The sequence below is a fragment of the Rhodoferax sp. RT4P68 genome (genome assembly GCF_056521305.1).
In genome coordinates this window covers 115021-172691 of sequence record NZ_JBWMBB010000008.1, presented here as the reverse complement: position 1 = coordinate 172691, position 57671 = coordinate 115021, and the positions used below count along the sequence as shown (strand labels likewise).

The window sequence follows — 57671 nt, the reverse complement described above, 5'->3', positions numbered from 1 at the left end:
AGCGCCGTGCTGTAGGTGTTCCAGAAGTTGCCGCCCGGCAGCAGCGGCATGGGCGCCTGCACGATGGCGTCCGGCGTGTGGGTAGAGGCCACGAAGGCCAGGTAGATCGGGAAGGCCACGATCAGCACGCCCACGATCATGACGGCATGCGTCAGCACCGTGAGCCAGGGGCGGCGGTCGACCATGTCAGTTGTCCAACATGGCCGCGGAACGGGCCAAGCCAGGGCACCCGCGGAACTGGCTCTGCCAGGCCGCTGGGTGCGCCCCTTGAGGGGGATGGATATCTACACGAAGTGAGACATCCAAACGGGGTGGATTCATTTCAATACTGCACTTTCTTCTCGATGTAGCGGAACTGGACGACGGTCAGCGCGACGACGATGACCATCAGCACGACGGACTGCGCCGCCGAGCCGCCCAGGTCCAGACCCTTGAAGCCGTCCTGGTAGACCTTGTAGACCAGGATGGAGGTGGCCTGCCCCGGGCCGCCGGCGGTCATCGCGTCGATGATGCCGAAGGTGTCGAAGAAGGCGTAGACCATGTTGATGACCAACAGGAAGAAGGTGGTGGGCGACAGCAGCGGCAGCTGGATCGTCCAGAAGCGGCGCCAGGGGCCAGCGCCATCGATCGAGGCGGCCTCGATCAACGACTTGGGGATGGACTGAAGACCGGCCAGGAAAAACAGGAAGTTGTAGGAGATCTGCTTCCACACCGAGGCGATGACGATCATGGTCATGGCCTGGCCCTCGTTCATCAGGTGGTTCCAGGTGTAGCCCCACTCGCCCAGCCAGTAGGTGGCGATGCCGATCGAGGGCGAGAAGATGAACACCCACAGCACGCCGGCGATGGCCGGGGCGACCGCGTAGGGCAGGATCAGCAGCGTCTTGTAGAACATGCCGCCCTGCAGGATGCGGTCGGCAAAGATGGCCAGCAGCAGGGCCAGGCACAGGCCAGTGACCGCCACCAGCACAGAGAACATCGCCGTGGTCTTGAACGAGGCCAGGTAGCCGGCGTCGTTGAAGATGCGCTCGAAGTTCTCGAAACCCACCCATTCGGTGCTCATGCCGAAGGCGTCTTCCGTCTGCAGCGATTGCAGCAGCGCCTGCCCCGCCGGCCAGAAGAAGAAGACGCCGATGATGATCAGCTGCGGCAGCAGCAGTACCCAGGGCAACCAACGGGACCGGAACAGGACGCGTTTTTCCATCGTCGATCAGCTTTCTGGAAAGAAGAACGGCGCCCCCCGGGCGCCGTCACATACACGTCACATTGTCAACGAAGCCGCGCGCTCACTTGCCGCGGTTGGCGGCTTCGAAGCGGACGAGCAGTTCATCACCGCGCTTGACGATGCTGTCCAGCGCGTCCTTGGCGCTCTTTTTGCCGCCCCAGACCTGCTCGAGCTCTTCGTCCTCGATGGTGCGGATCTGCACATAGTTGCCCAGGCGGATGCCGCGCGACTTGTCGGTCGTCTTGCGGATCATCTGCGTCACGGCCACATCGGTGCCGGGGTTCTTCTGGTAGAAGCCGGACTTGTCGGTCAGGTCATAGGCGGCCAGCGTGATCGGCAGGTAGCCGGTGCGCTGGTGGCTGGCGGCCTGCACCTTGGTCTGCGACAGGAAGTCGAAGAATGTGGCCACGCCCTTGTACTCGGCAGCCGACTTGCCGGACATGACCCACAGCGAGGCGCCGCCGATCACGGTGTTCTGCGGCGCGCCCTTCACATCGGGGTAGTGCGGCAGTGCCGCCAGGCCGTACTTGAACTTGGCGTTCTTGGCCACGTCGCCGTAGAAGCCGGACGAGGTCTGGATCATGGCGCACTCGCCCGATGTGAACGACGCCTGCGCGTCCGAGCCACGGCCCTTGTAGACGAACTCGCCGGCCGCTGCGGCCTTGGCCAGGTTGTCGATGTGCTGCACGTGCAACGGCGAGTTGATCTTCATGCGGGCCTTGTAGCCATCCGCAGCCAGGCCGTTCTGATGCGTGGCGAATTCCACGTTGTGCCAGGTCGAGAAGCTCTCCAGCTGGGTCCAGCCCTGCCAGGCGAGCGTCATCGGGCAGCTGTGGCCGCTGGCCTTGAGCTTTTTGGCGGCAGCGAACACTTCGGGCCAGGTGGCGGGGGCCTTGTCGGTCGGCAAACCGGCCTTCGCGAAGGCGTCCTTGTTGATGTAGAAGATGGTGGTCGAGCTGTTGAACGGAAAGCTCAGCATCTGCCCGTTGGGCGCCGTGTAGTAGCCGGCCACGGCGGGGATGTAGGACTTGGGATCGAACGCCAGATCCGCATCGGCCATGACTTTGCCCACCGGCACCGTGGCGCCCTTGCTGGCCATCATGGTGGCCGTGCCCACTTCGAAGACCTGCAGGATGTGCGGCGCGTTGCCCGAACGGAAGGCAGCGATGGCGGCCGTCATGCCTTCGGTGTAGTTGCCCTTGAAGGTGGGAATGACACGGTATTCCTTCTGGCTCTCATTGAACTGCTTGGCCAGGTCATTGACCCACTCGTTGTTGACGGCGGTCATCGAATGCCACCATTGGATCTCGGTCTGGGCGTGAGCGGGCAGCGTCAGGACGGCTGCGGCCAACGCGGCCAGTGCAAAGGTCTTCTTCATGAAAGCTCCGATATAAGGGAAAGGCGGCAGGGTAGCGCCGCAATGTGACAAAACGATTTAAGCGCAGTGACTGTCATGCGCCCATGCGGGGTTTCCAGGGGCTGCGCGGGTGGATCAGTCGATTGTTGCGCTGCGTTAACATCCACGCCCGCCCGCGACCAGGGCCGGCCGCTCCACCGCAGATCCCTGATGAACGCCCCCACGACGCTGACCCACTTGCTGGCTCCGAGCGATCCCACGCAGCGCCTGCGTGAGATTCCCTACAACTACACCTCGTTCTCCGACCGCGAGATCGTGGTGCGTCTGCTGGGTGCGCGTGCGTGGGATTTGGTGCAGTCGCTGCGCGATGAGCGCCGCACCGGCCGATCGGCCCGCATGCTCTATGAAGTGCTGGGCGACATCTGGGTCGTGCAGCGCAACCCCTATCTACAAGACGATCTGCTGGACAACCCCAAGCGCCGCGCCCTGCTGGTGGAGGCGCTGCAGCACCGTCTGGCCGCCGCCGAGAGCCGGCGCACGCCGCAGGCCGACCTCGCGCGCGATGCGCTCGTCGGCGAACTGCTGGACGCGGCCCGGCAGGCCGTGGCGAACTTCGATGCCGATTTCAGCGAGGTGGCCGCGCTGCGCCGCCGGGCACGCCGGGTGCTGCAGAAGCTGACGGCCAAGGACAACATCAAGTTTGATGGCCTGTCGCGCGTCTCGCACGTGACGGATGCGACCGACTGGCGTGTGGAATACCCCTTCGTGGTGCTGACGCCTGACACCGAGGCCGAGATGGCCGCGCTGGTGCAGGCCTGCATCGAATTGAAGCTGACCATCATCCCGCGCGGCGGCGGCACGGGTTACACCGGCGGCGCCATCCCGCTGACCTGGAACAGCGCCGTCATCAACACCGAGAAGCTGGAGGCGATGACCGAGATCGAGATGGTCAGCCTGCCCGGCGTCGACCACCCGGTGGCCACCGTCTGGACCGAGGCCGGCGTGGTGACCCAACGCGTGGCCGACGCAGCCGAACGCGGCGGCCATGTGTTCGCGGTGGACCCGACCTCGGCCGAGGCCTCGTGCATCGGCGGCAACATCGCCATGAACGCGGGCGGCAAGAAGGCCGTGCTGTGGGGCACGGCGCTGGACAACCTGGCCTCCTGGCGCATGGTGACCCCGCAGGCGCAGTGGCTGGAAGTCACGCGGCTGGACCACAACCTGGGCAAGATCCACGACGCCGAGCGCGCCAGCTTCGAGCTGCGCTACTTCGAAGCCGACGGCAAGACGCCGGTGCGCACCGAGCGGCTGGACATCCCGGGGCGCGTGTTCCGCAAGGAGGGCCTGGGCAAGGACGTGACGGACAAGTTCCTGTCAGGCCTGCCGGGCATCCAGAAGGAAGGCTGCGACGGCCTGATCACCAGCGCGCGCTGGATCGTGCACCGCATGCCGCAGCACACGCGCACGGTGTGCCTGGAGTTCTTCGGCAATGCCAAGGACGCGGTGCCCAGCATTGTGGAGATCAAGGACTTCATGTTTGCCGAGCAGAAACGCTCCGGGGTGCTGCTTGCGGGCCTGGAACACCTGGATGACCGCTATCTGAAGGCCGTGGGCTACGCCACCAAGTCCAAGGCGCACGGCGGCGGGCTGCCCAAGATGGTGCTGTTCGGCGACATCTCCGGCGACGACGCCGATGCCGTGGCGCGCGCCACGTCGGAGGTCGTGCGCATCGCCAACTCGCGCAGGGGCGAGGGCTTCATCGCCATCAATCCTGAGGCGCGCAAGAAGTTCTGGCTGGACCGCAAGCGCACGGCCGCCATCAGCCGGCACACCAACGCCTTCAAGATCAACGAAGACGTGGTGATCCCGCTGCCGCGCATGGCCGAATACACCGACGGCATCGAGCGGATCAACATCGAGCTGAGCCTGCGCAACAAGCTGGCGCTGTGCGACGCCTTGGAAGACTTCTTCACCGCCGCCCCCCTGCCGCTGGGCAAGGAGGACGACGCCTCGGAGATTGCCTCGGGCGAGCTGCTGGAGGACCGCGTGGCCCAGGCGCTGGCCCTGCTGCGCGAAGTGCGTGGCCAGTGGCTGCAGTGGCTGCACGACGTGGACACGCTGTTCCCGCAGTTGCAGGACCACAGCCTGCGCGCCAGCTGGAAGACGCAGATCCGCGCGCCGCTGCAGAACATCTTTGCCGGCGCCGCGTTCCGCCCCATCCTGCAGGAATGCAACGCCATCCACCAGCGCGTGCTGAAGGGCCGGGTCTGGGTGGCGCTGCACATGCACGCGGGCGATGGCAACGTGCACACCAACATCCCGGTCAACAGCGACAACTACGAGATGCTGCAGACCGCGCACGAGGCCGTGGCGCGCATCATGAAGCTGGCGCGCGCGCTGGACGGCGTGATCTCGGGCGAGCACGGCATCGGCATTACCAAGCTCGAGTTCCTGACCGAGGAAGAGGTCGCACCGTTTGCCGATTACAAGCGCCGCGTCGATCCGGAAGGCCGCTTCAACAAGGGCAAGCTGCTGCGCGACGGTGGGCTGCATGCCGACCTGACGAACGCCTACACCCCCAGCTTCGGGCTGATGGGCAGCGAGTCGCTGATCCTGCAGCAGTCGGACATCGGCGCCATTGCCGACAGCATGAAGGACTGCCTGCGCTGCGGCAAATGCAAGCCGGTCTGCGCCACGCACGTGCCGCGCGCCAACCTGCTCTACAGCCCGCGCAACAAGATCCTGGCGACCTCGCTGCTGATCGAGGCCTTTCTGTATGAAGAGCAGACGCGGCGCGGCATCAGCATCAAGCACTGGGCCGAGTTCGAGGACGTGGCCGACCACTGCACGGTCTGCCACAAGTGCCTGACGCCCTGCCCGGTCAAGATCGACTTCGGCGACGTGACCATGAACATGCGCAACCTGTTGCGCAAGATGGGCAAGAAGAGCTTTCGCCCCGGCAACGCGGCCGCGATGCTGATGCTCAACGCCACGAACCCGCAGACCATCAAGTTCATGCGCACCGCCATGGTGGACGTGGGCTTCAAGGCGCAGCGCATGGCCAGCAAGCTGCTGCAGGGCCTGGCCCGCAAGCAGACCGCCTCACCGCCGGCCACCGTGGGCCCGGCGCCGGTGAAAGAGCAGGTCATCCACTTCATCAACAAGAAGATGCCCGGCGGCCTACCCAAGCGCAGCGCGCGCGCGCTGCTGGACATCGAGGACAAGGACTACGTACCCATCATCCGCAATCCGCAGGCCACGAGCACGGATTCGGAGGCGGTGTTCTATTTCCCGGGCTGTGGCTCGGAGCGTTTGTTCAGCCAGGTGGGCCTGGCGACGCAGGCCATGCTGTGGCATGCGGGCGTGCAGACCGTGCTGCCGCCGGGCTACCTGTGCTGCGGCTACCCGCAACGCGGCTCGGGCCAGTTCGACAAGGCCGAGAAGATCATCACCGACAACCGCGTGCTGTTCCACCGCGTGGCGACCACGCTGAACTACCTGGACATCAAGACCGTGGTGGTCAGCTGCGGCACCTGCTATGACCAGCTGCAGGGCTACCAGTTCGACAAGATCTTCCCGGGCTGCCGCATCGTCGACATCCACGAGTACCTGCTCGAAAAAGGCATCACGCTGGGGCAGGCCGGCGCCTACCTCTACCACGACCCCTGCCACACGCCCATGAAGCAGCAAGAGCCGATGAAGACGGTCAAGGCGCTGCTGGGCGACCAGGTGATGAAGAGCGAGCGCTGCTGCGGTGAGTCCGGCACGCTGGGCGTCACCAGGCCCGACATCTCCACACAGATCCGCTTTCGCAAGGAAGAGGAGCTGCAAAAGAACGAGGCAGAGCTGCGGGCCTCGGGCGCTGCAGGTGACATCAAGATCCTGACCAGCTGCCCGAGCTGCCTGCAAGGCCTCTCGCGCTACCAGGACGATCTGCAAAGCGGCCTGCTGGAGGCCGACTACATCGTGGTCGAGATGGCGCGCAAGATCCTGGGCGAGCAGTGGATGTCCGACTACGTGGCGGCGGCGAACGGCGGCGGTATCGAGCGCGTGCTCGTGTGAAAGGAACCCCATGGCAGGCCTGAAGAACGGCGCCCCCACGCCCGAAGACATCACCGTGCACAGCCAGTCGCGCGTGCTGGAGATCGCGTTCTCCGACGGCGCGCGCTTCCGCATCCCGTTCGAGCTGATGCGCGTCTACTCGCCCTCGGCCGAGGTGCAGGGCCACGGTCCGGGCCAGGAAGTGCTGCAGACCGGTAAGCGCGAGGTGACGTTGCTGGGTCTGGACCCGGTCGGCAACTACGCCGTGCAGCCGAATTTCTCGGACGGCCACAACTCCGGGCTGTTCACCTGGGAATACCTGTACTTCCTCGGCAAGGAACAGGCGCAGCTGTGGGCCGACTACGAAGCGCGCCTGCAAAATGCCGGGGTCGAGCGCGACGCGCCCATGCCGCCCAAGGCAGGCCACGGCTGCGCCAGCCACTGACCTCCTTCGGGGCGGTGCCGCCACCGCCCACCCGCCCCTGCGGCTGTTGCGCGGACCCCCACACAATCCCTGATCTGGTGCAGGGTTGTGCTCCCGTGTACACCGCTTCTGCCCTAGCATCGGATGCACCATGTCTTCCACCCATTTCGGTTTCCAGTCGGTCGATGAGACAGACAAGGCCCGACACGTCAAACAGGTCTTCGATTCCGTCGCGCCCAAGTACGACGTGATGAACGATTTGATGTCCATGGGCCTGCACCGCCTCTGGAAGCGCTACACCACGCTGGTGGCCCATGCACGCGAAGGCCAGCGCGTGCTGGACATCGCTGCAGGCACCGGCGATCTGACCCGCGCGTTCGCCCGCCAGGTCGGCAAGACCGGGCTGGTGGTGCACACCGACATCAACGAAGCCATGCTGCGCGCCGGTCGCGACCGGCTGCTCGACGACGGCGTTGTGGTGCCCAGCATGGTGTGCGACGCCGAGGCACTGCCCTTCGCCTCCGAGAGTTTCGACCTCGTCAGCGTCGCGTTCGGCCTGCGCAACATGACGCACAAGGACAAGGCGCTGGGCGAAATGAACCGGGTGCTGAAGCCGCGCGGCAAGCTGCTGGTGCTGGAGTTCTCCAAGGTGGCCCAACCGCTCGAAAAGGCTTATGACTGGTACTCCTTCAAGATCTTGCCGCAACTGGGCAAGATGGTGGCCGGTGATGACGCAAGCTACCGCTACCTGGCCGAATCCATCCGGATGCACCCGGACCAGCAGGCGCTCAAAAGCCTCATGCAGGCACAGGGTTTCGGCCATGTGGACTATCACAACATGACGGGGGGCCTTGTGGCCTTGCATGTCGGCATCAAATGCTGAAGAGCTTTCACTCTATTCACTGACCGAGGAGACTTCGATGAAGATCTGGACATTCTTTCTTGCTGCGGCGCTGATGCTGACGCTGGGCACCGACGCAGAGGCTCAACGCCGCATGGGCGGTGGCAAGTCATTCGGCAAGCAGTCGAACAACGTGACACAGCGCGAAGCCACGCCGCAGGCACCAGCCGCGCCGAGCCAGTCGGTCGCCCCTGCCGGCGCTGCCAAAGCCGCGCCTGCGGCTGCTGCGGCCGCCCCCAAGCGGCCGTGGGGTGCGATGCTGGGTGGCCTGGCCGCGGGCCTGGGCCTGGCCTGGTTGGCGTCCTCACTGGGTCTGGGTGAAGCCTTCGGCCAGTTCATGCTGATCGCGCTGCTGGTGCTGGTGGCCATGGTTGCCATCGGCTGGTTCATGCGCATGCGCCGTGGTGGCCAGCCGCAGGCTGCTGCCAAGAGCCCGTTCGCGTTCCAGGGTGCGGGTGCGGGCAATGCCACGTCGCCCCGCATGCCGTCGACCTATCGTCCCGAGAACGTGGGTAACGACGCATCGGCGCGCCCCTGGGAGCGCAGCACCACCGCCGCATTTGACGCCGGCGGTACGGGCACGACGGGTGTGGTCATCGGTTCTGGCCTGGCAGGTTCGCAGACCTGGGGCATCCCCGATGGCTTCGATGCCGATGGTTTCCTGACGGCTGCCAAGCGCAACTTCATCACGCTGCAATCGGCCTGGGACCGCGCGGACATCAGCTCGCTGCGCGCCATGATGACCGATACGATGCTGGGCGAGATCCAATCCCAGCTGAACGAGCGCGAAGCCCACACCGGCGGCGTTTCCAACAAGACCGATGTGGTCATGCTGGACGCCAAGCTGCTGGGCATCGAGGACCTGGGCGATGACTACATGGCCAGCGTGGAGTTCTCCGGGATGATCCGCGAAGAGCCTTCGGCCGGCCCGAGCCCGTTCCGCGAAGTCTGGAACATGACCAAGCCCAAGGCTGGCAGCGTCGGCTGGCTGGTGGCTGGTGTGCAGGCGCTGCAATAACCAGCAGCGCACAGCGGCCGCTTGCCGCAATGCAGGAATAATCGGGGACATGGCTACATCGTCCCCTTTTTCTTTTCTTGGCGACCTGTTGGGTCGTGCCGGTGCTGCGTTGCAACCGCCCCCTTGGGCGGTACGCGAATTCCACCAGCGCCAGGTGCTCCTGTTGAACCACGTGCTGATGCAGGAGCCTGAGGCCATGGAACGGCTGTTGCGCCACCAGGGCCGCACCGTGCTGTTCCAGTGGCGCCAATTCTCGCTGCACCTGCTGGCCACGCCTGCCGGGCTGCTGGACGTCGCGCCCGCCGCCTCCCTGCCGGATCTGACCTTCACGATCACGGAGGAGTCTCTTGCGGCACTGGCCCAGTCGGCGCTGCGCGGCGACCGGCCGGGCGTTCGCATCGAGGGCGATGTGCAGCTGGCCGCCGATGTGAATTGGCTCGTCGAACATGTGCGCTGGGACCTGGAAGAAGACCTGTCGCGGCTGGTCGGCGACGCGCCCGCCCATGCCATCGGGCAGGCGGGCCGCGCGGTGGCGCAGGCGCTGAAGAAGTTCGTGGCGCGCGCTGGAGAGCGGCGCGGCAAGGCGGCACCATGGGCATGACGCCTTTGCGCGCAGCGCCACGCGCAGCCTTGCGGAAGGCCCGCACGTGAGCCAGTTGGCCCGAGGCGTCTACATCTTCTGGATCGCACTGCGCTACGGCCTCGACGAATTGGTGCTGACCAGCCTGGGACAGCCCTGGCTGCGCGTGCTGGCCCGCGTGCTGTCGGTAGGGCGCGACCTGAGCGCACCGCGCGGTCAGCGACTGCGCGAAGCGCTGGAGCGGCTGGGGCCGCTGTTCGTGAAGTTCGGCCAGGTGCTGTCGACACGGCGCGATCTGCTGCCCGCCGACATCGCGGAGGAACTCGCCCTGCTGCAGGACCGGGTGCCGCCGTTTCCGTCCGCAGTGGCCGTGGCCAGCATCGAACGGGCTTTCCGCCGGCCGCTGGACGACATCTTCGTTCAGTTCGACCAGGTGCCCGTGGCCAGCGCCTCGATCGCGCAGGTGCATTTTGCCATCCTGCGCGACCGCAAGGGGGTGCAGCGCGAGGTCGCGGTGAAGGTGCTGCGGCCGGGCATGTTGTCCACCATCGAGAAAGACCTGGGCCTGATGCGCATGATGGCGCGCTGGGTGCAGCGCGCCTCGGCCGACGCCAGGCGCCTGAAGCCCATGGAGGTGGTGGCCGAGTTCGACAAGTACCTGCACGACGAGCTGGACCTGGTGCGCGAAGCCTCCAGCGCCGCCCAGTTGCGCCGCAACATGGAGGGCCTGGACCTGGTGCTGATCCCGGAGATGTTCTGGGACTACTGCATGCCCGACGTCATCGTAATGGAGCGCATGAAGGGCATCCCGATCGGCCAGACCGACAAGCTGCGCGAGGCTGGCGTGGACATGCGCAAGCTGGCGCGTGACGGCGTCACGATCTTCTTCACGCAGGTATTTCGCGACGGTTTCTTCCATGCCGACATGCACCCCGGCAACATCCAGATCAGCCTGGAACCGGCCACCTTCGGCCGCTACATCTCGCTGGACTTCGGCATCGTCGGCACGCTGACCGAGTACGACAAGGAGTATCTGGCGCAGAACTTCACGGCCTTCTTCCGGCGCGACTACAAGCGTGTGGCTGAGCTGCACATCGAGTCAGGCTGGGTGCCAGCGTCCACGCGGGTGGACGAGCTGGAAGCAGCGGTTCGCGCCGTCTGCGAGCCGTACTTCGACCGGCCGCTCAAGGAGATCTCGCTCGGCATGGTGCTGATGCGGCTGTTCCAGACCTCGCGGCGCTTCCACGTGGAAATCCAGCCCCAACTGGTGCTGCTGCAAAAGACGCTGCTGAACATCGAGGGCCTGGGCCGCGACCTCGACCCGGAACTGGACCTGTGGAGCACGGCCAAGCCGTTCCTGGAGAAGTGGATGCTGGAGCAGATCGGCCCGCAAGCCCTGCTGCGCCAGCTGCGCGACGAGGCGCCGCGCTATGCCAAGCTGCTGCCCGAGGTGCCACGGCTGCTGGTCGACTACCTGCGCCGGGGCAGCCAGGCCCAGCGCCAGGACCAGCAGCTGTTGCAACTGCTGCGCGAGCAGCGCCAGACCAACCGCTTGCTGCAGGGCATCATCTACGGCGGCATCGGTTTTGCTTTGGGTCTGCTGGCCATGCAACTGTGGCTGCGGGTCCAGTTGTTCTGAAACAGTCCTCACGGACACACATCACCGAAGGAGTCGGATCGTGCTGCTGACGCTGGTCTTCCTGTATCTCGCATTGACGATCGCGGTGGGCCTGCTGGCCGCACGGCGTGTCAAGACCACCGCCGACTTCGCAGTGGCCGGCCGCAACCTGCCGCTGGTGATGATCGTCACGACCACCTTCGCAACCTGGTTCGGATCGGAAACCGTGATGGGCATCCCCGCCAAGTTCGTGGAAAGCGGGCTGGGCGGCGTGGTGGAAGACCCCTTCGGCGCCGGCAGCTGCCTGATCCTCGTCGGGCTGTTCTTTGCGGCCAAGCTGTACAAGATGGACCTGCTGACCATCAGCGACTACTACCGCGAGCGGTATGGCCGTGTCGTCGAAGTCGCCTGCTCGCTGATCATCATGCTGAGCTACCTGGGCTGGGTCTCGGCCCAGGTGACGGCGCTGGGGCTGGTGTTTCACCTGCTGTCGGCGGGCGCCATCAGCGTGGCCATGGGCATGGTGATCGGCGTGGTGTCGATCCTGGCGTACACGCTGTTCGGCGGCATGTGGTCGGTGGCCGTCACCGATTTCGTCCAGATGATCATCCTGGTCGCTGGCCTGGCCATCCTGGCGGTGTTTGCAGGCCAGATGGCCGGCGGCGCCGACAAGGTGATCGACCTGGCGGTCAGTCGGGACCTCTTCAACTTCTGGCCCGAGCCGAGCCTGCACGACATGCTGTTCTTCTTTGCAGCGGCCATCACCATGATGCTGGGGTCGATCCCGCAGCAGGACGTGTTCCAGCGCGTGATGTCGGCCAACAGCGTATCGGCGGCCACCAAGGGCCCGGTCATCGGCGGCGCCTGCTACATCCTGTTTGCTGCCGTGCCCATGTTCCTGGTGACCAGCGCGCTGATCATCATGCCGGAGGAGACCGCCGTGCTGTTGAAGGACGACCCGCAGAAGATCCTGCCCACGCTGGTCATGGAGAAAATGCCGTTCGTGATGCAGGTGCTGTTCTTCGGCGCCCTGCTCTCGGCGATCAAGTCCACGGCCTCAGCGACGCTGCTGGCCCCCAGCGTGACGTTCACGGAAAACATCTGGCGCCAGTTCGTGCCGCGCATCAGCGACCGACAGGAGCTGATGACCATGCGGATCACCGTGCTGGTGTTCAGTGCCTGCGTGCTGACGTACGCCATCGCCATGGAGGGCACGCCGATTTACGAGCTGGTCTCTGGCGCCTATCAGGTGCCACTGGTCGGCGCCTTCGTCCCGCTGGTGTTCGGTCTGTACTGGAAGCGCGCCAGCACACAGGGCGCGATCTTGTCCATCGTGGCCGGCATCGGCGTGTGGTTGCTGGTCATGTACACGCCGGCAGGGGAGCAGTTTCCGGCCCAGCTGGCCGGCGTGCTGGCCTCCTTGGCCGGCATGCTCGCAGGCTCGTGGGCGCCGCAGTGGATCGGCAACCGCCACGCTGGTCACCATCCGCTGATCCGGAGCACCTGAGCCTCGCGCTGCTGCCGAGCAGGCTCGCCCCGCACGCGACGATGGGCCATTGAGCACCGCCCAAGTCCGCGTCGCCAGACCGGTTGCCAGGCGGCCGCCGTGCGGCTGCTGCCTATAATCGAGGGTTTTTTTGGTCTTCAGCAACCCCCTTTTTGCCATGCCGATTTATGCCTATCGATGCGAGTCCTGCGGACACAGCAAGGACGTCTTGCAAAAGATGTCCGATGCGCCGCTGACCGACTGTCCGCAATGCGGGGCATCGAGCTTTCGCAAACAGGTCACCGCCGCCGGATTCCAGCTCAAGGGCTCGGGCTGGTACGTCACGGACTTCCGCGACAAGGGCAATGGTGCAGCGGCGGCCAAGCCGGATGAGTCGAAGGACGCCCCCGCAGCCGCAGACTCAGCCAAGCCGGCTGACACCAGCGCCAAACCTGCCACTGCGGCCACTGCACCAGCGGCCGCGCCGGCTGCGGCGCCCGCAAGCAGCCCTACACCTTCCTCCGGAACCGATTGAAGCGCCCTTCGATGAACGCCTTGCGCAAATGGCTGGCGGCCGGCCTGCTGGTTGTGGTTCCCGCGGGCATCACCGCCTGGGTGTTGGAATGGATCATCAGCACGCTGGACCAGACGCTGCTGATCCTGCCTGCCGCCTGGCACCCTGACCGGCTGCTGGGCTTTCACATCCCTGGCTTCGGGGTTCTGTTGGCGTTGGCCATCTTGCTGGTGGTCGGCGCGGCGGCCAGCAATTTCTTTGGCCGCAAGTTGGTCGATTGGTGGAACCGCCTCTTGCACCGCATCCCCATCGTGCGCTCGGTCTATTCCGGCGTGAAGCAGGTGTCGGACACGGTGTTTTCGGAGAGCGGGAACGCCTTTCGCACAGCGGTGCTGGTGCAGTGGCCCAGAGAAGGCATGTGGACGATCGCCTTCGTCACCGGCACGCCGCGTGGCGATACGGCCACCCATCTGCCGCCCGAGGACTACCTCAGCGTCTACGTACCGACGACGCCCAACCCGACCGGCGGCTACTTCGTCCTGGTGCGTGCCAGCGACTGTGTCGAACTGCGCATGAGCGTGGACGACGCACTCAAGTACATCGTCTCCATGGGTGTGGTGGCACCGGCGGTGCCGCCGGACCTGAACGCCAGATTGCGCTGAGCCCCAGAGCGGGCCAGCGCCACCCTGAACCCGGCGCCGCGCAGGCGCCACGACCTCGAGCTTGGACATGGAAACTCAAATGCGTACCACCTATTGCGGCCTCGTCAGCGAAACGCTGATGGGCCAGACTGTCACGTTGTGCGGCTGGGTCAACCGCCGCCGCGACCATGGCGGCGTGATCTTCGTCGACCTGCGCGACCGCGAGGGCTATGTGCAGGTGGTGTGCGACCCAGACCGTCCCGAGATGTTCGCGACGGCCGAAGGCCTGCGCAACGAGTTCTGCATTCAGGTCAAGGGCCTGGTGCGCGCGCGGCCCGACGGCACGACCAACGAAGGCATCAAGAGCGGCAAGATCGAAGTGCTGTGCCAGGAGCTGACGGTGCTGAACCCCTCCGTCACGCCGCCGTTCCAGCTCGACGACGAAAACCTGAGCGAGACAACGCGCCTCACGCACCGCGTGCTGGACCTGCGCCGCCCTTACATGCAGAAGAACCTGATCCTGCGCTACCGGGTGGCCATGGAGGTGCGCAAGTTTCTGGACGAGAAGGGCTTCATCGACATCGAGACACCGATGCTGGGCAAGTCCACGCCAGAGGGTGCGCGCGACTATCTGGTGCCCAGCCGCGTGCACGACGGCCACTTCTTCGCGCTGCCGCAGTCGCCGCAGCTCTTCAAGCAGTTGCTGATGGTGGCGGGCTATGACCGCTACTACCAGATCACCAAGTGCTTCCGTGACGAAGACCTGCGCGCGGACCGCCAGCCCGAGTTCACGCAGATCGACATCGAGACCTCGTTCCTGACCGAAGAGGACATCCGCGCGATGTTCGAGAACATGATCGTCACCGTGTTCAAGAACACGCTGGGCGTGGACCTGGGTGAGTTCCCCGTCATGACCTACCAGGAAGCCGCAGCCCGTTTCGGATCGGACAAGCCGGACCTGCGCGTGAAGCTGGAATTCACCGAACTCACCGACGTGATGGGTGACGTGGACTTCAAGGTGTTCTCGGCCGCCGCCAACAGCAAGGGTGGCCGCGTCGTCGCGCTGCGCGTGCCGGGCGGTGCCAAGGAAGGCAGCGGTCTGTCGCGCGGCGAGATCGACGCCTACGCCGAATTCGTGAAGATCTACGGCGCCAAGGGGCTGGCCTACATCAAGGTCAACGACCTGGCCAAGGGCGCTGCACCGGAGGGCGCCACGCGGTGGCCAGGCTTGCAGTCCCCCATCGTGAAAAATCTGCACGACAAGGCGCTGCAGGAGATCCTGGCGCGCACCGGCGCGCAGGATGGTGATCTGCTGTTCTTTGGCGCAGACAAGGAAAAGATCGTCAATGACGCCATCGGTGCGCTGCGCATCAAGATCGGCCACAGCGAGTTCGGCAAGAAGAACGGCCTGTTCGAGCGCGGCTGGGCACCGCTGTGGGTGGTCGACTTCCCGATGTTCGAGTTCGACGAGGAAGCGCAGCGCTACACCGCCGTGCACCACCCCTTCACAGCGCCCAAGGATGGCCACGAGGACTGGATGGTCACCGCCCCGGAGCGGTGCATCTCCAAGGGCTACGACATGGTCCTGAATGGCTGGGAGATGGGCGGCGGCTCGGTGCGTATCCACCGGGCAGATGTGCAGCAGAAGGTGTTCGATGCCTTGAAGATCAGCGTGGAAGAGGCGCAGCAGAAGTTCGGTTTCCTGCTCGACGCGCTGCAGTACGGCGCGCCGCCCCACGGTGGCCTGGCGTTCGGGCTGGACCGCATCGTGACGCTCATGACCGGTGCGGAATCGATCCGCGATGTGATCGCCTTCCCCAAGACCCAGCGTGCGCAGGACCTGTTGACACAGGCCCCGGCACCGGTGGACGAGAAGCAGCTGCGCGAACTGCACATCCGGCTGCGCAACCCTCTGGGCACCGAGGCCTGACCAGGCCGCGCGGCGGGCTCAGCGCGGCTGAGCTTGCCGCGCCAGCAAGGGCGTGATGAAGTTCGCCGGAATGGCGTAGGTGATGCCCGAGGGCTGGCTGATGGCGGTCTCGCGGTTGCCGCGCACGAACACCATGTTGATCACGCCGATGACCGCCGCCGTGTCTGGGTCGAACACCGGCCCGCCGCTGTTGCCGGGATAGGCAGTCCCATCCAGCTGGAAGATGTCGAAGGCGCCTTCGCGCATGCTGCGGATGGCCCGCGCGCTCAAACGCTGGTCGTTCGCAGCGGGCAGCACGATCGGCGTGATCGACGAAATCATGCCCCGGTGGGTCACCGGCGAGAACCCCAGGGCCCCACCGATCGGGAAACCGGTGAACGCGATGACCTTGCCTTCCTTCACCACATCTGAATCGCCCAGCGCCAGCGCCGGAACTGGCGCGCCGGTGAACCTGAGCAAGGCCAGATCGCGCGGCCGGTCAACCTCCAGCACGCTGGCAGCGCGCATCTCAAGTTCACTGCCACGGCGCACCTGGACCACGAGGTCGGCGCCGTCCGCAGGCTCGCCGGCGGGTGGCAGCACGTGCGCATTGGTGACGGCCAGGTTGCCATCGGCCACGACGAAGCCGGTGCCCCGCAGCACGAAGCGCGGACTGTTCGTGGCTTTGTAGGTGCCCACGATCAGGATGGAAGGCTTGGTTTTCTCGACCAGCTCGACGAACTGGGCATGCGCTTGCGATGCACCGCCTGCCAACGCCACCAGCAACCCCACCAGCAACGCCACCTTGGCCCGACTGCGATGCAGGACACGCATCATCGGAGCCTTACAAGGTGGCGCGCAGTTTCGCCACTTCCTCCTGGCCCACAAACTTGTCTCCCAGTTTGGCCAGTTCGTCCAGATGCTTGCGGGCTTGCTCCTTGTCACCTGACATGGCATAGATGCGGGCCATGTTGAGCTTGAAGGAGGGGTTCTGGCTGCGCAGGCTGAGCACCTTGGTCTGCAACTCGATGGCCTTCTGGTAGTCCTGCTTCTCGGCGAACAGCATGGCCAGCGTGTCCATCATGGCGGGCTGGTTCGGGGCCAGCTCATTGGCCTTTTCGGCATAGGCGATCGCTCCATCCTTCTTGAGGCGCGAGGTGACCCAGGCCAGGTTGTTGAGCGCGACGGCGTTGGTCGGCTGAAGCTTGATCACATTCAGGTAAAGCTTCTCAGCCCCGGCCACATCGCTCTGCGCCAACGCGACATCGCCCAGGTACATCGGCACGATCACGTCTTTCGGATGTTCCTGCAACCAGGTGGTGCTGAAGCGGTCTGCCTCGGCCTTCTTGCCGGTCTGCAGCAACGTGGCGTGCAGGCGTACCAGCAGGTCGGGCGAGTTCGACTGCTTCAAGCCAGCCTGGTAGGCGGCGATGGCCTTGCCGTTGTCCTTGAGGGTGCGCTGGGCGTCGCCTTCCAGCAGGTATCCGGCCGCTTCCTTGGGACGCTGCTGCTGCACCTGACGCGCCATCTTCAAAGCTTCGGCGGTATCCCCACGGTTCAGCCGCAGGCTGATCAGCCGCTGCTGCGCGTCGAGATGATTGGGTTGCAAGGACAGCGCGCGACGCAAAGTCTGCTCAGCCGCAGTGGGGTTCTTGGCGGCCACCTGCGCGTCTGCCAGCCGGACCAATGCCCCAGGCGACTTCGGCTGCATGGACGCTGCCCTGGCCAAGGTCGTCAGGCCCTGGTTGGTCTCCCCTGCCGCCATCTGCGCACGCCCCGCTGCGCCCAGAATATCGGCCTTCTCGGGCATCGCCGCCAACGCGCTCTGCGCCGCAGTCAACGCCTGCTTGGGTTCACGCTGCTGCAGCAGGTAGTCCACCAACAGCACCCGCGCGCCGGCATCGTTGGGATCTGCTGCCACGGCCTTGTTCAGTAGTTCGATGACGGCAGCCTTGGCATCGGGGTCGCGGGCGCGGATTTCCGCCAGCGCCATCAGCGCGCGGGCGTTCTTCGGCTCCTTGGCCACCACCGCCTCGAACCGCTTGCGAGCGTCCTGAACCTTGTTCTCCGCAATGTCCAGCGCAGCGATGCTCATGACGGCCGGCATGTATTGGGGATTGATCGCCAGCGCTGCATCGAAGCTCTTGCGCGCCGCGCCCGCGTCACCCATGGCCAGGAAGGTGCGGCCGCGCAGATTCGGCGCCACCGGGTTGTTCGGCGTCTTCTTCTCCAGCGAGTCGATCGCGGTCATGGCCCGCTTCCATTCGCTGCGGCGCAGTAGCGTGCTGATCAGCGCCAGGTCTGCGGAAGTGCCCTTATCCGACGACGCGATGTCCTGCAGCTGCTCCATCCCGCTTTCCAGCTTTCCGGTCGCCATCTGCGTCATGGCCAGGGCGGTGCGCTTGCGAGCATCGGTCGGGTCCTGCACCGTGGCGCGCGTAAAGTATTCCTCGGCCTTCTTCGCATCGCCGTTGAGCAAATGCACCTCGCCGGCCAGCTGCAGCACGGCGGCATCGGTGGTCTTGTCGTTCAGGACGGGTGCCAGAGCCTCCAGAGCCTTGCCGGGCTGGCCCATGCGCAGATAGGTCGCCACGAGCCAGCGTCGCGCCAGCACCAGGCTGGGGTCTGACTGGACCGCCTTGCTGAGCTGCTGCTCGGCGGTGACCAACGCGTTCAACTGCAGGTCGATGCCGCCAGCGATTTCCAGGCTGCGCGCGTTATTGGGCGTGATCTTGAGCAGCTGCTGAGCCAGGTCCCGCGCTTTCGGATACTCGCGCTTGGTGTAGGCATGCTGGGTTTCCAGGTAGCGGGTCTGCGGATGGTTGGGGGCAATCTTCTTGACCGCAGCCAGTTCCTTCTCCACCTCCTCCGGCTTGCCCTGGCGCATCAGCACCGTAATGACGCCGAAATAACCGGGCGCGTAGTCCGGCCTGATCTCCAGCGCCTTGCGGTACGCTGCCAGCGCTTCGTCCAGCGCAACCTTCCCGTACAGGTGCATGTCGCCCTTGAGACGCCAGGCCTCGACATTGGTGCCATCCCTGGCGATCAATGCTTCCAGTTGCGCGGCTCCACCGTCGATGTCGCGCGCGGCGAGCTTCTGGCGGATCTGCACCAGCGTGGCGGCAGCATTCTGCGGATCGGCCGCAAGCGCGGCCTCGAGCGCGGCCCGGGAGGCAGGCAGGTTGCCCTCGGCCTCGTAGGCAGTTGCCAGCGCAGTCTTCAGGTCGGCCGTGGCGCGCGCCGTGCCCAGCTTCGTGTCGGAGAAGTCCTCGATCAGCTTCTTGAACTGGCCTTGCAGCAGCAGGGCCTGCGCCAGCTTGGGGACAACCACGTCGTCCGGGTGCTTCAAGTCCCTGGCCTTGCGCAGTTCGATCTCGGCCGCGGCCACGTCACCGCCGGCCAACAGTGCGGACCCGAGAATGAAACGCGCTTCCGACGAGTCAGGCTGGCTCTGCAGGACGTTCTTGACCTGGATGACGGCCGCCTTGTGATCGTTCTTGGCCATGTAGTCGCGGGCGGAAGCGAGAAGGGTCTCAGGCTTTTCGCCGCCGCAGCCAGCCAGCAGCAAAGCGCCTGCCAGGGCGACGGCGGTCAGGGCCGCCGAGGTGTTTTTCATGTACATGGTGTTCACTCCTTCAAAGGTCCTGGGTTGGCTCACTTGAGGCCCAGACGGTGCATCAGGTCGTACAGAGTGGGGCGACTGACGCCCAGCAACTCGGCGGCCTTGACGATGTTGCCGTTGACGCGCCCGAGCGCGGCAATGATGGCGGTGCGCTCTGCGTTGTCACGAATGGCACGCAGGTCCAGCGAGGGGTCGAGCGCGTCACCGTCGGCGACGCCCAGGCCGATGTCATCCGATCCGATCTGGTTGCCGTCGGCCATGATGACGGCACGTTTGATGCAGTTCTCCAGCTCGCGGATGTTGCCAGGCCAGGGATGGGCTTCGATCGCCCGAACGGCGCCTTCGCTCAGGCTCATCGATCCTCGGTTCTGCTCTTGTGCAAAGCGGCGCACGAAAGCGTGGGCCAGCAGGGCCGCATCGCCAACGCGCGCTCGCAGCGGCGGGATGTTGACCACGATCTCGGCCAGCCGGTAGTACAAGTCCTCGCGGAAGCGGCTTTCCTTGCTCAACGCCTTCAGATCCTGGTGCGTAGCGCAAACGATGCGCACGTCCACCGCAATCTCCTGCCTTCCGCCCACGCGCTCGATCGTGCGCTCCTGCAGAAAGCGCAGCAGCTTGGCCTGCAACGTGAAGGGCAGGTCGCCAATTTCGTCGAGCATCAGCGTGCCGCCATTGGCGGTTTCGATCTTTCCGAGCGTGGTCTTGGCCGCCCCGGTGAACGCGCCCTTCTCGTAGCCGAACAACTCGCTCTCGAGCAGGTTCTCGGGGATGGCAGCGCAGTTGATCGCCACGAACTTGCCATTGCGCCGGGGCGACGCCAGATGCAGTCCGCGCGCCAGAACTTCCTTGCCGGTCCCGCTCTCGCCCAGCAGCATGACGGTGGCGGTGCTGGAGGCAACTTTCTCGATGGTGCGGCAGATGCGCAGCACCTCAGGATCGCGCGTGATCAGGCCGCCCAGGGCGTCCGGCTGCTGCATCGCCTGCAGCCGTCGGTTTTCCTTCTGCAGCTCGAACATGCGGAAAGCGCGGTCCACTGTGAGGTTCAGCAATTCCGGCTCGAACGGCTTTGCGAAAAAGTCGTAGGCCCCGAGGGCCACGGCGCGCAGGGCATTGGCCTGATCGTTCTGGCCCGTCAGCACGATGACTTTGGTGTCGGGCTCGACCGCGAGGATCTGCTCCAGCAGCTTGAAACCTTCACTGACCGAATCCGCATCGGGCGGCAGGCCGAGATCCATCGTCACCACGGCAGGCGCATGCCGGCGCATTTGCACCAGCGCGGTTTCACGGTCCTGGGCCAGGACCGACTCGAAACGATCGAGCGACCATTTGATCTGCTTCTGCAGCGCTGGATCGTCTTCGACGATCAGCAGCGCGCGCATTTTTTCTGTGCTCATGAGTTTTCCACGGCGTGCAGGTCCGATGTCTTGTGCACGTCGAACAGCGGGACCAAGATCCTGATCACCGTGCCGCGCCCAAGTTCGCTGTCCACCGAAATTTTTCCTCCAAGTTCCTGCACATATTGAAAGCTTTCATAGGCGCCGATGCCCATGCCCGCCTGCTTGGTGGTCTGAAATGGCTTGAACAGCCGGTCCCTGACAAACTCTGGCGACATGCCACGGCCTGTATCGCCCACTTCGATCAGGGCCAAACCCTCCGCGCGCCCCAGCACCAGCCACACACGGCCCGAGGGATCGGTCGCGTCGAACGCATTCTGGACCACGTGACCGACGATGCGCTCCAGGCGCTCCTCATGCCCACGGGCCACCACATGTTCGTGCAGCTGCAGTTCGAGCTGTCGGTCCCGGCCCTGCGCCACCCGCGCGACGCGGTGCGCGATGGCTGCCAGGTCCACGCCGTGGACTGTTCCGGCCGGCGTCGCACCCTCACGCAATTGAAGCATCAGCTGGCGCATCCTGTCCAAAGAATTCTCCACCGTCATGAGCATGTCCTGCTGAAATTCGGGATTGCCATGCAGGCGCTTGGCGTTCTTCATCATCAGGGAGAGCTGCGTCACGATGTTCTTGAGGTCGTGGACGACAAAGGCCGACATCTTGTTGAAGGCATCGAACTTGCGCACCTCCAGCAGTGCCTCGGTCGCCTGCATCTGCGCCATGAAGCTGGCGGCTTGGCGGCCTGCCGTCTTGAGCAGGTCGTTCACTTCCCAGTTGACGTCGACCTCGGCCCGCGCGCTGGCCAGCACCACGAACCCGGTCAGATCGTCACCCACGTTCAGCGGCACGATCAGCCAGGCTTGGCGCACCTCATGCAACCACGCGGGCAACACCAGATCGCCGTATCGCTGAGGGAACGATCGGTATTCCTCCAGGTTGATCACCCAGCCGCTGGTCGCCAGGAACTGGCATAACCGCGAATCGACGGGCTCGGTGTCCGGCGTCGAAGGCATGTTCCAAGCCGCTGCGCAGCGGAACGCGGGCTCGCCCGTGTCGCGTAACCACAGGCACCCGGCAGGGCTCTCCAGCATGTCAGCCAGACCCCGCACGACCCGCTGTCCCATGCCTTGTGGGGACTGCTGCGCCGACAAGGTCCGCGTGAAGCGCAGCCACTCTTCTCGGTAGTCATAGCGGTAGCGAAAGAAGTGCTTGCCAACCAACACGCGCAACTTGGACCGCATGCTGCCGGACATGGCCAGAATCATCAGCAGAACCGACGCCAGGAACACCAGCCCCAGCTGCAGCGCCCGGCCCCACTCGCCACCGAAGTAGCGTACGTAATAGCCTACCGCTGAAATGAAAATCAGATAGGTGCCGGCCAGCAACAAGGTGGCGGAATGAAAAACCGCCGTGCGCGAGACGCGGATCTTCGTCACCCATTCGCGCCGCCCGGTCACGGACAGCCACAGCAACGGGACCAGCAGTGCGTGCGCCAGCCCACGGATGCTCATGGCGTCCAGATCGATCCGGCTGAACAGCACGGACTGGGAGAACACATACAGGTCGAATAAGAACGTACCGGCCAACCCGAGGCACAGTGGCTTGACGCTCCAGCGCACCTCTTCCGGCACATCGCGGTACATCTGCTCGAGCAGGAACAAGGCCAGCAACGGCAGGGCCATGGCCCCGATCAGCACCCACTGACCAACGGTCTCACTGCCTTTCCAGCCGGCAAAAGTCCACACCTGCACCACCAAAAACACCACCAGCGTGGCCGCAGCAATGGCACCCGGCGCTCCAAGCTCACGCAGTCGCGATCGCTGAGATGCCCCCTGACCGAGCAACAGCAGGAAGCCGATCCAACACGCATAGCGCGCCCAATCGGCCAGCGCGCTGGCACGCAACAGTTGGGCGTTGTCGTTCAGCAGAGACAGCAACACCAGCCCCGACCACAGCGTGGACGACACCACGGCACCGGCCATGAGGCCCGTCGGCACCCGCCCGGGTGACCAGAGATAGCGAAGGCGCGCAAGCGTCAGCGCAAACACCAAAAACGTGACGCCGGCCAGCGCGTAGCCCCAGACCGTCAACAGGAAGTTCGGCGTCTGCACGGGCTAGGAAGTCCAGATCATGGACAGGCCGCGCGGACGCCCCGGCTCAGCGGGCACCCTTGGCCATCAGCACCACGCCCACGGTCTCGAACAGGATCACAAGATCGAGGAACAGCGAGTGGTTCTTGACGTAGTACAGGTCGTACTGAAGCTTCTCGGCCGAGTCTTCGAGCGTCGCCCCATAGTGGTAGCGGACTTGGGCCCAACCCGTCACGCCGGGTTTGACGCTCTGGCGCACCGCATAGTAGGGGATCTCACGCGTCAGCTGATCGACGAAGAACGGGCGCTCGGGCCGGGGCCCGACCAGGCTCATGTCACCATTGAGCACGGAGAACAGCTGCGGCAACTCGTCGATGCGCAGTTTGCGGATCACAGATCCGACTCGGGTGACGCGGTCATCCTTCGCTGCGGCCCAACGCGGGCCATCCTTCTCCGCATCGGTGCGCATGCTGCGGAATTTGACGACGTTGAACAAGCGGCCGTTGAAGCCAACGCGCTCTTGCCGGTAGAAAACAGGGCCGCGGCTCTCCAGCTTGATGAATGTGGCCGTGAGCAGCATGACCGGCGCCGACACGGCGATCAAGATCAGTGCACAGACGATGTCGAACACGCGCTTGACGATGGTGCGAAGACCGCCTTGGCTGAAACCGTCGCCAAACACCAGCCAGCCGGCCGACACGGAATCCAGACGGATCTGGCCCTTCGTCTTTTCAAAGTGGGTGGCGATGTCCACGACGCGAACGCCATGGAGTTTGCAATCGAGCAGTTCGCGCAGCGGCATGCTGCCACCGCGACGCTCCACCAGAGCGACGACGATCTCGTCAACCTCCAGTTCGAGGGCTGTATCTGTCAGTGACTTGTTCTTGGACAGGATCCCCCAAGCGGAGACTTCCGCCTCTGCCTCATTGGGACTGGCGTAGTAGCCCACCACGTCGACGTGGGGGTCGTCCTTCTTGAGGGTGCGCCCGACGAGCGCAGCCCGGGGCCCGGTTCCAAACACCAGCACACGGTGGCGCAGCATGGACTGCGGTGTGGAATGGGCCACATACACACGGTGCGAGACAGCAAGGATCAGCCCCACCATCGCTGCAAGCGCCAGTGACTGGCGACCGTCGATGCTGAGCGGCATCAGGCTGAAGACCGCATAGGTCACCGGCACTGCCAGCACCACAGACAGCGCGGCACGTGCGCGCGACTGGTTCACGGAGCGGTTGTGCACCCGCTGATAAAAGCCCATGCTGGCGTTGATCACCAGCATGCCCGACGCCAACAAGGCGGTGTAGCCAAGCAACGGCACTGCCAAGGCCAGGTTGCTGCCGCGCCACACCAGTTCGGCGAACACTGCCGCCATGATCAACACGCAGTCCAGCGCGACCTGCTGCACCGTACGACGGTGCAGATAGTGATTGAAGATCTTGATCATGCACGCGGCTCGAAGGCTCGGTTCCGATGCCTCGGCGTCGCCGGCCGATCGCTGTGCCGCCATGCCCTCCGCGCAATCGACGCCCCATGCGTCATGCATTCCACCCCATGAAGTCGACTCATCCGATAGTCCTGGTGATAGCACCCCACGCAACTGTCCGGAGCACAAGCCCGAAAGCCGGTGGAATCACAGTTCCTGCGGCCCTCGACGATGCCGAATCACGGCGGTCTGGCCGACACCCGTACACATACGAGGGCATTGTAGAGGGCGGCATCTGCGCATCTGTGACGGGCCCGCCGCCGTACAACCAATCGACAGCACCGACCATCCTGCGGACACGAAACGTGCACTTTTCCCAACTGAAGAGTGCGCCCGCACCGTCAGCCGCGAAGCGCGCACTGCCCCTTGACGTTAGCGGTCGAACTTGCTGAAGCGCTTCTTGGCGTCGCGCGGCACGAACACCTTACCACCACCAGCCGGGCGACCGGCGCCAGCACCGGGCGCAGCCGCCCGTGACGGCGCGCGGTGGCCTTCGCCCGAGTCAGGGCGCGCGCGGCCGGCAAAGCCACCGCGGTCAGCACCGTGGGGAGCACTGAAACCACCACGGTCTGCTCCGTGCGGCGCACCGAAACCACGACCGTGCGCAGGGCGGTCACCACCACGCGGCGGTGCACCACGGCCAAACGCCGGCTTGCGGAACTCGGGCGCGCGCTCACGTGGCTCCATCCCCGGAATCACCTCGGCCTTGAACGGCTGCTTTGTGAAGAACTCGATGTCCATGATACGGCGGCGGTCGCGGAATTCCGCAAACGTGACGGCCAGGCCGTCGCGCCCCGCGCGGCCGGTGCGGCCAATGCGGTGCGTGTAGTCCTCGGCCTTCATGGGCAAACCGAAATTGAACACGTGGCTGATGCTGGGCACGTCGATGCCGCGGGCGGCCACGTCGGTCGCCACGAGAATCTGCACATGGCCTTGGCGCAGTGCCATCAGGCGACGGTTGCGCAGGCCCTGGCTCAGCGCGCCATGCAGCGCTACCGCGTCGAAGCCTGCCTGTTGCAAATCGTTGGCCAGCCCGTCGCACTCAATTTGCGTGCTGGCGAAGACGATGGCTTGCTGGATGGTGGTATCGCGCAGCCAGTGGTCGAGCAATGCCCGCTTGTGCTGGGCACTGTCCGCCCAGAACAGCACCTGGCGGATGTTCTGGTGCTTCTCTTGCGGCGAATCGATCTGCACGCGTTGCGGCTCTCGCATCACGCGGCGGGCAAGTTGCTGGATGCGTGGCGCGAAGGTGGCGCTGAACATCATGGTCTGCTGGCGACCGATCGTCAGCTGGTTCAGCTCGGCCAGATCGTCAGCGAAGCCTAGATCCAGCATGCGGTCGGCCTCGTCAACCACGAGGAACTTGACTTCATCGAGCTTGATCTGCATGGAGCGCTGCAGGTCGAGCAAGCGACCCGGCGTTGCCACCACCAGATCGGCGTTCTGCAGCTTGGCGATCTGCAGCTGGTAGGGCATGCCGCCCACCACGCTGGCAACGCGCAGGCCGCGACAATGCTTGACCAACTCGATGGCATCGTGCGCCACCTGCTGTGCCAACTCGCGCGTCGGACACACGATTAGGGCGCCCGGAACAGCCGCCTTGAAATGGCGCGTGTTGGTCGGGTCTTTGCGCTTGGGACGCTTGGGCGCTTCCTCGCCCCGGGCGACGGCTTCGGCCACGAGACGCTCGCGCTCGGCCTGCTCCGCCGCTTCGGCTTCTTCCTGTCGGCGGATCAAGGTGTGCAACACGGGCAGCAGAAACGCGGCCGTCTTGCCGCTGCCGGTCTGGCTGGACACCATCAGGTCGATGAAACTGGAGGCGCTGCTGCCGTCGGCGGCACCGCCCATGGCCATGGGAATGACCTGGCGCTGCACCGCGGTGGGTTCGCTGTAGCCCATGTCGGCGACAGCGCGTTGCAGCTGCTCGGCCAGGCCCAGTGCTGCGAATGCGGAGACAGGCGCCGCGACTTCCGTCACGGTGCTGTCAAAAGAGGTGGATTCATCGGCGGTGGACAGCAAAGCGTCCGCCCGCTCTTCAAAAGAGTAGGTCATCGTTTCTCTCACACGAAAACGCTGTGCGATGCACAGACGCTTCTCGTCATGGGTGGAAAAAACATCCACCTTCAAACGAAACCGTACGCTGCAATTTCAGCGTTCGGCGGGCCCAACTGGCGGGGCCCGAAGTGTGAGGGGAGATGCGCAAATCTGGCGCTCCATGTGGAGTGCGCCAAGCCAGCGATTATGACATGGCGCGAGCAATCTTGCTGCACTGCACCGCAGCCAATTCACTCAGAGCGCAAAAAGTTAGCGCGGTAGTGCGCCAATTCGTCGATCGACTCGTGAACGTCCGCCAATGCTGTGTGCTTCTGCTGCTTCTTGAAGGCTGCGTAGACCTCGGGTCGCCAGCGCTTGGCGAGCTCCTTCAGCGTGCTGACGTCGATGCTGCGGTAGTGAAAGAACGCCTCCAGCTTGGGCATGTACTTCACCAGGAAGCGCCGGTCCTGCCCGATGGTGTTGCCGCACATGGGCGCAGAGTTCTTGGGAACATGGCGCGCCAGGAACGCCAGGATTTCCGCTTCGGCTTGGGCCTCAGTCGTCGTGGATGCACGCACCTTGTCGATCAAGCCGCTGCGACCATGCGTGCCCTTGTTCCACGCATCCATCTTGTCGAGCTGTTCGTCGGACTGGTGGATCACCAGGACAGGGCCTTCCAGCCGCGGCGAAAGGTCGGGCCCGGTCACGACGACGGCGATTTCAATCAGCCGCTCGACTTCAGGATCCAGGCCGGTCATCTCGCAGTCAAGCCAGACCAGGTTCTTGTCAGATTTGCCCAGAATGACGGGCTCGGGAGTGTTCACAGCGTCCATCCGACGATTGTCACCGATGGCCTACACTGCCCTTCAATGCCTGCCACCCCCCTCAATGGCCTGTCCCCTGCAGACCTGCTCACTGCCGTCTTCGCACTCGCGTTGGTACTCAGCCTCGCCGTCAAGTTCTGGCTCGCTAGTCGCCAGATCCGGCACGTGGCCCGGCATCGTGCGCACGTACCAGCTGCATTTGCGGGGACCATAGCGCTGGCATCGCATCAGAAGGCCGCCGACTACACCATCGCCCGTGCCCGGTTCGGCCTGCTGGAGACCGCAGTTGGCGCAGCCGTGCTACTGGGCTGGACCCTGCTGGGCGGACTGGATGCGTTGAACCAGAGCTTGCTGCAATGGTTGGGCGCGGGCATGGTGCAACAACTTGCGCTGCTCGCTGCATTCGTGGCCATCGGCGCTCTTCTGGAGCTTCCGGCGTCGCTCTACCAGACTTTCGTCATTGAGCAGCGCTTTGGATTCAACCAAACCACATGGCAACTCTGGGCGGCCGATTTGCTGAAGTCCACGCTGGTCGGCGCTGTGATCGGCCTGCCCATTGCCGCTTTGATCCTGTGGTTGATGGGCACGGCGGGCGTGCTGTGGTGGCTTTGGGCTTGGGCCGTCTGGATGGGCTTCAACCTGTTGCTGTTGATGGTCTACCCGAGCTTCATTGCACCGCTGTTCAACCAGTTCAAGCCTTTGGACGATGAAGTGTTGAAAGCCCGTGTGACGCAGCTCATGCAGCGTTGTGGCTTTGCCGCCAAGGGCCTGTTCGTGATGGACGGCAGCCGCCGCAGCGCCCACGCGAACGCGTACTTCACAGGCTTCGGCGCCGCCAAACGCGTCGTGTTCTACGACACCTTGCTCGCCCGGCTGTCCCCCGCACAGGTCGACGCGGTGCTGGCGCACGAACTGGGCCACTTCAAGCACCGGCACGTGCTGCAACGCATGGTGACCATGTTCGCGTTGAGCCTGGTCGGCTTCGCACTGCTGGGCTGGCTGTCCGGCCAAGCTTGGTTTTATACCGGCCTGGGTACCAGCCCGAACCTGGCAGTGCTCGAAAACGGTCGGCCTGCCCCCAACGACGCGTTGGCGCTGCTGCTGTTTTTGATGGCGGTGCCGGTCTTTAGCTTCTTTGTCGCGCCGTTGTCGGCTCAACTCTCACGCAAGCATGAGTTCCAGGCCGATGCATTCGCCGTTGGCCAAACCAGCGGCGCCGACCTGTCGGACGCGTTGCTAAAGCTGTACGAAGACAACGCCAGCACCTTGACGCCCGACCCGGTCTTCGTGAAGTTCTACTACTCGCACCCGCCTGCTTCCGAACGGCTGGCGCGCATGCAGCAGGCAGCGGCCTGACGGCAGCGCCCGAGAAAGCCTTGCCTAGCATGCTCAACATCAAAGATTGGTCGAAAACGACCCGGCACGCGCTGCGCGCCACCGACATCGTGACCCGGCTCGCGCAACGCGAAGGCTGGACGCTACGCGGCGATGGAGATGCCGTGGCCATCGTGAAGACCTACCACTTTGCCAATTTTTTCGAAACCATGGCGTTCGTGAATGCCGTGGCGTTCATCGCACATGGACTGGACCATCACCCGGAGCTGCTCGTGAAATTCAACTGCTGCGTGGTGGCGCTCAGTACCCACGACGCACGCGGCATCTCCGAGACCGACTTCGATTGCGCGGCCCGTTTTGACGCACTGCTGGCTGACGCATGAAAGCGACCCAGTCGTCCAAAGGCGCTCGCCCCGCCGCAAATGGTGAGCGTTCACCCGTGAGCGCCGCAGCCAACGGCCAGACGCCCGGCCTTGTCAACGCGAAAGCACACTGGTGACCGCGCCCATGGCGCTGCAGCCGGGCCTTGTGGTGGCTGCACATGGCCGTCACTGCCTCGTCGAATCCCCGGACGGCAGCCGACGCATCTGCCATCCCCGTGGCAAGAAGAGCCAGGCCGTGGTGGGCGACCGCGTGCGCTGGCTGGCGCCGCCGCCTGGCCAGGGGGACGGGGGCACGATCGAGGCGGTGGAACCTCGGCGCAATCTGCTGCACCGGCAAGACGAGGTGCGTACCAAGTCGTTTGCCGCCAACCTGGACCAGGTACTCGTTCTGGTGGCCGCCGAGCCCGAGATGTCGGAGAACCAGATCGCCCGCGTGCTGATCGCCGCCGAATCGGAACACATTGCACCGGTGATCGTGCTGAACAAGAGCGACCTGCAGGAACCCTTCGCACGCGCTTGGGACCGGCTGCTGCCCTACCGCGAGATGGGCTACACGGTGCTTGGCGCGAACCTGAGGCAAGACCACGCCGCAGCCCTGCTGCCGCTGCTTGAGCGCAAGGCGACGCTGGTCATGGGCCCATCTGGCGCGGGCAAGAGCACGTTGGTCAACAGCCTGGTGCCGGCCGCGTCGGCGTTGACACAGGAGATCTCGCACGCGTTGAAGTCAGGCAAGCACACCACCACGAGCACGACGTGGTATTGGGTCGACCCACATCGCCAAACCGCGTTGATCGACTCACCTGGATTTCAGGAGTTCGGCCTGCAGCAGATCGAGCCACGTCAGCTTGCATCGCTGATGCCGGACCTGCAGCGCCACACGGACGCTTGCCGCTTCTACAACTGCACGCACCTGCACGAACCCGGCTGTGGCGTGCTGGCGGCCGTCGGTGCTGGCGGCGATGGCGCCATCACGCTGCGTCGCCATGCGATTTACCGGGAACTGTTCGCCGAACTGAGCCAGCCGCCTCGCTACTAGGCGCGTGTCGTTAAGCCGGCTGCGAGCGGTGGTGTCAGCCCAGCAACCGCGCCAACGTGAGCAGCGCGAGCAGGCCCAGCCACATGACGACAGTGCGCCACACCAGTCCCACCACGCTGCGCAGATGACCCAATTCAGGCTCGCGGCCTGGGGTCGCCATGGAGTCGATTTGCTCGACGTCGCCTTCGAAGGCCTGCACAGCATTGGTCACCGGCTTGGACTTCAGAGCTTCCCCTCCCAGACGGACATTCACCGCCCCCGAGGTGGCCGCCAGGATCACGCCGTCGTTGTCATTGGGGAACTGCTGGGCATGGTGGCGCCAACTATCGATGGCGTCCTCGAAACTGCCGACGATGGCAAACCCCAGCGCGGTCGCACGCGCAGGCACCCAATCGATGGCGGTCCAGGCAGCGCCGGCCGCCTGCTTCAGGGCCATGCTCGGCGGCTGCTGGGCAAGATGGCGCTTGTGGCGCCAATAGCGCGCGGCGAACTCGCTTAAGCGATAGAACACTGCACCGGCAGGCCCGAACCCGAACGCAGCCAGCACAGAAAACCACGCAAGCACGCCGAACACATGGCGGTGTGCCGCCAGCACGGAATATTCGATCACATGCCGGACGATCTCGCTGCGCGGCAGCTCACTCGCATCGACGCGTTGCCAGGCGGCCAGGCAATCGCGCGCCTGCATCTCGTCACCAGCTTCCAAGGCATTGCGGATCTCAGTGAAATGGTGGCTGAACTGGCGAAAACCGAGTGTCAGGTACAGGACCCCCACACTCCACAGCACGGCCACCGGCCAACCCAACGCCCACACCAGCAGCCAGTGCACACCCACCGTCACTGCGGAAGGCAGCACAACGGCCAACACCCAGGTGACCCATCCATGGTGCGGCTTGCCTGCATCGAAGTTGTTGCTGGTCCAGCCCACCCAGGCGCGTAGCCACGAATGGATCGCGTTGTCGCGCCCCAAAGGCCGCACCTGTTCCAGCAGCAGCGCGCTGAAGATGGCGAAAAAAGTCATGGAAACCGATCATAGCGGCCGCATTTCGACCGCTCCGCCGGCGGCTTCACGCCACCAGGAACCGGTAAAAATTGCGCAACATGCCGGCAGTCGCCCCCCAGATGAAGCGCTCCGACCCGCCTTCACGAAACGGGATGGAAAACCACTCACGGCGCACGCCCTGCCACTCCAGCATGTGGCGATGGTGATGCGCTGGATCCATCAGAAACGACAACGGCACTTCAAAAGCATCGGCCACTTCGTGCCGATTGGGGATGAGGGCGAAGCCCGGCCGAACCAGCGCGACCACGGGCGTGACGACGAAGGCGGTGCCCGTCACATAGTTGGCCAGTTCGCCGATCACCTCCACGAACTCGGCCTCCAGCCCCACCTCTTCGTGCGCTTCACGCAGCGCTGCCGCGATGGCGCTGGCGTCATTGCCATCGATGCGGCCGCCCGGGAATGCCACCTGCCCCGAGTGGTTGGCCAGTTGCAGCGACCGCTCAGTCAGCAGCACGGTCGGCTGATCGCCATGCAGGACGATGGGAATCAGCACTGCGGCGCGCGCCAGGGGTCGGTCTGTGAAGCGCGGCTCCTGGCGCACCTCGGGCTCCCATACCGGCGGCGCGCGGAACCGCTGGCGCAACGCGTCCGCCGTCATGGCAGCCTGCACCACTGCGGGCAGGTGCGCATCCACGCCCAAAGAGGGCGCGTGGCGTGCATCGAAGTTCGGAACCTTGGTTAGCGGTGTGAGAGGCAGATCTGACACGGGCGGTCCATGCGAAAAGGGCAGTCCAAAAGAAAAAGCCGCCACAAGCAATCGCTGGTAGCGGCAGGTGCCTTGCGGCCGTCAGTCGAAATTTACTGAGCGGCGGGAGCAGCCTTGGGTGCAGAGCTCTTGGCGACCAGCTTTTCCTTGATACGGGCCGACTTGCCGCTGCGGTCGCGCAGGTAGTACAGCTTGGCGCGGCGCACATCGCCACGGCGCTTGACTTCGATACCTGCGATCAGCGGGCTGTAGGTCTGGAACGTACGCTCCACGCCTTCACCGCTGGAAATCTTGCGCACGGTGAAGGCGCTGTTCAGGCCGCGGTTGCGCTTGGCAATCACCACGCCTTCGTAAGCCTGGACGCGCTTGCGCGTGCCTTCGACCACCTTGACGCTGACGATCACGGTGTCGCCGGGTGCAAAAGCGGGAATGGTCTTCCCGAGGCGAGCAATCTCTTCTTGCTCCAGAGTCTGGATGAGGTTCATGGTTTCCTTGACCGATCTTGTCTACGCCAGGAGCCAAAGACGCCACGAGGGGTTTTGGCGAGTGCCTGCAGCAACATTGCGCAGGCGCCAGACAGAGGATCGAAAAGCCCGCGATTATAGCCCGGACAGAAGGTCAGGCGTCGCGCCCTTGCCGTAGGTCGCGCAAAGTGGCCTCATCCAGCGCATCGAGACGGCCCGCCGCTCTGGCGGAGGCAACGAGATCCGGGCGCTCGAGGGCCGTCAGCCGCAGCTGCGCGTCGCGCCTCCACCGCGCAATGCGTCCGTGATGACCCGAAAGCAGCACATCGGGTACTTGCACACCGCGCCAGTCTTCAGGGCGCGTGTAGTGCGGGCAGTCGAGCAGTCCATCAAGCGCGGGGTGAAAGCTGTCGAACTGGTGGCTTTCCTGGTCGTTCAGCACGCCGGGCTGCAAGCGCGCCACCGCATCCAACAACGCCAATGCCGCAATCTCACCGCCGGACAGCACGAAGTCGCCCAAGCTGATGCAGTGCGTCACGTAGTGGTCTACCAAGCGTTGATCGATGCCTTCATAACGCCCACACAGCAGAGTCGCCCCTTCGCTGGCCGACCAGCGTTCGACGGCATCGTGGCGCAAGGTCTCCCCCACGGGCGAGAACAACACCACGGGAGCGGGTTCGCCACGGTCAACGGCGATGGCGTCCAGGCAGCGTGCCAGCGGCTCGGCCATCATGACCATGCCCGGGCCCCCACCGAACGCGCGGTCGTCCACGCGCTTGTAGTTGCCCTCGGCCCAGTCGCGCGGGTTCCACAATCGCAATTGCACCTGGCCGGACTCGAACGCCCGCCGCGTCACCCCGTTCGAAAGAAAGGGCGCGAACAGCTCAGGGAACAGGGTGACGACGTCGAAGCGCATGGGCGGCAACGTCAGTAGTCCGGTTGCCAGTCCACGGTGATGCGCCGACCCTGCACGTCGACGTTGTCGACGAAGGCGGACACGAACGGAATCATGCGCTCGACCAGCTTGGCAGCCCCGTCGGCCGCACTCTCGCTGGCCTGGAGCACCAGGACTGTCTGCGGCCCGGTGGACAGCAGCTCGCGCACAGAGCCGAGCGCCACGCCCTCGCGGTTGACCACCGCCAGTCCGATCAAATCGACCCAGTAGTACTCGTCCGGATCGGCTGTGGGGAAGCTGGCCCGCGAGACGAATAGTCTCGAAGCCTTCAGCGCATCCGCGGTGCCCTTGTCGTCGATGCCATCGATCGACGCCACGACACTACCGGAGTGCTCACGCGCCTCGCGCACACGCAGCAGCAAAGTGCCGGTGAACGGCTGCGGCCCCTTGTCAGGCGGCTGCAGATACCAACGCTTGGATGAAAAAAGCGCCTCGGGCTGGGCGCTGTACGACTGGATCTTGAGCCAGCCTTTGACGCCCCAGGCACCAGCGATGCGCGCAACTTCGATCGCATCGGCCGGCAGGGGCGCCGGATCAAGTGCCTGCAGCATCAGCAGGCGCCCGCCATCAGGCTGCGGCAGCAGCGGGAGCGGCCTTGGCAGCGGCTTGCGCAATCAGACGCTCGACTGTCGGCGAAGCCTGTGCGCCCACGCCACGCCAGTAGCTCAGGCGATCCTGGGCAAGACGAATGCTTTCTTCGTTGGCCTTGGCAATCGGGTTGTAAAAGCCGATACGCTCGATGAAGCGGCCATCACGACGCGTGCGCTTATCGGCCACGACGATGTTGAAGAAGGGACGTGCTTTTGCACCGCCGCGAGAAAGCCGGATGACAACCATGATTTATCCTCTGGGGGTCGACCCTGGCAAAAAGTGCCTGGTTGGGTCGACGTGAACTTGGGTTCGATCTCGTTCAGCGTTGAGACACGCGCTGTGGCCACCCGGCCAGCACACGCTGAAAAGCCCATGATTATAGCTTTACCCAGTTCCATGGTCACCATTCGCCCCAGCATCGACGCCGACGTCACCGCCATCACGGCCATCTACGCCCACCACGTGCTCCACGGCACCGGCACCTTCGAGACCGAACCGCCCACCGTGGACGACATGGTCGGCCGCCGGGCGGATGTGCTGGGCAAAGGCCTGCCCTATCTGGTCGCAGAGCAGCAGGGGCGCGTGGTCGGCTTTGCCTATTGCAACTGGTTCAAGCCACGGCCCGCGTACCGGTTCTCGGCCGAAGACTCGATCTACCTGTCCGCTGACCATGCCGAGCGTGGCCTTGGCCGACTGCTCCTGGCAGAACTGGCCAACTGCGCCGAACGCCAGGGTGTGCGCAAGCTGATCGCCGTGATCGGTGATTCGGGCAACGCAGCCTCCATCGGCTTGCACCGCGCGCTCGGCTTCGGGCAGGTGGGGGTGCTCAAAGCTTGCGGGTGGAAGTTCGGGCGCTGGCTGGACGTCGTGCTGATGGAGAAATCGCTCGGTGCCGGCGACGCCTTGCCTCCCGTGCAAGAGGCGCGCTGACCGCGATGCACAAGGATAAGAACAAGACCGCTGCCACCTGGCTGGCGTTGCTGGGCGGGCCACTGGGGCTCCACCGCTTTTATCTGCATGGCTGGGGCGACGCCTGGGGGTGGCTCTACCCCCTGCCCACCGCGCTGGGGCTCTACGGCATCGAGCGGGTGCAGCAGTTCGGGCTCGATGACCAATTGAGTTGGGTGCTGATCCCGCTGCTGGGCGGCAGCATCGCCGCCAGCGCACTAACTGCGATCGTCTACGGTTTGCGACCCTCGGAACGCTGGAATGCAGCCCTGACGCCACCGGCCGCAGTGGATGCGAGCGCTGGCCGCACCAACTGGCTCACGATCGGCGCGGTGGTGGCAGCCCTGCTGATCGGCACCTCGGTGCTGCTGGCCAGCCTGGCGTTCAGCTTTCAACGCTATTTCGAATACCAGATCGAGGAAGCGCGCAAGATCTCGCAGTGATCTGAACGCCTTCAGACTGATTCGGTAGGCGAGTGCGGCGACGACCGCACTGCCCGGAATGGTCAGGATCCACGCACAGAGGATGTTGCCCGCCACGGCCTGTCGCACAGCACCGGCACACCGCCGCCCCCGACCGGCCTGCGTTTGGGGATCTCCTGGCCCACCGTCTCGACGATGCGCTATCCGCCGAACATCGTGCCGAGCGCAACGGCGACCCAACAGCTGACGAGGGGCAGGCCGACGGCAGTGCGCCACTGGCAAAGGCATAGCCCGTGGCGATCAACAGCAGCCAGATGATGTCGATGCGACACTATCGGCCCAATGCCCTGCCGAATTAACACCGATGTTCAACCGTATCCTCGTGGTATGCACAGGTAACATTTGCCGCAGCCCGCTTGCAGAGGCCTTGCTGCGGCGGCAGCTGGCGGCTGATGGGCGGGGCCATGTCGCCCAGGTCAGGTCCGCCGGCACGCGTGTCCAGGCCGGACAAGCAGTCGATGAAACGGTGCTCTATCTGACCCGCCGAGAGGCCGACCTGACACACTGCCTGCAGGCGCATCGCGCCCGTCCACTCGACAGTACGCTGACGTGGTGGGCCGATCTGATTCTGATCATGGAGCCGCACCACGGCCAGCGTGTGACGAAGCTCGATCCTTCTGCCGGAACCAAGGTGCAGCTGCTCGGCCACTGGATCGGCCGCCCGATTGCAGACCCGTACCTCAAGCACGAGGGCGTCTACCGCGAGACCCAGGATCTGATCGCAGAGGCCGTGTTGTCATGGCGCAACAAAATTAGCCCGCCGGCGCTAGCCAAAACCGACCCGTAGGAGCGGGCCCGCGCGACGCGGAGTCCTGGTCCCACAACGCTTGTTACAAGTCTGCCCAGAGCAGAAACCGGTTTGCAATGAGTAGCGGCTAACATCTGCTGCGTCCTATGACAAGAGTGAAATTAACTACAAAACCGACAACAAGCACGCGCGATGACGTTTATTGCTGGTCGCTCCTCGCGTGCAGTTGTATGGTGACGTGGCCACGCGGCAGCCTTGCCGCAATGCCTGACAGGACGCCTGCCGACCCGGACGGGAAGGGACTTCATGTCAAATTTCAGCGATCTTCTTGAAGACGACCGCCAGCGCTTGTTTGGCGTGATGGCCGAAGCCGGTGCGATTCGTACCCACCGCAGCCTGTTTGAATGGCTGACAGGCGAGGCAATGCAAGGCGTGCTCCCCCATCGCGCGCTGATCGCTGCTTGGGGCGATTTGCACGGAGGCGCGATCCGCTATGACGTCGTTTCCTCCGTGGAGTGCGTGCGCACGGCATCCGCCGACCCAGGCGCCGTGACGACACGCATGCGTCAGCTGTTCGCCCGTTGGTCTGCAGCAACGTCCCAGGTCTGCGTGCTTCATTTCGACATGCTCAACGGTGTTGTTCCCGCGTTGCACGCCCAGGCCGGGTTCGTGCTGGTCCACACACTGCGGGATCTGCGCACCAGCCAGTACTGCTGCTATGCCTTGTTGTGCGATGCCGGAACAGACGAGCAAGCAGCCATCAAGGCACTGGGCACTCTTCTGCCCTACATCGACACGGCGTTTGGTCAAGTGCACCCGCTGCCCCTCTCTGCCCTTTCGTCCGACATCACCTCGCATCCCCGCGCGTTGGCGAGCCGGCAGATGAGCACGGCAGACCAGAACGCCGGGGCCGGTATGCTCAATGCGAGCATGTCGGATCGTGAGCTTGAGATCATGCGGTGGGTGGAAATGGGCAAGACCAACCAAGAAATCGGGACAATCCTCGACATCAGCGCGTTCACGGTCAAAAACCACTTGCAGCGCATCTTCAAGAAGCTAGACGTCTACAGCAGAGCCCAGGCTGTATCCCGAATCAAGGACAGCATGTTTTATGGATAGTGTTCCGCTTCCGTTGCACGAACCGAAATCAACCGACGAATCAAGCCCCGGTAAGTTGGGCAGAGACCATCCACTGCGACTGACGGAGTCGCTGATCGACCCGGGCATGCTGGTGCTGTCGCTGTGGGGCGTCGGCCTGTTTTTCGAAGGTGTTTTGCCGCCGTCGTATCTGATCCTGTCGGTCATCGTGTTTGCGATGACCTTCCCTGGCACGACACAACTCAACTCGCCCATGCGCAAGCTCGTGGCGCAGACGGTCATCAACTGGGTGGCGATCGCCGCGCTGCTGCTGATCATTGGCTTCGCCACGGGCTACATCCGCGAGTTCGCGCCGAACGCACTGCTGGCCTGGATCTGGATTGCCCCGGTCTCTCAGATCGTGGCGCACCGGTCGTTGAAGCTGGCTGCCCCGCTGGCCCTGAGCTTGCGAGGTCCTCCGCAGCGCGCCGTCATCGTGGGCATGAACACGCAGGGGTTGGCGCTTGCACGCCGCATCCGCGACACACCGTACGCCAGCATCGAGGTGGCCGGCTTCTTCGACGACCGGGAACTGCATCGGCTGGACGCACCGATTGGCTACAGCCTGCTGGACCGCCTTGCCGGCCTGCCGGCGTATGTGAAGCAAAACGGCGTTCAGATCATCTACCTGTCGCTGCCGATGGCCTCGCAGCCGCGCATTTTGCAGATCCTCGACGCGCTGAAGGACACGACAGCGTCGATCTACTTCGTGCCTGACATGTTCGTGACCGATCTGATCCAGGGACGCACCGATTCTGTCTGCGGCATGCCGGTGATCTCCGTGTGCGAGACGCCGTTCCGCGGCACCAGCGGCGTGGTCAAGCGGCTGTGGGACATCCTCTTGGCGCTGGTCATCCTGACGCTCGTCTCGCCCATCATGCTGGCGGTAGCCCTGGGCATCAAACTCGGCTCGCCCGGGCCGGTGATCTTTCGCCAACGCCGCTACGGGCTCGATGGCAAGGAAATCGTGGTCTACAAGTTCCGCTCCATGACGGTGACCGAGGATGGAGAGAAGAGCTATACGCAGGTCACGCGCAACGATGTCCGCGTCACGCGACTGGGGGCATTCATCCGCAAGACCTCCCTCGATGAACTGCCGCAGTTCTTCAACGTCCTGCAAGGCCGGATGAGCGTGGTGGGCCCGCGCCCGCATGCCATCGCGGTGAACGAGCAATACCGCAAGCTGATTTCCGGCTACATGATTCGCCACAAGGTCAAGCCCGGCATCACGGGCTGGGCGCAAGTGAACGGCTACCGCGGAGGCGATGACCTGGACTCGATGCGCCACCGCATCGAGTACGACCTTGACTACCTGCGCAACTGGACTTTGCGTCTTGATCTCTACATCATTTTGAAGACCGTTCGTGTCGTCTTCAAGGACAGCAGGGCCTTTTGATGGCGTCGCGGCGATCAGCACCCACCGGACATTGCCGCAAGCCCAAGCAGCGTCTACCACGGCGCCCTACTCTCCTGGCGACGCCCGCCCGTCTGGGCATCAGGACAACACACCGTCAACGCAACCAGATCCTAGGCGCGCTTGCCGTATGCTCAGGCAAGAACGACATGGCCACCAACTTCCAACCGCTCTCCCCGCGAACGCAGCACCTCGGCAGCGCGACGGACTTCGCGGACGATTTTTTCGAGGCTGTGTGCGCGGATCGCTTCTTCAAGCAGTTCACGCGCGCCGAATGCAACGAGCTGTGCATCTACCTGGATTGCTATGGCGTGCCAAGCCGTGCGTGGCTCCTGCGCGAGGGCGACGCAGGCAACTTCATGCTGATCGTGTTGACGGGTACCGTGGACATCATCAAGTCCGCTGGTACGGTGGACGAGATTGCACTGGCGACGCTCGGCCCGGGCGCGCTGGTCGGTGAGCTGTCTCTGGTCGACGGGGACCGCCGCTACGCCAGCTGCGTGGCGCGCACACCGGCCGACTTCGCCGTGCTGACACGCGATTCGCTGGACGACCTGCTGATGGACAACCCCAGATTGGGCAACAAGCTGCTGCTGCTGCTCTTGCGAGCCAACACCGCACATTGGCGCGACAGCGCCAGCCAAGTGCCAATCAGCAATTTCGGGCCGCTCGTCTAAACGCATGAAGCGCCTTTGCCTGTCCTTGACGGCCACGGTCGCCACCGTGTTGCTGCCCATGACCGCCGCGCGCGCTGAAGTCGACGACACGTTGAAGGTCCTTGCCCGCTACGAGTTGTTCCGCGACAGCAACCTGTTTCGCCTGCCCGACGGCAACAGCGCGTCGTATCAGGGGAGCAGCTCCCGCTCCGAGCTGATCGGCATCGGCACGCTGGGGCTGCTGCTCGACAAGTCCTACTCGCTGCAGCGCTTTCGGGTCAACACCTCGCTGGTCAACTACCGCTACCAGACCTTCGACTACCTGAGCTTCACAGCGTTGAACTACGACGCGTCCTGGGCCTGGGCGTTCACGCCGCGTGTGCGCGGCACTCTGGTGGCTACCCGGCGTGAGGTGTCCAACAGCTTCTCCGACGTGCTGAACACCACCCAGCGCAACATCCGGACAGACGACTCGCTGCGTTTCGACGGCGAAGCCGATCTCGGCGCCGCCGTCCGCCTGCTGGGTGGTCTGGACCAGTTCCGCGTGTCGAACGAGGAGCCCTTGCTGCAGGACCGGGACAGCCGAACGCAGGGCGTGTTTGCCGGTGTGCGCTACGTCTACCCCTCGGGCAACAACGTGGCGTACCGGCTGCGCCGCGGCCAGGGCCGCTACGTCAGCGCGGCACCAGGCGCCGGCACCGGCCTGGTGTCAGGTGGCGACTTTGTGCAGACAGAGCACGAACTCAGCGCATCGTGGGCCGTGAGCGGCAAGACCAGCCTGAGCGCGCGTTTGGCCTACCTGGAACGCAAGGAATCCGACCCGGCGCGAGGCGGCTTCTCCGAGCCTATCGGAGAGTTGCGCATGCGCTGGAACCCCACGGCCAAGCTCGGGCTGGAGGCCACCGTCGCGCGCGAAGTCAGGTCCTACCAGACCGACTACAGCAAGTACTGGGTGGGCCGCCGCTACATTCTCACGCCGGTCTGGCGCGCCACAGCCCACACCAGCCTGCGCCTGCGGTTCAGCCAATTCGAGCAGAGCTATGACGGCAGCCGCGTGCTCAGCCTTTTTCCCATTGAGCGGCACGACACATCGCGCGCGGCGTCCGTCGGACTGAACTGGCAGCCGCGCGACAGCATGATGCTCAGCGTCTGGCTCCAAACCGAAACGCGCTCCTCCAGCTACTCGAACTTCCAATACAAGAACAACAGCGCGAGCCTTGCGGCGCAAGTCAGCTTCTGAAGCGCCCCCACCCTCCATCTGGATGACCATGACACTCACCTACCCCCGCGCCAAGCGATTCCAGCCCGGCCAGCATTTGCTGCGCGCCGTGATCGCGTTCCTGCTGTCCTGCCTGGCCCTGCTCCCCTTTGCGGCGCAAGCACAGGCGCAAAGCAATGCGGACTACCGCCTCACCGCTGGCGACTCCATCCGTGTGCAGGTGTTCCAAAGCCCTGACCTCACGGTCGAGGCACGCATCGCCGAGAGCGGCACCATTTCCTACCCGTTGATCGGCACCGTGGAATTGGGCGGGCTGACCGTCAGCGCTGCCGAGAAGAAGATTGCCGACGCCCTGCGGACCGGCGGATTCCTGGTGCGGCCCCAGGTCAACATCGTGCTGGTGCAGATTCGCGGCAGCCAGGTCTCGGTTCTGGGGCAGGTCAACCGGCCCGGCCGCTTCCCGCTGGACACCGCCAGCATGCGCGTGACCGATCTGTTGGCCATGGCAGGCGGCACGACGGCGGTTGGTGAGGACCAGGTCGTGCTGACAGGTGTGCGCGATGGCCGTCCATTCCGCCGCCTGATCGACATTCCAGCTCTTTTCCAGCCGAATGCAGGTGACGGCAACCTTGTCGTCGCCGGTGGCGACACGATCTTCGTGCCCCGTGCGCCGGTGTTCTACATCTACGGGGAAGCGCAGCGGCCCGGCTCTTACCGCATCGAACGCGGCATGACGGTGATGCAGGCCCTGGCCGCGGGCGGGGGGCCTACGAATCGCGGCAGCGAGACGCGCCTGCGCCTGCACCGCACGACCGCCTCCGGAACCGTCGAGCAGACGACGCCGACGTTCGCCGATGTGCTGCAGCCCAACGACGTGCTCTACGTGCGGGAAAGCTTGTTCTGACGCCTGCTAGCGGCGTGGGAGATCGCGCGCGGAGCGCGCGCACTCACAGTCGCTTCTCGTACACGCGAACGTGGTCGATCGAGAATTTCGCCGGGAAGCTGGCGTCATCGATCCCGTGGCGCCCGGCCCATGAGCCGCCGATGGCAAAACTGAGCAACACGTGGCCGGGGGGCGCCTCCCGGCCATCACGGTGCCGCCAGACATACGCCTCGCACATGATGCGAACGCCATCGACGAAATAGCAGACTTTGTCGTTCGTCCACTCAGCACCGGTTTCAATCCAGCGATCGCGCAAGCTGTACGGCGTCACGTAATTGCGCCAGCGACGGTTGAACAAGGGGTCTGATTCCAAAATCTGCTTGGGCGTGGAACTGGTCACAGCGCCGACGTGCAGCATGTTCTCGCGATCTTCTTTCTCATTGAGCGGGGAATCGAAGATGTCGATCTCGGGCGGCCATGAAAGCTTGCCGGTGACTTCATGCGGTCCGGGGTTGATCCAAAACGCCGGCCAGGTGCCGCGCACTTTCGGCAACCGCACGCGCGCCGTGATGTATAGCGACCGGGTCTCGTCGGGCTTGAAGGTTTGTTTGCTTCGGATGACGGCAGACTCGTAGGGCGTCTCGGCTGCGGTGCCGGTCTTGGTCGCCACCAATGCAAGCGCCCCGTCGCCAACTTCGTGCAGTCGGCGGCCTTCTCGGTTGATGTCCACGTAACGTTGACGCTCGTCATTCAACCGGTCAAGCGTCCCGCGCTTGTCGGCCTGGCAGACTGGATCGGGAATCTGCGGCGCAGAGCCACCGGCATAGATGTACCGCGTACACCACAGCTGCCGGTTCAACGCATCGCCCTCGAACTCATCGGCAAACACCAGGCTGTACCCCGCAGGATGATGGTCCTGCGGCACCTGTGCACTGACGACACCCACCGATACCAGCATGGAAAGACAAACCGTCATGCGGCATCGGATCATGAACACTCCTAGGAAAAACAGGTTACTGGAGCGGCGACGCTATGGCCGCCTGCGGGCGCAGGCCCGGCAGCGTGCGCAACCACCGCGCAACGTTCTTGTGATACCTGTCGAATAGAAAATAGAACGGCATCGCCACCACATTACATCCCAAGATCAGCAAAAGCCCCTCACTGACGCTGAAGTCATATCCGGTGTAGGTGATATACAAGGTGAGGACGGCGTTGTGGGTCAAATACAATGCATACGATTGCTTAGCGAGCCAACGAATAAATATGGAAAAGACTGGCACTTTGTCGATATTCAGTCGCCCTGTCAGCCAAATCAACCCCATCAAGAATCCGGCGAGAAACATCACGGTCTGAAACTCATAAAAATTGAGCTGACGACTCAGCCCCCGCAGCACGATCAACGCCAGGCAGAGCAACGTCCAGCCCACCACCAACACCAGTGCCGCCCGGTCGGAGATGGCAAGGTGGCGTTGGAGTGTCCTGTCCGCTGACACCGCCCACGGCCCCAGGCACCCCAATGCCCAGACCAGCGCCAGACATTGGCCATAACCCGTCGCGGTGTGGTAGAGCACCGCCGGCAGGGCGACGGCCATCAGGGCCAGCGACCAGCCCGAGGGGCGCCCCTGGCGCATGAAGACGAAGAAAAACAGAAATCCGAAGACGACGTAGAGCCAAAACTCGATGGGCAATGTCCAGTACGGCTCGGCTGCGGCATAGGGACGAATGAAAAACGCAGAATCAATACCGAGCCGCCTCAGGATCTGGAACAGTGGGTAATCCTCCAGCATCATCAGGTTTCCAATGAACTGGACGGGGCCCACCGCATTGCCTGCGGGGTATTGCGGCATTCGAATCGTGATTTCAGCAACGAAGGCGGAAAAGATCAACGCCGGTATCAGGCATACCCACAGCCGCGCCGACCTGTCGAGCATGTAATCCTTGAAGCAATACCCGGAATTTCTGCGCCGCCACGTCGTGGCGAATATGAGAAAACCGGACAACATGAAGAATACGGTGACCCGCAGTCCGCCAAGGCCCATGCCACTCTTGCTATGTATGAGTCCCAGGAAGTGATTCAGCACGATGAACTGCGCCATGCACACACGCACGATATCGAGCAGCAATTCCTGGCTTTTCGACATTCGAAAATCCGGATCGCTTGGCTTGTCTAGTTGATTCATCGCTCATCTCCATCGAGTCAGTGCCGGCGCCGGCCCCACATGCAGAGTTGCGTCCAATGCGCCCTGAGGCATCGATACGCCATGTACAAGAAGCGTGCCAGTGCGAGAGTCGTGGACGTCCGGCACAGGTCCAATTCCGGCGTGCCGGATCGCACGCACTCAGCCCTTGATGACCTTGAGCCGCGTCATCCATCGCCGCAGCGACTGAGGCCGTGTCGCAGGCGCAAATCGCCACAGCACCAGCTTGCGCCCAAGCGAGTCAGGCAACACGCCGACCGCCCACGCCCACAGCAACATCGCCCAACGCGCCTTGGTGCTGAGGCCCTGTGGGGCGGCGAATGCAGCGGTCACATCCTTCAGTACGCGCCATGTCGAATCGCCGGGTAACGGGTGCGCTTCGGGCGCCAATTTCAGCGAACCGAGCCGGTAGCCGAGGTAAGTGAGACTGCGGTCGACGGCGTTGGCGTCAAGCTGCACGCCCACGCCGGCGGCAACCCCCATGGCGTAGGCTTGCCGTTGCCGCGCGCGCGTCATCTGCCGCGCAAACTGCCGTGCGTCCAGCGTCGACAACGCGCCCTGGTTCTTGCCATGCACGCGGTACGCACACAGCGGCTTGGGAATCGTCAGCACGTCACCCAGGTAAGGGGCCGCCGCCAGGCAATACGAGTCGTTGGCCGTGCCACAGGTGTCGTACAGCGGAAAGATCTTGTCCAGGAACCAGCGCGAGTACGCATTGCCTGAGCCCGGTGGCGTCGGGTAAGCCGTGGTTTGCGTGCTCCAGGCCCGGATGTCCTGGGCACTCGGCACGACGTGGTACTGCGGAAAGTAAGAGCCGGTCGGCGCACCTTGCGCGTCGATGGTGCGCATCTGCACCTGCACTTTGCTCACCCTCGGCGTCCACACGGCCATCAGCTCCTTGGCCAATGAGGGGTGCAGCAGATCGTCCGAATCCAGAAAGATGACGATCTCGCCGCGCGACATTGCAAAACCCTTGTTGCAGCCCACCAACTGCCCTGAGTTCTCCTGCAGGATCGTCTTGATGCGTGAGCCGTAGCGGGCGATCACCTCGCGTGAGTTGTCGGTGGAGCCATCGTCGATGACGATCACCTCCACGTTGGGCCAGTCCAGCGCCAATGCGCTGTCGATGGCGGGGCCGACGTAATCCTGGTAGTTGTAGTTCGGGATGACGACGGAGATCAAGGTCTCGTTCATGGCTTGCCTTCTCGGCGCGTCTCGGTGGACGCAGGTACGGGGTCGCCATCGACGCTGCGTCCGCGCAGCGCCGCAATGCGGCGGCGAATCGGCTGCACGATGGCCGCGCGCTCGAACCGCAACAGGATTAGCTTGCTGGCCAGCCAACGCGGGCTCAGCAACAGCGCCGTCATCCAGCCGACATGCGCCAGCTTCAGGCGCCATGGCAGTGGTCGTCGTGACAGCACGGCAATGCCAGCGCGCCACAGGCTTGCGGCACTGTCCGAGGCATCACCTTCGTACGGTTCAGCCAGCTTCTTCAGCATCAGCCGGTAGTTGACAGATGGCAGGTCATGGTCGATGAGCGGACCTGCCGGCAACTGGGCTCCACAGGCCTGCGCATGCTGCGCCAGGACGCGCAACTCGCCAGCGCGGATCTGGACCTGCTTGGCAAAGCGCGGGCCGAGCGAGCGCGAACTGGTGCCGTGGTAGTTCTGGTTCGCGTCGTGCAGCCGGTAGCGGCCCAGTGGCTGCGGCACCACATGCACCTCGCCATACAGCGGCGCGACGGTGTTGAGCACGCCGTCGGGGGCGACCTTGACCGTCAGGGGCATGACGCGCTGCAGAAACCAGCGCGCATAGGCGTTGCCCGTCAGCACCGGCCACACATAGGTGCCGAAGCGCGCGAACTCATCGCGGATCTCGGCCGCCCCGTAGGGCTCGACATAGTTGCAAAAGCGCCGGCCCAACAGTTCGCCTGCGCCGTTGATGACCTCCAGCTCGAACTGCACCTTGGCGCACGTCGGCGTCCAGGCCCGCAGCACGGCCTCGATGGCGCCCGGCTCCAGCACATCGTCTGCGTCCAGGAACATGACGATGTCGCCCGTGCTCGCCGCGTAGCCTCGGTTGGTGGCCGCGATCTGCCCGGCATTGGCCTGGTCCAGCACCGTGATCTGGTCGCCGAAGCCCCGCAAGACCTCGGCCGAACCGTCGGTCGACCCGTCGTTCACGACGACGATTTCCGCTGGCGGCGCGGTCTGTGCCAAGGCACTGCCGACCGAGAGCGCGATGTAGCGCTCGTAGTTGTAGCAGGTGATGACGACGCTCACCCGGGGCGCGTGGACCTCAAGCACGTAGCTCTCCTGCGGCGCGGGTGCCTGGCGGCCCCGCAACCGAATCGCGGGGCCGACGCACCCGCGCGGCACCCGGGGGTTCGCCGAACGGCCGCGGCGGCCAGATGGCACACAACATGAAAATCGCCAGCAAGGCATCCGGCCCCAGCAGATGGCCGCCAAGCAGGTACCAGTAGACGGCCAGCGCCACGCGCATGCGCAGCGGTATCAAAGGTTTGCTGAACACGTGAAGCATCAGCGCCGTGAACGCCATGGCCCCGAGCAGGCCGTATTCGAACGCCATCTTTCCGAATGTGGTTTCGCACGAGCCGGAGAGTTTTTGAGTCGTTCCCGGCCCATGCCCCACGAGCGTCACCCAGGTGTTGGAATCGATCTGGTTGGCGATCAACACCGCCGGGGCGATGAACCGGCAGTACGCGCTGCTGCGGTCCGAGCCGAATTCATGGACACGGCCGACCGTGTAGTTCAGGTTCAGCACATCGCCCAGCAGCAAGTAGGCCAGCATGCCCACCAGCGCCAGCACCGCCACCCGGGCAAACGTGTTCCAGCCGAACGGCACCAGCACCGCCACCATCAACACCAGCAAGCCCGACCCGGAATACGACACGGCCAAACCCAGCCCCAGCAGCGCCAACAACCACTTCCTGCGCTGCAGACTCCATTCACAGATCAGCGCGAACGCCATGTAGAACGAGAAGCCGGAAGCCTCGCGCAGAAAGAAGCCGTTGGACTTGAATGCGGAGCCGACGGCGTTAGAGGTGTTGTAGTTGCCCGAGCCGCGGATGATCTCCGGAATCATTTCCCGGAAGTCGATCAGCCAGGGCGCGCGGAACACGAATTGCGCGAAGTACTGCAGGATGCCGAACACCGCGCAGACCGCGAACACGTTGATCCACCAGCGCATCACCCAGTGCCACATGGCCGTGGACTGGGGCGTGGGCCGCAGGCACATCGCAAACGGCGCGTACAACACGCACAGCAGCAGCCACGATGGGATCGACGCAGCTTCGCGCAGATCGAACATCAGGTTGACGACGAGGCTGACGCTGGCGATCGTCACGATCGCCACATACAACAAGGCGCCCCCGACATTGACGTACGCCATGCGCGTCCACAGCATCGCGCCCACGAGCGCATAAGAGCCGACCAGGCCGGGGCTGATGGAATAGCTCGAACTGATCCGCAGGCCGAACCGGTCGAACAACGTCAACGCGAGCAGAGCCCCCAGCAACGCGAACTTCAGCGCAGTCGGCGGCGTCTCGGCGACGACGTTCCGCTCGCCATCGGCCGCGCCGTGCGTCGGTCGATTCGGTGCACCGGCCACAGGGGCTGCCCTGGATGGCCAGGTTCGCGCGACGGTCACCGCATCACTCCACAGCGCCTTGGCCGCGACCTTGCGCCGTCGGGTCGAACGCCCGCATGGCCTCAAGGTACAGCGACCGGGTCGATTCCCCGATCGGCGCCCAGGAGTCCGCCACGGTCTGGGGCTCGCGCCGGGGTCGCTCCACGACTGCAGAGTGCAACGCGGCTGCGAGAGCGTCCACGTCTTCGCTCGGGACGAGTGCGCCGTGCACGCCGTGCTCGATGTCCTCCGCAAAAATGCCGACGCGGCTCGCAATCAGCCATTTGCCCAAGGACTTCACGAGGAAGTAGACCCCGCTGGCATCGATCTGGCGGTAAGGAAAAACGAAAGCATCGGTCTGCGCGAACAACAGCGCCATTTCTTCTTCGGACTGCCGCTGCGGCCGCAGGTCGAACTGCGCCTGCAATCCCAACTCGTCAATGCGGGCCAGCAGCGGCGCGATGTCCATGCGAGGTCGGCCGGCCACAACCACCCGCATCTGCAGGCGCACCGCTAGCGGCAAACGCGCAACCGCCTCGATCAGCAGGTCCAACCCCTTGTAGGGCTTGATCTCGCCGAACAGCAGGAAGGTCCATGTCCCGTCCGCGCCCGGGGGTTGGGCCGGCTCGGGCATCGGGACGGCCAGGCTCAGCGGTCCGTGCGGGATGACGGCGATCTTGCCGGCCGGCACACCACGGTCGATCAACGCCTGGCGCCCGGAGCGCGTGTGCACGATCAAGCGGTGCGCGCAACGCATCGGTCCGTCATGGCCCAGGCGCTGCAGCCAGGACATCTTCTGGCCGTTGAAAGGCACCGTGTCGTGCACCGTCAGCACCAGCGGGCGCCAGCGGCGGATCACCGCCATGGCCAGCACATCCAGCAGCGGCACCACGATCCACTGAAAGTGCACCACATCAGGCCGGCGCTGCCACACGCGGCGCATCAGGGTAACCAGGCCAGCAAGGTGCGCGATGCCCTTGGCAACCGACTTGAGCCGGCCGGGCAACCAGCCGGCGTCATCGACGCGTCGGTAGAAAAAAGGATCGGTCCGCTCGATCGGTAGTTCCTGGCGGTCGCCTTGCCGGGTGGGCCGCGTGGCCCACATGACATCGACACCCGCGCTCACCAAGCCGGCGGTCAACGCCGCGTCGTAAGGGGCAGTGAACAGGGAGGGATCGATGAGCAATGCCGTCAATGGCGTGTGCTGTGGCATGGCCTACCCCCCACGACCGGCGCCCAGCGCCACCGCGCCTTCGGCATCCCAGGGTGTCTCGCGGATCGAGACCCAGCCCACGAGAAAACCCCAAGCCCAGGCCAAATGCATCACCGCGGCCGCCGGCCCCGCCAACAGGCCGCATAGCGACCGCCGCTGCCAGGCGATCTGGCACGAGGCGAGCGCCAGAACGGCCAGGTACATCACGGGCCACGCCAACAACCCCGCCGACGCAAAGGCCAGCGCAAGCACCACCGACAGCACCGACAGCACGAGGTGAACCGGCAACGCCAGCTGGCGCAATCGCATCGAGCCGGGATGACGTCGTACCGTGCGGGAGCGCCCTCGCCCGTAGTTGAAATACTGGCGCGCCAGGCCGCTCGCCGTCGCCCTGGGCTGGTAGGCCAGGCGGATCTCGGCGTCCAGATAGACCTGGCTGCCGAGGCGGCGCTGGCGGCAATCGAGCTCGGCGTCCTCGTTGTGCGTGAAGCTCTCGTCGTAGCCACCGGCGCGCCGAAACGACGCCATGCGGAACGCCGCATGGTGGCCATGGTCGACGAAGCCGCTGCGGCGCCCGCCGCGATGCGCAGACCCACCGGAGCCGACCACCGAATCTGACACCCAGGCCACCGCGCGCTGGAAGCACGTGTCGCCGGAAGAATCCATCGGCACCACCACGGCGTCTGCACCCGTACTGTCCAGCGTCGCCAACAGCTTGCGCACAAAGCCGGGCGGGTAGCTCGCATGCGCGTCGCAGCGAACCAGCACCTGCAAGCCTTGGCCGAACTGCTGCACCGCCAGATTCACCGCAGCGCTCTGGATGCGCTTGGGGTTGGCAAGCACGCGCAACCACGGGCGAGTGGCCTGCATCTTCTCGACGATCGACACCGTGGCGTCGGTGCTGCCGCCATCGGCGACCACGAACACCACCGGCAACTGCGTCGGCAGGTCCACGGCCAGGGAATCGATGACGGCGGCGATGCCGTGCGCCTCGTTCAGCGTCGGAATCACCAGCAGCACGCCACCGGCACCCGCGCCGGCCGCCTCAATGCTCATTGATGATCACCCCGGCGAACCGCGCGTGGGTCTTGTTGATCTGTTGGACCAGGCTCTGGATGCCGTCCATGCGCGTGGCGTCGCGCCGGCCGATCACCAACGCCGCACCACACTTGGACGCGAGCACCCGTGCATCGGCGCCGTGGCTGGCCGCGGGCGTGTCGACGATCACGTAGTCGAACTTGCTGCAGATCTCCTGCATCAGCAGCGTGAACGTCGGCCGCTGGACCAGTTCCAGCGGATTCGGCGGCACGGTGCCGACAGGCAGCAGGAACAACCCAGGCAAAGCCGCGACTTCATGGATCACATCGGCTTCGGCACGCCCCGCCAAGATGCTGCTGAGCCCGGCAGTGGCCTTGACGCCAAACAGCTCGTGCTGCCGCGGTGTGCGCATGTCGGCATCCACCAGCAGCGTGCGCCCGCCCATCTGGCTGAACGCAATCGCAATGTTGGCGGTGAAAAAGCTCTTGCCGTCTCCCACGTTGGGGCTCAGCACCGCCAGCGCCCGCCGTGGCTGATCTGCAGCGAAGACGCCCATGAGCAACTGGCTACGCACGTCGCGAAACAGCTCGGACTCATCGCTGAACGGGTCGATCGCGGTGATCAACTCTTCATTGAGCGCCGGCAAATCACCCGCCGTCGCGTAAGGGTAGTGGAATTGCTGCGACAACGCCCACAGAACATCGTCCCGCGAAGCCAGCTTCAGCGCCACAGCCGCCTCGCCAAACGGCAGGCGGTGTTCGCGCTGGTACTGCACGATCTGCTCGATCTGTGCCGATGTCAGGCCGCGCGCCTGACGAATCAAATCACCGATGGAGCGGCCGACGACCGTCGCATGGGCATCAGCGCCAGGCAATCCCCCAGGCGCTGCCAACGTGGGCTCACCCAGCACATTCAAGGAGCGCGACCCGGGTTGCGGAAGATTCATGCGGTCTGGTTCGCCTTCTGGTTTCATGTAATCCTCGGCCTTGCCGGCGACAAGGTCAGGCGCAGCCGGCGCGACGATTGCTCGCCGGTGCCCAGCGCCTTGTTCGGCAACACGCCCAGCAGCGGCAGGCCCAGACCATCCACCACGTCCTGATCGGTCCGCAGGCGGCGGTCCATCATTTCGCGTGCCACTGCGGCGGCCGCAGCCAGAAGCGCGCCAACCAGCATGGCAATGGTGAGATTGAGCCGAGTCCGCGGCGACGACGGATAGGGCGGCGTCGAGGCTTCCCGCAAGACCGACACGTTCGTCTGCGTGCTCTGACTTTCCACCGAAGTCTGGGCCAGCCGCGTCAGCGCGAGATCGTAGGAGCGCCGTGCGTTCTCGACATCACGCTCCAGCACGGCGGATTCGTCACGCAGCCCCTTCAGGCGCAGCAGCTTGGCGCGCTGCTCGTCGATGGCCGCCTGCGTCTGCGCCAGCCGGGTCTGGTTGATGTCATTGCTGATGCGCAGGCTGCTCGCCATGCGCCGCGTCTCGGCGTCGATGCCCGAGCGCAACTGTCTGATCTTGCCCTGCAGCTCGGCCATTTCCGGGTGGTTCTGGCCCAGCTTTTCCCGTCGTTCGTTCAGCAGCGTCTCCGCGCGCGACAGCTCGGTCGTCATGGAGACCAACAGCGGACTGTTGAACACCTCCTGCATGCGCGCAGCGTTGGTTGCGGACTGCCGCTGGCGGCCGCCGGACTCGTTGGCAACGGCCTGCAGCTGCACCAGCTGCGACGACAGCTCGGTCAGCCGCAGACTCTCGACGTCCAGGCGCTCGTCCGTGGAGACGATGCCCTTCTCTCGCTGGTACGCCGACAGCCGCGACTGCGCCTTCTCCAGCTCTTCGCGCAGCTGCTTGCTGCGCTCGTCGAAAAAGTTGTTGTACAGCTTGGCCGGCTCCACTCGCAGCTCCAATGTCGTGTCGACGAAGGCCTTGATCCAGGCATTGGTCACGCGCGCGGCGAACTCAGGGTCCGGCGACGTGAATGACACGCTCAACACGTTCGAATCCCGCGTGGGGATGACTTCCAGCCGGTTGAGCAGCGAGCCGGCCAGCCACGATTGGAAGCTGCCGACGCCCTCGGTCGCCTCAAGCCATGCGGCTTTGCGCTGCTCGTCCTGGGCCAGGCCCAGGGTCTCGATGGCACGCAATGCCACCCGCTCACTCTGCACCACGTTGATCTGCGTGGCCATATAGCCGCTGGATGTCATGCCGGGCAACACCATCCCGGCAATCGGGTCCGGTGTTTTGACGTCCAGCACGATGGACCCGACGGCCGTGTATTGCGATTTGCGTGTGAAGGTGAAGACTGCCGCAACGGCGACGACAGCCAGAAAAACCAGAAGAGCGATGCGCCAGCGGGCGCGTAACGAGATGTAGAAATCGGCCAAGCTCATGTGGCTAGCTCCATAGCGTGGACGCACGTCCACCGAGTGACTATTGTGCCGACACACCACAGCACCGAATTAGTGCTTTCGGACTATTGCTGCAGTGCACAAATTCCCAGACACTTTGGTCATTGGCCCTCGGGCCGCCAAGTTTGTTTCAGGGACCAATATGCAGAAAATCTTCTCGCAGGCGCTGTGTGCAGTGCTTCTGTTGGGCGCCTGCATCACGGATGCGGCGGTGCCGACTGTACAAGATGCAGCCGTTGCGCTGCGTCAGACCACGACCTTCTCCACCCAGATCAGCAGCTTCGAGCGCTCTGTGCGCCAGGATGTCGTCCAGGCCATGCGACGCGGCAACCGCGCTGACTCTTCCACCCAGGCGGACGAACTGGACGGCACCAACACCGCCCTGATGCTGGTGGGTGCACTAGCGATCATGGGCGTCATGGTGCGTCGGCGCTGGAGCAGCCGGGATTGAGTTCAGCTCCTTGCTGGCGGGCATGCGTCAGGCAGAATGCCGCTCGGTCACTTTGGGGGCCCTTGGACCTGGGACGGACCGGACCCGGCCCCACAGCTTTACATGACGCGGCGTCGCGGACGCTGAAGTGCTTCGCGAGATCGAGGTAGCACACGGGGGGTCGGGCCTCGTCGGGTTGAGTTGGATCCCCCTCCCACGACGCGCTTGCCAGAACTCGAGGCTGCACGCTCGACCCCGCGCTGCGCGTCGATCTGCAGGGGACCGTGGCGTCCAGCCATGTCCAGCCCAGGTTGGCCAGATTGCTCGGTGGGTCACGCGCTTGGCCCCACATCACCGGACAATCCGAGCCCTTGCCTCCCCCGTCACGTTTAGTCCGACCGCCACACTGCTGGCACGGCAGCGAGACGCCAGCGCGCAGCGGACGCTCGCGCGATCACGCTGATGACTATCACCAGTTGAGCGCCTACTTCCGGACATGAAGAAAATCCTTATCGTCAGCCCTGTCGTCAGCCATCCAGCACTATCGGGCAACAGCACCCGCATCCAACAGATGGTCAGATGCCTGACTGCGCTGGACTGCGAAGTGCATTTCCTGCTCTGCCCGATCCGCACCATCCAGGATCGGCGCGGCAAGTCCGAGATGACGGAACACTACGGAGGCCGCTATCGAGAACTGCACCAGGGTCGCACGGTCGCCGGCAATGGGCTACACCAAGCATGGCATGTGCTAATGCGGCTCGGTATGCGCAAGGTGAGGTTTGCCCAAGACTTGACATGGACAACAGGCCGGTTCTCGCAAGACGACAAGCTGGAGTTCCGGCAGATCGTCGAGGACATCGACCCACAAGTGGTGATCTTCGAGTACGTGCTGCTCGCCGAATTGGCAGATCAACTGGAAGCCGACCGACGCATTAGGGTGGTGGACACGCACGACTGCTTCTCGGACCGCAACAAGCGAATTCGGGCGTCCGGTGGCAGCGGGACTTGGTGGTCGCTGCGGCCAAAGCAGGAACGACGTCTGCTGTGCAGCTTCGATCATGCGCTGGCGATTCAGCAGCACGAGGCCATCTTCTTTCGCGATCTACTTGCGGGGACCCCCACCAAGGTTTCGCTGATCGACATCCTGAGTGCGCCCGCCGAACGCCATGCGCGGGGCACGCCCTCGAATGGCGTGGTCGGCTACATCGGGTCCGCGAATCAACACAACCTCGAGGGGCTGCGGGTGTTTCTTGAGCGCCAGTGGCCCGCCCTTCGCGCTGCAGTGCCCACGGCCAAGCTGATCGTGGCTGGTGGCATGTCGATCGACCCCGCGATTCCCGGGGTGGAGTGCGTAGGGCGAGTCAGCGATCTTTGGCAAGACTTCTACAGCGGCTGCTCCATCATCATCAATCCCTGCGTCACGGGCACAGGACTCAAGATCAAGACTGTGGAGGCGATGTCGTACGGGTTGCCTGTGGTGACGACTCGCGAGGGGTGCAGCGGAATCGAATCGGCAATCGGTCAGGGTGCCTTCAGCCTGGACATAGGGTCGCCAGATTTCCACCGTACCTGTTCCTCGCTATTGATGAATGACGAGGAACGCGAGCACCAAAGCCGCCTGGCAAGGAATTTCATCGAAGTCAGCCTTCGACGCTCGATCACCACCTTGCGATCGATACTTGCACTGCCGGAGTAGCCGGGAGCTCGGCAATCTGCGCTTCAAACAACGATCACATCCCCACGGAGTCCTTATTTGACGCCCTTTCCACAGATCTCGGTGGTCATCCCGCTCTACAACAAGGCGAGCACCATTCGTCGTGCCATTGACTCAGTCTTGACACAGGGGATTGCCGAGCTCGAGGTAGTCGTTGTCGATGACGGTAGCACCGACGGTTCTGCCGATCAGGTATGCGTGATCGATGATCCCCGCGTGCAACTCATTCGCCAAGCCAACGCTGGTCCGGGCCATGCGCGCAATGCAGGTGCCCGGGCGGCTCGCGCCGAGCTGCTTGCGTTTCTGGATGGGGATGATGAGTGGCTCCCAGGGTTTTTGTCGGCAGGCTTGGCTGCGCTCTCACAACACGCCGAAGCCGTGGCGTATGCCTGCAGCTATGACACGGGCGAGTTCGCGTCTCGCGTCAAAGACAAGGTCTCTCAGCTGACGACGACACCTGGACCAATTGATCCGCCAAGCATCGCTGCCGGCGCGCACTGGTTGAAGATCGCCCTAGATGGCCTGCATTCAAGTGCCACTATCGTGCGGCGGCCAGTGTTTCAGTCCGCTGGCGGCTTCTACGACAAGGGTCGGTGCCTGTGGGGCGAGGACAGTTACCTCTGGGGTCAGGTGCTTTTCATGGGTCCAGTTTTCTGGGATCCCACCCCACGCGTCATCTACCATGTCGAAGACTCTGCTCTCGGATTCGCCGTGACCTACCGCGATCGTGCGCGGCCACTCGCACTTCATGGGTTCGACCTGATGCAGACCATTGCTCCGCAGCACCATCGCGCATTCCAGATGCTGCTTCAGAAGACGGCGACAGACGACGCCGTGAACTTGGCGGACTCTGGTGAATTGTTCAGATGTCTTGCACTGCGTTGGCGATATGGGCTGGTCAGCCCCCGGACGCTTGCGGGTGACGTGAGACGCTACCTCAGACATGTTCAACGGAAAGTTCTCGGCACCCGCTGAGGACACGCAATCACTGGAGCGCTCCTATCTTGTCCAAACGCATCGGATTGCTGACCCTGCCCCTCCACACGAATTACGGGGGCATCCTGCAGGCCGTGGCCCTCTACCGGATCCTGGATTCGGAGCTGGGCCAGCAGGTGATTTTTCTCGAGCGCGCGTCCTCGCCAGCAGCCTCATCGCGTCTGCACAAGGCGACTGTTGGCTTCCTGGCCTCTCTAGCTTTTTTACCTTCCCTGCGGAATGGACTGGCAGCCATCGCCCGACTGGTCCCCTCTCAGCTGGCGAAAACGCTACTCCGCAAGACTGACGCTGCGCTGAAGGCCCGCCGGGCGCTTGGGCATCGCCCCTTCCTCGACCGATATCTGCCGCAGCGCTCTGGCAAGCTGACAAGCACTGAAGAGATGGCCGCAGCTGTGCAGCGACTGGGGCTCGACACACTCGTTGTGGGTTCTGATCAAGTGTGGAGGCTGGAGTATCTGCCGCGTGGCGCAGAAGGCGACTTCTTCTTCGGCTTTGCGCCGACCCCGGCGATCCGCAAAATATCGTATGCCGCTTCCTTCGGTCAGAGCGTGTGGACGTACCCGGCGCACACAGCGCAGACGAGCGCCCTGCTGGCGCAGTTTCATGCGGTGTCCGTACGCGAGATATCCGGTGTTGACATCTGTGCCAAAGCACTCGACCGGCATGACGCTTTCCAAACTATCGACCCGACACTGCTCGTCGACTTGCAGGTCTACATCGACATGGCCGCGCCGCGTCGCGCTAAGCCAGGCCCCACATTGCTCAGCTATGTTCTGGACGAAGGGCCGGACCGCGCTACGCTGCGCAGCAGAGTTCAACAAACACTCGGTCCTGGCTACAGCCATCGGTCGCTTACGCTGGACGCCGCATCGATGACCCTTGACGTGCCTGGATGGCTGAGGGCGTTCATCGACGCAGACTTCGTGCTGACGGATTCCTTTCATGGAGTGGCGTTCTCCATCATCTTCCGCAAGAACTTCATCGCGATCGTGAATCACGATCGGGGCGCTGACCGCTTCACCTCTCTGCTGAGCAAAGTCGGCCTGGAACAACGACTTGTGTACGACGCTACGGACCGGACTTTGGAAGAAGTGACGGCCACGCCCATTGACTACGAGCAGGTCGACCGGCGGCTTGTGGATCTACGACGTTCCTCGCTCAGCTTTCTGCGAGAGGCGCTGCAGTGAAGCCGCAGATCGGCTTCCCCACACACCCTCAAAGCAACGAACTCATGTCTGAAGTTGAGAATGTCATCGCATCGGGAATGTGTGTGGGCTGCGGCACCTGCGCCTTTGCACGTCCGGACACTTACACCATGAAGATGACAGCCGCAGGGCATTTCGAAGCCCAAGCAATTGCTGTGGACTCTGATTCGCGTCTGGCCCGGCTGTGTCCCATGTCGGGTGTTGGCAACAACGAGACAGAAATTGCTAACCTGCTCTACCCGGAACTGCCCGTCGACGAGCACATCGGCAGGCACCTGGCCACGTTCGCAGCCCACGTGGCTGAAGGTGGTTTTCGAGCGCGCGGAGGGTCTGGCGGGCTCGTGAGTTGGGTACTGGCCAACCTGTTCAGGCGAGGTGACATCGACGCCGCCGTGCATGTCAAACCCGCCGAAGGCCAATTCAACGACGGCCTGCTGTTTCACTATGCCATCTCCGAAAGCGAGCAGGACTTTGCGGATGGCGCGAAGTCGCGCTACTACCCAATCGAAATGTCAGGCGTGTTGACCATGCTGCGCACCTCCACCAAGCGCTATGCGGTGGTCGGCCTGCCGTGCTTCATCAAGGCTGTCCGCTTGATGCAGCACGAGGGACTCCTGCCTACTGAGCGGACACCGTTCTGCCTTGGTCTGGTATGCGGGCACCTCAAGAGCCGCCACTTTGCCGAGTACCTGGCCCGACAAAAGGGTGCTGCGCCGGACAGTCTGTCGTCATTCGATTTCCGCCGCAAGCTGCTGGATCGGCGTGCTTCGGACTACGGGTTCGCCTACCAGCAAGTTCAAGCTGGTCCTGAGACCCCCGAAGAGGTTTGGCCGATGGCCTCAGTGCGCGGGCGTGACTGGGGCGAAGGTCTATTCAAGAATCCCGCATGCGAGTTCTGCGACGATGTTCTCGCCGAATGTGCAGACATTGCCATTGGCGATGCCTGGCTGCCGGCGTACATCAATGATCCGCTTGGAACCAATGTCGTTGTGACACGCCACCCTCACCTCGACCGCATCATCAAGGAAGGCGCTGAGCGGGGTGCTGTGGTTGTAGGGCCGGCAGATGTCGCGTCAGTGATCCGCAGCCAATCATCCGGCTTGCGCCACCGCCGTGAAGGGCTCGCACACCGGCTGGCAAGACGCAGGCTTTCGGGACAGTGGGTGCCGATCAAGCGGGTCGAGCCGCGACTCGCAGCTACCGCGCATCGTCGCGCCATATACGACGCGCGGCTTGAGATCGCCCAATCGTCCGCAGAGAAGTACGGGCTGGTGCGGCTCGGCTCGCAAGGTCTTGAGCAGTTCGAACATCAGATTGCACCTGCGGTGCGCCGCTATCGGAAGGCAAGTGATCGGGAGGCTGGCGGACGGCTCCGCAAGCTCGTCAAGCGCGTCGTCCAGCGCCTGCGTTCCGCTCTGCGGCGCTGAGCGCGCGGTCTATGCTCGGCCGCACTGTTGCGCTCGGCGCCGCGCTTCTGACAGCCTTGCAGCTGTTGATGAGGTTCGTTGACATCATCGCGCTGGTCATCATGGCCCGCCTGCTGACACCAGCAGACTTCGGCTTGGTGGCGCTCGCCGCATCAGTGCTCATCATTGTTCGGGCCACGACCGAACTGAATGTCAGTGACGCGTTGGTCCAGCGCAGCTAC

General features: G+C 64.2%; 52 protein-coding genes and 1 pseudogene (2 of these 53 only partly in view). 27 read left to right on the top strand and 26 right to left on the bottom strand.

Annotated features, from left to right (window positions below; genetic code table 11):
• From ugpE to ugpB, 3 genes are all read right to left on the bottom strand, one after another.
• Positions 1-185, bottom strand: partial view of a sn-glycerol-3-phosphate ABC transporter permease UgpE gene (gene ugpE / locus AC099J_RS18355; RefSeq protein WP_479616723.1) — the start only. The gene continues 664 nt to the left of window position 1, outside the view; 185 of the gene's 849 nt are visible here — the first part of the coding sequence; its start codon is at positions 183-185; its stop codon lies beyond the left edge, outside the window.
• Positions 186-322: 137 nt separating this feature from the next.
• Positions 323-1204: a sn-glycerol-3-phosphate ABC transporter permease UgpA gene (gene ugpA / locus AC099J_RS18350; RefSeq protein WP_479616722.1), complete on the bottom strand. Its 882-nt coding sequence runs from the start codon at positions 1202-1204 to the stop codon at positions 323-325.
• Between the two features lie 82 nt (positions 1205-1286).
• On the bottom strand, positions 1287-2603 hold the full coding sequence (gene ugpB / locus AC099J_RS18345; RefSeq protein WP_479616721.1) for a sn-glycerol-3-phosphate ABC transporter substrate-binding protein UgpB: 1317 nt from the start codon (positions 2601-2603) through the stop codon (positions 1287-1289).
• A 189-nt stretch (positions 2604-2792) separates the two neighbouring features.
• On the opposite strand from ugpB, the gene AC099J_RS18340 reads away from it, so the two are divergent.
• From AC099J_RS18340 to aspS, 10 genes are all read left to right on the top strand, one after another.
• On the top strand, positions 2793-6644 hold the full coding sequence (locus AC099J_RS18340) for a DUF3683 domain-containing protein (protein WP_479616720.1): 3852 nt from the start codon (positions 2793-2795) through the stop codon (positions 6642-6644).
• A 10-nt stretch (positions 6645-6654) separates the two neighbouring features.
• Positions 6655-7068: a gamma-butyrobetaine hydroxylase family protein gene (locus AC099J_RS18335; protein ID WP_479616719.1), complete on the top strand. Its 414-nt coding sequence runs from the start codon at positions 6655-6657 to the stop codon at positions 7066-7068.
• 130 nt (positions 7069-7198) lie between these two features.
• Positions 7199-7930: a bifunctional demethylmenaquinone methyltransferase/2-methoxy-6-polyprenyl-1,4-benzoquinol methylase UbiE gene (ubiE, locus tag AC099J_RS18330; protein ID WP_479616718.1), complete on the top strand. Its 732-nt coding sequence runs from the start codon at positions 7199-7201 to the stop codon at positions 7928-7930.
• A gap of 37 nt (positions 7931-7967) precedes the next feature.
• Entirely contained in the window at positions 7968-8966 is a 999-nt protein-coding gene (locus AC099J_RS18325; protein WP_479616717.1) for a Tim44 domain-containing protein, read from the top strand.
• Positions 8967-9015: 49 nt separating this feature from the next.
• Positions 9016-9567: a ubiquinone biosynthesis accessory factor UbiJ gene (locus AC099J_RS18320; RefSeq protein ID WP_479616716.1), complete on the top strand. Its 552-nt coding sequence runs from the start codon at positions 9016-9018 to the stop codon at positions 9565-9567.
• 46 nt (positions 9568-9613) lie between these two features.
• Positions 9614-11185: a ubiquinone biosynthesis regulatory protein kinase UbiB gene (ubiB, locus tag AC099J_RS18315; RefSeq protein WP_479616715.1), complete on the top strand. Its 1572-nt coding sequence runs from the start codon at positions 9614-9616 to the stop codon at positions 11183-11185.
• Between the two features lie 40 nt (positions 11186-11225).
• The gene (locus tag AC099J_RS18310; protein WP_479616714.1) at positions 11226-12671 is read left to right on the top strand and encodes a high affinity choline transporter 1; all 1446 of its coding nucleotides are present in this window, start codon (positions 11226-11228) and stop codon (positions 12669-12671) included.
• Positions 12672-12828: 157 nt separating this feature from the next.
• Positions 12829-13185, top strand: coding sequence for an FmdB family zinc ribbon protein (locus tag AC099J_RS18305; protein WP_479616713.1), 357 nt, complete (start codon positions 12829-12831; stop codon positions 13183-13185).
• A gap of 11 nt (positions 13186-13196) precedes the next feature.
• Positions 13197-13826 (top strand): DUF502 domain-containing protein, encoded by a 630-nt coding sequence (locus AC099J_RS18300; RefSeq protein ID WP_479616712.1) that lies wholly within the window; start codon positions 13197-13199, stop codon positions 13824-13826.
• Between the two features lie 79 nt (positions 13827-13905).
• Positions 13906-15735, top strand: a complete 1830-nt coding sequence (aspS, locus tag AC099J_RS18295) for an aspartate--tRNA ligase (protein ID WP_479616711.1) — start codon at positions 13906-13908, stop codon at positions 15733-15735.
• Between the two features lie 18 nt (positions 15736-15753).
• On the opposite strand, the gene AC099J_RS18290 is transcribed toward aspS, so the two are convergent.
• The 7 genes from AC099J_RS18290 to orn all read right to left on the bottom strand — a co-directional run bounded on the left by AC099J_RS18290 (position 15754) and on the right by orn (position 27167).
• Positions 15754-16548, bottom strand: a complete 795-nt coding sequence (locus AC099J_RS18290) for a S1C family serine protease (RefSeq protein WP_479616710.1) — start codon at positions 16546-16548, stop codon at positions 15754-15756.
• Positions 16549-16558: 10 nt separating this feature from the next.
• A complete protein-coding gene (gene prsT / locus AC099J_RS18285) occupies positions 16559-19336 on the bottom strand; it encodes an XrtA/PEP-CTERM system TPR-repeat protein PrsT (protein WP_479616709.1) in 2778 nt (925 codons plus the stop codon).
• A gap of 32 nt (positions 19337-19368) precedes the next feature.
• Positions 19369-20730 carry a PEP-CTERM-box response regulator transcription factor gene (gene prsR / locus AC099J_RS18280; protein ID WP_479616708.1) on the bottom strand — a complete coding sequence of 454 codons (1362 nt, stop codon included), beginning with the start codon at positions 20728-20730 and terminating at the stop codon, positions 19369-19371.
• Complete coding sequence (gene prsK / locus AC099J_RS18275; RefSeq protein ID WP_479616707.1) at positions 20727-22838, bottom strand: XrtA/PEP-CTERM system histidine kinase PrsK; 2112 nt, start codon at positions 22836-22838, stop codon at positions 20727-20729. Before prsK ends, prsR begins: the two co-directional genes overlap by 4 nt.
• Positions 22839-22884: 46 nt before the next feature.
• Positions 22885-24261 (bottom strand): TIGR03013 family XrtA/PEP-CTERM system glycosyltransferase, encoded by a 1377-nt coding sequence (locus AC099J_RS18270; RefSeq protein WP_479616706.1) that lies wholly within the window; start codon positions 24259-24261, stop codon positions 22885-22887.
• Positions 24262-24672: 411 nt separating this feature from the next.
• A complete protein-coding gene (locus tag AC099J_RS18265; protein WP_479616705.1) occupies positions 24673-26352 on the bottom strand; it encodes a DEAD/DEAH box helicase in 1680 nt (559 codons plus the stop codon).
• Between the two features lie 233 nt (positions 26353-26585).
• On the bottom strand, positions 26586-27167 hold the full coding sequence (orn, locus tag AC099J_RS18260; protein ID WP_479616704.1) for an oligoribonuclease: 582 nt from the start codon (positions 27165-27167) through the stop codon (positions 26586-26588).
• Between the two features lie 36 nt (positions 27168-27203).
• Between orn and AC099J_RS18255 the strand changes: the two genes are divergently transcribed.
• The 3 genes from AC099J_RS18255 (at position 27204) to rsgA (ending at position 29912) form a co-directional block, all read left to right on the top strand.
• The gene (locus tag AC099J_RS18255; RefSeq protein WP_479616703.1) at positions 27204-28514 is read left to right on the top strand and encodes a M48 family metallopeptidase; all 1311 of its coding nucleotides are present in this window, start codon (positions 27204-27206) and stop codon (positions 28512-28514) included.
• A gap of 29 nt (positions 28515-28543) precedes the next feature.
• The gene (locus tag AC099J_RS18250; protein ID WP_479616702.1) at positions 28544-28876 is read left to right on the top strand and encodes a 4a-hydroxytetrahydrobiopterin dehydratase; all 333 of its coding nucleotides are present in this window, start codon (positions 28544-28546) and stop codon (positions 28874-28876) included.
• A gap of 124 nt (positions 28877-29000) precedes the next feature.
• Positions 29001-29912 carry a ribosome small subunit-dependent GTPase A gene (gene rsgA, locus AC099J_RS18245; protein WP_479616843.1) on the top strand — a complete coding sequence of 304 codons (912 nt, stop codon included), beginning with the start codon at positions 29001-29003 and terminating at the stop codon, positions 29910-29912.
• A gap of 34 nt (positions 29913-29946) precedes the next feature.
• On the opposite strand, the gene AC099J_RS18240 is transcribed toward rsgA, so the two are convergent.
• The 6 genes from AC099J_RS18240 to rpsP form a co-directional block, all read right to left on the bottom strand.
• Positions 29947-30933, bottom strand: coding sequence for a CobD/CbiB family protein (locus AC099J_RS18240; protein WP_479616701.1), 987 nt, complete (start codon positions 30931-30933; stop codon positions 29947-29949).
• Between the two features lie 46 nt (positions 30934-30979).
• Entirely contained in the window at positions 30980-31573 is a 594-nt protein-coding gene (locus AC099J_RS18235) for a CoA pyrophosphatase (protein WP_479616700.1), read from the bottom strand.
• Between the two features lie 200 nt (positions 31574-31773).
• On the bottom strand, positions 31774-32166 hold the full coding sequence (gene rplS, locus AC099J_RS18230) for a 50S ribosomal protein L19 (RefSeq protein WP_479616699.1): 393 nt from the start codon (positions 32164-32166) through the stop codon (positions 31774-31776).
• Between the two features lie 133 nt (positions 32167-32299).
• Complete coding sequence (gene trmD / locus AC099J_RS18225) at positions 32300-33061, bottom strand: tRNA (guanosine(37)-N1)-methyltransferase TrmD (protein WP_479616698.1); 762 nt, start codon at positions 33059-33061, stop codon at positions 32300-32302.
• A gap of 11 nt (positions 33062-33072) precedes the next feature.
• Positions 33073-33651, bottom strand: coding sequence for a ribosome maturation factor RimM (rimM, locus tag AC099J_RS18220; protein WP_479616697.1), 579 nt, complete (start codon positions 33649-33651; stop codon positions 33073-33075).
• Between the two features lie 16 nt (positions 33652-33667).
• Positions 33668-33937 (bottom strand): 30S ribosomal protein S16, encoded by a 270-nt coding sequence (gene rpsP, locus AC099J_RS18215; RefSeq protein ID WP_479616696.1) that lies wholly within the window; start codon positions 33935-33937, stop codon positions 33668-33670.
• Positions 33938-34087: 150 nt separating this feature from the next.
• Here rpsP and AC099J_RS18210 point away from each other — a divergent pair, with 150 nt between their 5' ends.
• Together AC099J_RS18210 and AC099J_RS18205 are read left to right on the top strand one after the other, a co-directional pair.
• Positions 34088-34621: an N-acetyltransferase family protein gene (locus AC099J_RS18210; RefSeq protein ID WP_479616695.1), complete on the top strand. Its 534-nt coding sequence runs from the start codon at positions 34088-34090 to the stop codon at positions 34619-34621.
• Positions 34622-34626: 5 nt separating this feature from the next.
• Positions 34627-35082 carry an NINE protein gene (locus AC099J_RS18205; protein ID WP_479616694.1) on the top strand — a complete coding sequence of 152 codons (456 nt, stop codon included), beginning with the start codon at positions 34627-34629 and terminating at the stop codon, positions 35080-35082.
• Positions 35083-35085: 3 nt separating this feature from the next.
• On the opposite strand, the pseudogene AC099J_RS18200 reads toward AC099J_RS18205, so the two are convergent.
• Positions 35086-35386, bottom strand: a pseudogene (locus tag AC099J_RS18200) (inorganic phosphate transporter); the annotation flags it as partial.
• 39 nt (positions 35387-35425) lie between these two features.
• On the opposite strand from AC099J_RS18200, the gene AC099J_RS18195 reads away from it, so the two are divergent.
• The 6 genes from AC099J_RS18195 to epsE all read left to right on the top strand — a co-directional run bounded on the left by AC099J_RS18195 (position 35426) and on the right by epsE (position 41199).
• Complete coding sequence (locus AC099J_RS18195; RefSeq protein ID WP_479616693.1) at positions 35426-35908, top strand: arsenate reductase/protein-tyrosine-phosphatase family protein; 483 nt, start codon at positions 35426-35428, stop codon at positions 35906-35908.
• 267 nt (positions 35909-36175) lie between these two features.
• A complete protein-coding gene (gene epsA / locus AC099J_RS18190; protein WP_479616692.1) occupies positions 36176-36988 on the top strand; it encodes an XrtB/PEP-CTERM-associated transcriptional regulator EpsA in 813 nt (270 codons plus the stop codon).
• A gap of 55 nt (positions 36989-37043) precedes the next feature.
• Complete coding sequence (locus AC099J_RS18185) at positions 37044-38402, top strand: undecaprenyl-phosphate glucose phosphotransferase (RefSeq protein WP_479616691.1); 1359 nt, start codon at positions 37044-37046, stop codon at positions 38400-38402.
• A gap of 167 nt (positions 38403-38569) precedes the next feature.
• Positions 38570-39097, top strand: coding sequence for a cyclic nucleotide-binding domain-containing protein (locus AC099J_RS18180; protein WP_479616690.1), 528 nt, complete (start codon positions 38570-38572; stop codon positions 39095-39097).
• A gap of 4 nt (positions 39098-39101) precedes the next feature.
• A complete protein-coding gene (gene epsL / locus AC099J_RS18175) occupies positions 39102-40316 on the top strand; it encodes an XrtB/PEP-CTERM-associated polysaccharide biosynthesis outer membrane protein EpsL (RefSeq protein WP_479616689.1) in 1215 nt (404 codons plus the stop codon).
• Positions 40317-40344: 28 nt separating this feature from the next.
• Positions 40345-41199, top strand: coding sequence for a polysaccharide export protein EpsE (gene epsE / locus AC099J_RS18170; RefSeq protein WP_479616688.1), 855 nt, complete (start codon positions 40345-40347; stop codon positions 41197-41199).
• A 43-nt stretch (positions 41200-41242) separates the two neighbouring features.
• On the opposite strand, the gene AC099J_RS18165 is transcribed toward epsE, so the two are convergent.
• The 9 genes from AC099J_RS18165 to epsF all read right to left on the bottom strand — a co-directional run bounded on the left by AC099J_RS18165 (position 41243) and on the right by epsF (position 51660).
• The gene (locus AC099J_RS18165; protein ID WP_479616687.1) at positions 41243-42169 is read right to left on the bottom strand and encodes a glycoside hydrolase family 16 protein; all 927 of its coding nucleotides are present in this window, start codon (positions 42167-42169) and stop codon (positions 41243-41245) included.
• Positions 42170-42191: 22 nt separating this feature from the next.
• A complete protein-coding gene (locus AC099J_RS18160) occupies positions 42192-43358 on the bottom strand; it encodes an acyltransferase family protein (RefSeq protein ID WP_479616686.1) in 1167 nt (388 codons plus the stop codon).
• A 159-nt stretch (positions 43359-43517) separates the two neighbouring features.
• Positions 43518-44570 carry a glycosyltransferase family 2 protein gene (locus tag AC099J_RS18155; RefSeq protein ID WP_479616685.1) on the bottom strand — a complete coding sequence of 351 codons (1053 nt, stop codon included), beginning with the start codon at positions 44568-44570 and terminating at the stop codon, positions 43518-43520.
• Positions 44567-45682, bottom strand: coding sequence for a glycosyltransferase family 2 protein (locus tag AC099J_RS18150; protein ID WP_479616684.1), 1116 nt, complete (start codon positions 45680-45682; stop codon positions 44567-44569). The genes AC099J_RS18155 and AC099J_RS18150 overlap by 4 nt, the downstream gene beginning before the upstream one ends.
• Complete coding sequence (locus AC099J_RS18145; RefSeq protein WP_479616683.1) at positions 45675-47006, bottom strand: hypothetical protein; 1332 nt, start codon at positions 47004-47006, stop codon at positions 45675-45677. The genes AC099J_RS18150 and AC099J_RS18145 overlap by 8 nt, the downstream gene beginning before the upstream one ends.
• Before the next feature lie 43 nt (positions 47007-47049).
• Positions 47050-48219 (bottom strand): glycosyltransferase, encoded by a 1170-nt coding sequence (locus AC099J_RS18140; RefSeq protein ID WP_479616682.1) that lies wholly within the window; start codon positions 48217-48219, stop codon positions 47050-47052.
• 21 nt (positions 48220-48240) lie between these two features.
• Positions 48241-49293, bottom strand: a complete 1053-nt coding sequence (locus tag AC099J_RS18135) for a glycosyltransferase family 2 protein (RefSeq protein ID WP_479616681.1) — start codon at positions 49291-49293, stop codon at positions 48241-48243.
• Entirely contained in the window at positions 49283-50221 is a 939-nt protein-coding gene (locus AC099J_RS18130; protein ID WP_479616680.1) for a polysaccharide biosynthesis tyrosine autokinase, read from the bottom strand. The genes AC099J_RS18135 and AC099J_RS18130 overlap by 11 nt, the downstream gene beginning before the upstream one ends.
• Before the next feature lie 23 nt (positions 50222-50244).
• Positions 50245-51660, bottom strand: a complete 1416-nt coding sequence (gene epsF / locus AC099J_RS18125) for a chain length determinant protein EpsF (protein WP_479616679.1) — start codon at positions 51658-51660, stop codon at positions 50245-50247.
• Between the two features lie 160 nt (positions 51661-51820).
• On the opposite strand from epsF, the gene AC099J_RS18120 reads away from it, so the two are divergent.
• The 6 genes from AC099J_RS18120 to AC099J_RS18095 form a co-directional block, all read left to right on the top strand.
• Positions 51821-52129: a hypothetical protein gene (locus tag AC099J_RS18120; protein WP_479616678.1), complete on the top strand. Its 309-nt coding sequence runs from the start codon at positions 51821-51823 to the stop codon at positions 52127-52129.
• Between the two features lie 475 nt (positions 52130-52604).
• Positions 52605-53804 carry a glycosyltransferase gene (locus tag AC099J_RS18115; protein ID WP_479616677.1) on the top strand — a complete coding sequence of 400 codons (1200 nt, stop codon included), beginning with the start codon at positions 52605-52607 and terminating at the stop codon, positions 53802-53804.
• Positions 53805-53861: 57 nt separating this feature from the next.
• A complete protein-coding gene (locus AC099J_RS18110; RefSeq protein WP_479616676.1) occupies positions 53862-54797 on the top strand; it encodes a glycosyltransferase family 2 protein in 936 nt (311 codons plus the stop codon).
• A 29-nt stretch (positions 54798-54826) separates the two neighbouring features.
• On the top strand, positions 54827-56005 hold the full coding sequence (locus AC099J_RS18105) for a polysaccharide pyruvyl transferase family protein (protein ID WP_479616675.1): 1179 nt from the start codon (positions 54827-54829) through the stop codon (positions 56003-56005).
• Positions 56002-57450 carry a Coenzyme F420 hydrogenase/dehydrogenase, beta subunit C-terminal domain gene (locus tag AC099J_RS18100; RefSeq protein ID WP_479616674.1) on the top strand — a complete coding sequence of 483 codons (1449 nt, stop codon included), beginning with the start codon at positions 56002-56004 and terminating at the stop codon, positions 57448-57450. Before AC099J_RS18105 ends, AC099J_RS18100 begins: the two co-directional genes overlap by 4 nt.
• An 11-nt stretch (positions 57451-57461) precedes the next feature.
• On the top strand, positions 57462-57671 hold the start of the coding sequence (locus AC099J_RS18095; protein WP_479616673.1) for a lipopolysaccharide biosynthesis protein. 1257 nt of this gene lie beyond the right edge of the window; 210 of the gene's 1467 nt are visible here — the first part of the coding sequence; its start codon is at positions 57462-57464; its stop codon lies beyond the right edge, outside the window.

Coding starts and splice junctions, on each gene's coding strand:
- ugpA (WP_479616722.1), bottom strand. CDS start 1,204: ATGGAAAAACGCGTCCTGTTCCGGTCCCGTTGGTTGCCCTGGGTACTG.
- ugpB (WP_479616721.1), bottom strand. CDS start 2,603: ATGAAGAAGACCTTTGCACTGGCCGCGTTGGCCGCAGCCGTCCTGACG.
- AC099J_RS18340 (WP_479616720.1), top strand. CDS start 2,793: ATGAACGCCCCCACGACGCTGACCCACTTGCTGGCTCCGAGCGATCCC.
- AC099J_RS18335 (WP_479616719.1), top strand. CDS start 6,655: ATGGCAGGCCTGAAGAACGGCGCCCCCACGCCCGAAGACATCACCGTG.
- ubiE (WP_479616718.1), top strand. CDS start 7,199: ATGTCTTCCACCCATTTCGGTTTCCAGTCGGTCGATGAGACAGACAAG.
- AC099J_RS18325 (WP_479616717.1), top strand. CDS start 7,968: ATGAAGATCTGGACATTCTTTCTTGCTGCGGCGCTGATGCTGACGCTG.
- AC099J_RS18320 (WP_479616716.1), top strand. CDS start 9,016: ATGGCTACATCGTCCCCTTTTTCTTTTCTTGGCGACCTGTTGGGTCGT.
- AC099J_RS18305 (WP_479616713.1), top strand. CDS start 12,829: ATGCCGATTTATGCCTATCGATGCGAGTCCTGCGGACACAGCAAGGAC.
- AC099J_RS18300 (WP_479616712.1), top strand. CDS start 13,197: ATGAACGCCTTGCGCAAATGGCTGGCGGCCGGCCTGCTGGTTGTGGTT.
- aspS (WP_479616711.1), top strand. CDS start 13,906: ATGCGTACCACCTATTGCGGCCTCGTCAGCGAAACGCTGATGGGCCAG.
- AC099J_RS18290 (WP_479616710.1), bottom strand. CDS start 16,548: ATGCGTGTCCTGCATCGCAGTCGGGCCAAGGTGGCGTTGCTGGTGGGG.
- prsT (WP_479616709.1), bottom strand. CDS start 19,336: ATGTACATGAAAAACACCTCGGCGGCCCTGACCGCCGTCGCCCTGGCA.
- prsR (WP_479616708.1), bottom strand. CDS start 20,730: ATGAGCACAGAAAAAATGCGCGCGCTGCTGATCGTCGAAGACGATCCA.
- AC099J_RS18270 (WP_479616706.1), bottom strand. CDS start 24,261: ATGATCAAGATCTTCAATCACTATCTGCACCGTCGTACGGTGCAGCAG.
- AC099J_RS18265 (WP_479616705.1), bottom strand. CDS start 26,352: ATGACCTACTCTTTTGAAGAGCGGGCGGACGCTTTGCTGTCCACCGCC.
- orn (WP_479616704.1), bottom strand. CDS start 27,167: ATGGACGCTGTGAACACTCCCGAGCCCGTCATTCTGGGCAAATCTGAC.
- AC099J_RS18255 (WP_479616703.1), top strand. CDS start 27,204: ATGCCTGCCACCCCCCTCAATGGCCTGTCCCCTGCAGACCTGCTCACT.
- AC099J_RS18250 (WP_479616702.1), top strand. CDS start 28,544: ATGCTCAACATCAAAGATTGGTCGAAAACGACCCGGCACGCGCTGCGC.
- rsgA (WP_479616843.1), top strand. CDS start 29,001: ATGGCGCTGCAGCCGGGCCTTGTGGTGGCTGCACATGGCCGTCACTGC.
- AC099J_RS18240 (WP_479616701.1), bottom strand. CDS start 30,933: ATGACTTTTTTCGCCATCTTCAGCGCGCTGCTGCTGGAACAGGTGCGG.
- AC099J_RS18235 (WP_479616700.1), bottom strand. CDS start 31,573: ATGACGGCGGACGCGTTGCGCCAGCGGTTCCGCGCGCCGCCGGTATGG.
- rplS (WP_479616699.1), bottom strand. CDS start 32,166: ATGAACCTCATCCAGACTCTGGAGCAAGAAGAGATTGCTCGCCTCGGG.
- trmD (WP_479616698.1), bottom strand. CDS start 33,061: ATGCGCTTCGACGTCGTCACCCTGTTCCCTGAGCTGTTCGCGCCCTTT.
- rimM (WP_479616697.1), bottom strand. CDS start 33,651: ATGCTGCAGGCACTTGATCCGGCGCCCCTGCCGGCCGATGCGATCGAA.
- rpsP (WP_479616696.1), bottom strand. CDS start 33,937: ATGGTTGTCATCCGGCTTTCTCGCGGCGGTGCAAAAGCACGTCCCTTC.
- AC099J_RS18210 (WP_479616695.1), top strand. CDS start 34,088: ATGGTCACCATTCGCCCCAGCATCGACGCCGACGTCACCGCCATCACG.
- AC099J_RS18205 (WP_479616694.1), top strand. CDS start 34,627: ATGCACAAGGATAAGAACAAGACCGCTGCCACCTGGCTGGCGTTGCTG.
- AC099J_RS18195 (WP_479616693.1), top strand. CDS start 35,426: ATGTTCAACCGTATCCTCGTGGTATGCACAGGTAACATTTGCCGCAGC.
- epsA (WP_479616692.1), top strand. CDS start 36,176: ATGTCAAATTTCAGCGATCTTCTTGAAGACGACCGCCAGCGCTTGTTT.
- AC099J_RS18180 (WP_479616690.1), top strand. CDS start 38,570: ATGGCCACCAACTTCCAACCGCTCTCCCCGCGAACGCAGCACCTCGGC.
- epsL (WP_479616689.1), top strand. CDS start 39,102: ATGAAGCGCCTTTGCCTGTCCTTGACGGCCACGGTCGCCACCGTGTTG.
- epsE (WP_479616688.1), top strand. CDS start 40,345: ATGACACTCACCTACCCCCGCGCCAAGCGATTCCAGCCCGGCCAGCAT.
- AC099J_RS18165 (WP_479616687.1), bottom strand. CDS start 42,169: ATGATCCGATGCCGCATGACGGTTTGTCTTTCCATGCTGGTATCGGTG.
- AC099J_RS18160 (WP_479616686.1), bottom strand. CDS start 43,358: ATGAATCAACTAGACAAGCCAAGCGATCCGGATTTTCGAATGTCGAAA.
- AC099J_RS18155 (WP_479616685.1), bottom strand. CDS start 44,570: ATGAACGAGACCTTGATCTCCGTCGTCATCCCGAACTACAACTACCAG.
- AC099J_RS18135 (WP_479616681.1), bottom strand. CDS start 49,293: ATGAGCATTGAGGCGGCCGGCGCGGGTGCCGGTGGCGTGCTGCTGGTG.
- AC099J_RS18130 (WP_479616680.1), bottom strand. CDS start 50,221: ATGAATCTTCCGCAACCCGGGTCGCGCTCCTTGAATGTGCTGGGTGAG.
- epsF (WP_479616679.1), bottom strand. CDS start 51,660: ATGAGCTTGGCCGATTTCTACATCTCGTTACGCGCCCGCTGGCGCATC.
- AC099J_RS18120 (WP_479616678.1), top strand. CDS start 51,821: ATGCAGAAAATCTTCTCGCAGGCGCTGTGTGCAGTGCTTCTGTTGGGC.
- AC099J_RS18115 (WP_479616677.1), top strand. CDS start 52,605: ATGAAGAAAATCCTTATCGTCAGCCCTGTCGTCAGCCATCCAGCACTA.